Genomic DNA, 55,321 nt, shown 5'->3' on the forward strand with positions numbered 1-55,321 from the left:
CTCCAACGCCAGCTGCACCACCAACTGCCTGGCACCGGTGGCCAAGGTGCTGAACGACAAGTGGGGCATCAAGCGCGGCCTGATGACCACCGTGCACGCTGCCACCGCCACCCAGAAGACCGTTGACGGGCCGTCCAACAAGGACTGGCGCGGCGGCCGCGGCATCCTGGAAAACATCATCCCGTCGTCGACCGGCGCCGCCAAGGCCGTGGGCGTGGTGATTCCGCAGCTGAACAAGAAGCTGACCGGCATGTCGTTCCGCGTGCCGACCTCGGACGTGTCCGTGGTCGACCTGACCGTCGAGCTGGAAAAGCCGGCGACGTACGAAGAAATCTGCGCCGAGATGAAGGCCCAGAGCCAGGGTGCGCTCAAGGGCGTGCTGGGCTACACCGAAGACAAGGTCGTCGCCACCGACTTCCGCGGCGACGCCCGCACCTCGATCTTCGACGCCGAAGCCGGCATCGCGCTGGACGGCACCTTCATCAAGGTCGTGAGCTGGTACGACAACGAGTGGGGCTACTCGAACAAGGTGCTGGAAATGGTCCGCGTCGCGGCCAAGTAATCCGGCAGCTTCCGCGGTAATGAAAAACGCGCCTTCGGGCGCGTTTTTCATTTTCCGGCGCTGTGATATTCAGCCAGCCGGGCGGGGCGCCAGCGGGCGCGCGTCGATTGCGTCGCCGTCCACCAGGAAATGGCCGCCAGCCACGTGGTGGATGGTGCGCAGCGCATCATGGCCGTTGAAATGCCAGCGCCCGTTGCTGAACACGCGCGAGTCCGCCTGCGCGGCCACGACTTCGCCAAGGAACAGGTCGTAGGTCTGCTGCGTGGCCGGCTCCGGCAGCAGCCGGCATTCCAGCCAGGCCGCGCAGCCCTCCAGCAGCGGCGCGCCCACCGCCGTGCCGGCAAAGGTGCCGAGGCCGTAGGCGTCGAACTTGTCGGTGCCTTCCTGCTCCATCAGCGCCAGGCCCGAGCTCGAGCCCAGCGCCTCGGTCAGGTCGACCTGGCTGACGGTAGGGACCTGCAGCACGAACTCGTCGCTGTCTTCCAGCAGGCGCCGGGTCCAGGTGCTCTTGTCCAGCACCACTGCCACCTTGGGCGGAGCGAAGTCGAGCGGCATGGCCCAGGCGGCGGCCATGATATTGCGCTTGCCGCCCGCGGCGGCGCTGACCAGCACGGTGGGGCCGTGGTTCAGCAAGCGGTAGGCTTTCGGGAGTGGTACGGGCAGGCGGAAATGTTCAGGCATGATGGCCGGGATCGAGCCGTCAGAAAAGAATGATAAAAATGGGAACCGCGGACCCACTATACCCCGATGCACGAGTGCATGTTGCGGCGCGGGAAATGTTCACATATGCGGTCAATAGTGGAAAAAGAGCGCAATTTTTCAGAAATATGGCGTAGACGGCCATTTCAGAAATGCCGAATTTGCTTTCCGAGCTTGTTTTTTCCTCTTACACTATTAAGACGCCGTTGAAATCTGATGTGCAGCCAGTGCAAGTGGTGGGGCCATCTAGCTAAGAATAATCCGACCGAGGCCTGATCATGGTGAACGTAGACACGAAGCTTTTAGTGATCTTCACCGAACTACTGAGCAAGCGAAACGCCACTTATGTAGCGGAAAAGATGCATATGACCGCACCGGCCGTATCGCACTCGCTGGGCAGGCTGCGTGAAATCTTTGACGATCCGCTCTTCATCCGCGTCCCGCATGGCCTGACGCCAACGCCGCGTGCGCTGGAACTGGGGCCGAAGATCCGCGACATGCTGGACTTGTGGTCGTCGATCAACGAGGGCGATGCCGACAATTTTGATCCGGCCATTGCCACCGGCACGCTGAGCATCGGCTTTGCCGCCGAGCTGGGCGACACGGTATTCAACCGTTTTGTGCTGCGTATCAAGCAGCTGGCGCCGGACCTGCATATCAAGCTGGTCGAATCCCATTCATGGGAAACGGACGTCGCCTCGATGCGCGCCAACGAACTTGACCTGGCCTTTTCGCCGTTCCCGACCCGCCACCCGGAAATCGTCGAGGAAATGGTGACGTCTCTGAACCTGTGGGTTTGCGCGCGCAAGAGCCATCCGGTGCTCAAGAACCACTGCTCGCTGGAGCAATACCTGGATTGCGGCCATATTTTCATGGCGCATTCCGGCGGCTCCGGCCGCCCGGCGCCGTCGCTGATTCCGCTCGACTACGCGCTGCAGCAGCGCGGGCTCAAGCGCAATGCGACGCTGACGGTACATTCATGGCGTGCCCAGGCCGAACTGGCCTCGCAGACCGACATGATCTTCACCGTCAATGCGCTGACCAAGGACATGGCCTGCGAGACCTATGGCCTGAAGGCCTTCCCGCTGCCGTCGGAACTGAACACCACGCTCGGCCTGAACATGTTCTGGCACCGCAGCCGCAACACCCATCCGATGCTGGTGTGGGCGCGCAACCTGTTCCGCCAGGTAGTGGGCGAGTTTGTCGGACTGCCGCCGGCACGCCCGGCACGGGTGGTCACCGAACAGGACCTGCAAGACCTGCAGGCGCCCTGAGCAGCATCCTGCGGCGAGCAGTCCAAACAAAAAACCGGCGCCTGGCGCCGGTTTTTTGTTGCCCGTCTGCGCTCCGCGCTGGAGCGTGCAGGCTTATCGTTTGGGTCTGTGGGGACAGTCTGTTTTGGTGCAGTTGCCGTACAGCGACAGTGCATGTTCCTGCAGCGTAAAGCCGCGCTCGCGCGCAATGCTTTGCTGGCGGTGCTCGATTTCAGAGTCGAAGAACTCCTCGACGCGGCCGCAGTCGAGGCACACCAGGTGGTCATGGTGCTTGCCTTCGTTGAGTTCGAAAATCGCCTTGCCGGATTCAAAGTTGTTGCGCGAGAGCAGGCCTGCCTGCTCGAACTGGGTCAGCACGCGGTAGACGGTGGCCAGGCCGATATCCATATGCTCGTTCAGCAGGATACGGTAGACGTCTTCCGCGCTCAGGTGCCGCTGTTCACTGGTCTGAAAAATTTCAAGAATCTTCAGCCTGGGCACGGTCGCCTTCAGGCCGATGTTCTTGAGGTCCGCCGGACTCGGCATGTGGGTGACTCCCTAGAGTACAATGACTGGATAGTTGAATCATAAGGGTTTTGGCAGCAAAAGTCGCTCGCGGTAGTGATGTCCCAGGTCGACGTCACGCGCCCGGCACGGTTGCCGTCCCATGTGGTTGTCGCGGCAGGCGCAACAGGCGTGTGTGGTGCAATCGGCGCATATTGCGCCGTTTTTGTGCCCGCTTTGCAGTACCTTGCCGCGGTACTTTTCTTTCCCTCCCGGAAGCGAGATACATGCGTTCTATCCGTTCGTCCGCCATGCGCCCGACGCTGGTTGTCTCCCTGCTGGCCGCGGCCCTGCTGGCCGGCGCCTGCTCAGCCTACGATTCCACCTCGCGCAAGGTAGCCAACGCCATCACGCCGTACCGGATCAACATCGTGCAGGGCAATTTCGTCTCGCGCGAGGCCGTATCGCAACTGCGCGAAGGCATGACGCGCGACCAGGTCAAGTTCCTGCTCGGCACGCCGCTGCTGAATGACGTGTTCCACGCCGACCGCTGGGACTATGTGTTCTCGTTCCGCCGCGGCAACACCCCCGTGGTGCAGCAGCGCCGCTATACGGTGTTTTTCGAAGGCGACCGGCTGGTCAAGTTCGGCGGCGATGAACTGCCGTCCGAGTATGAGCTGATTGCCGAGATCGACGGCATGAAAAAGGCGCTGAAGGACCAGACGCCGGGCAAGATCTCCACCGGCGCGGCAGCCGCCGCGGCCGCCCCGGCCGAAGCGCAGACCACGGTAGAGAACTTTGTGCCGCGGCAGGCGCAGCAGCCGGAAGCGGCACCCGCCGCTGCGGCATCGCCGGCCGCTCCCGCCGAGGCAGCGGCGCCGGCCCAGGCCCCCGCGCCGGCCGAAGCCCCCAAACCGGCCGCCAACTGATCGGCCGCACGGCGCGCCGGCGGCGGCGCGCCACCAGTTTTCCGGGCCGGTCAGGCATGGCCGGCTCGATCACTTTCCGCGCATTGCGCATATTCCGCTGAGCCAGACACCATGAACATCGCCATTGCAGGCGCATCGGGCCGCATGGGCCGCATGCTGATCGAACAAGTGCTGAACACCGAGGGCGTGAGCCTGGCGGGCGCGCTCGACGTGCCGGGCTCGCCGGCGCTAGGACAGGATGCGGGCCTGCTGCTGGGCCGGCAGACCGGCGTGGCGATCAGTTCCGATGTGGAAGCGGTGCTGGCCGGCGCGGACTGCCTGATCGACTTCACCCGCCCCGAAGGCACGCTGGCCCACGTGGCCGCGGCGAAGAAGCTGGGCGTGAAAATGGTGATCGGCACCACCGGCTTCGACGAGGCCGGCAAGGCCGCGCTGGCCGAGGCCGCCAGGTCGATCGGCATCGTCTTCGCCGCCAACTTCAGCGTCGGCGTCAACGCCACCTTCAAGCTGCTGGAAGTGGCCGCCAGGCTGCTGTCGACCGGCTATGACATCGAAGTGATCGAGGCGCACCACCGCTTCAAGGTCGACGCCCCGTCGGGCACCGCGCTGAAGATGGGTGAAGTGATTGCCGATGCGCTTGGCCGCGACCTCAAGACCTGTGCCGTCTATGCCCGCGAAGGCCACACCGGCGAGCGCGATCCCAACTCGATCGGTTTTGCCACCGTGCGCGGCGGCGATATCGTCGGCGACCACACCGTGATGTTCGCCGGCATCGGCGAGCGCATCGAGATCAGCCACAAGTCGTCCAGCCGCCAGTCGTATGCCGACGGTGCCGTGCGCGCCGCCCGTTTCCTCGCCGACAAGCCCAACGGCCTGTTCGACATGCAGGACGTGCTGGGCCTGAAGTAAGGCGCCGCGGGGCGCGCAGGGCCGAAACTGGCCTGCCGCCACGGTTATAATCGTCTTCTTTCGCATTGCACGCCCGGCGGGCGCCGCGCAAGCGGCGCGCCCGCTGCTCTCATTCCAACGATTCCCCCGGATGCCGGCAGGCCAGTTGCCGCGCAAACGTTGTCCTGACTGCTGTCCCGACCATGCAAGACAAATACCTTCCTTCCGCCGTTGAACAAGCCGCCCAGCAGCACTGGCAAGCCATCGACGCCTATCGCGTGTCGGAGCATGCGGCCGGGGCCGACGGCAGGGAAAAGCCCAAGTTCTACGCCTGCTCGATGCTGCCGTATCCGTCGGGCAAGCTGCACATGGGCCACGTGCGCAACTACACCATCAACGACGTGATGGCGCGCTACCTGCGCATGAACGGCAACAACGTGCTGATGCCGATGGGCTGGGACGCCTTCGGCATGCCGGCCGAGAACGCCGCGCTGAACAACGGCGTGGCGCCGGCGGCCTGGACCTACGACAACATCGCTTACATGAAGAAGCAGATGCAGTCGATGGGCCTGGCGATCGACTGGTCGCGCGAAGTCGCCACCTGCAGCCCGGACTACTACCGCTGGAACCAGTGGCTGTTCCTGAAGATGCTGGAAAAGGGCATCGCCTACCGCAAGACCGGCACCGTCAACTGGGACCCGGTCGACCAGACCGTGCTGGCCAACGAGCAGGTCATCGACGGCCGCGGCTGGCGCTCCGGCGCGGTGGTGGAAAAGCGCGAGATCCCGATGTACTACCTGCGCATCACCGAGTATGCGGAAGAACTGCTGGGCGACCTGGACCAGCTGGGCTGGCCCGAGCGCGTCAAGGTGATGCAGCAGAACTGGATCGGCAAGAGCGTGGGCGTGCGCTTTGCGTTCCCGCACGACATCCCGGGCGAGGACGGCAAGCCGATCAATGACGGCAAGCTGTACGTGTTCACCACGCGCGCCGACACCATCATGGGCGTGACCTTCTGCGCGGTCGCCGCCGAGCACCCGCTGGCCACCCACGCCGCGCTGAACAACCCCGAACTGGCTGCCTTCATCGACGAATGCAAGCACGGCTCGGTCATGGAAGCCGACATGGCGACCATGGAGAAGAAGGGCATGCCGACCGGCCTGCAAGTGGTGCACCCGCTGACCGGCGAGAAGGTCGACGTGTGGGTCGGCAACTACGTGCTGATGAGCTACGGCGACGGCGCCGTGATGGGCGTGCCCGCGCACGACGAGCGCGACTTCGCCTTCGCGCTCAAGTACAAGCTGCCGATCAAGCAAGTCATCGACGTGAAGGGCCAGCCGTACTCGACCGAAGCCTGGCAGGAATGGTACGGCGACAAGGAAAACGGCACCTGCATCCACAGCGGCAAGTACGACGGCCTCGGCTACCCGGCCGCGGTCGAAGCCATTGCCGCCGACCTGGGCGCCAAGGGCCTGGGTGAGAAGAAGGTGACCTGGCGCCTGCGCGACTGGGGCATCTCGCGCCAGCGCTACTGGGGTACGCCGATCCCGCTGATCCACTGCGACAGCTGCGGCGTGGTGCCGGTCCCTGAGAAAGACCTGCCGGTGGTGCTGCCCGAAGACCTGGTTCCGGACGGCACCGGCAACCCGCTGGCCAAGGATGCGCGCTTCCTGCAGTGCACCTGCCCGTCGTGCGGCAAGCCGGCGCGCCGCGAGACCGACACGATGGATACCTTCATCGACTCGTGCTGGTACTACATGCGCTATACCTGCCCGGATGCGGCCACCATGGTCGATGCGCGCAACGATTACTGGATGCCGATGGACCAGTACATCGGCGGCATCGAGCACGCGATCCTGCACCTGCTGTACGCACGCTTCTGGACCAAGGTCATGCGCGACCTGGGCCTGGTCAAGTTCGACGAGCCCTTCACCAACCTGCTGACGCAGGGCATGGTGCTCAACGAGACCTACTACCGTGAAGACGCGTCGGGCAAGAAGCACTGGTACAACCCGGCCGAGGTCGACCTGCGCACCGACGAGCGCGGCCGCCCGGTGGGCGCCACGCTGATCGCCGACGGCCAGCCGGTGGTGATCGGCGGCGTCGAGAAGATGTCGAAGTCCAAGAACAACGGCATCGATCCGCAGGCGCTGATCGACCAGTACGGCGCCGACACCGCGCGCCTGTTCGTGATGTTCGCCGCGCCGCCGGAGCAGCAGCTGGAATGGAGCGGCTCGGGCGTCGAGGGCGCCTCGCGCTTCCTGCGCCGCGTGTGGAACTACGGCTATGCCAATGCCGCGGCCATCCGCGACGGCGCCGGCGGCAAGCCGACTGCCGATGACGCCGACCTGCGCCGCGAGATCCACGGCGTGCTCAAGCAGGCCAACTACGACTACCAGCGCATTCAGTACAACACCGTGGTGTCCGCCACGATGAAGATGCTGAACGCGCTGGACGACGCCAAGACCGCTTCGCCGGCCGCGCGCCGCGAGTGCTTCGGCATCCTGCTGCGCGTGCTGTACCCGGTGGTGCCGCACGTCACCCACGGCCTGTGGGACCAGCTGGGCTACGCCGCCGAAGCCGGCGACCTGCTCGACGCGCCGTGGCCGCAGGTCGATGAAGCCGCACTGGTGCGCAGCGAGATCGAACTGGTGCTGCAGATCAACGGCAAGGTGCGCGGCAGCATCACCGTGCCCGCCGAAGCCGACCGCGCCGCGATCGAGGCAACCGCCGCCGCAAGCGAGACCGTGGCCAAGTTTGCCGAGGGCAAGGCGCCGAAGAAGATCGTGGTGGTCCCCGGCCGCCTGGTCAACGTGGTGTTGTAAGCTGGCCCCGGAACCTGACAAGGAATCGCCAAGAATGAAGCGACTGAACATGGGGCGCCGCAAGGTGCTCGCGGCAATGCTGGCAGTGCCGGCAACGGGCCTGCTGGCCGGTTGCGGCTTCCACATGCGCGGCAACGCGGATTTCGCCTTCAAGCGGCTCTATATCGGGATTCCGGCCAATTCGCTGATGGGCGCGGACCTGCGCCGCGCCATCCGCGGCGGCTCCGACACCCAGGTCGTGGCCGACCAGAAAGAGGCCGACGCCCTGCTGGACGTGCTGCAGGACACCCGCACCAAGTCGATCCTGTCGATCACGACCGAGGGCGTGGTGCGTGAATACCGCCTGACGCAGCGCTTCACCTTCCGCCTGCGCGACCCCGCCGGCAAGGAACTGATCGCGCCGTCGCAGCTGGTGCTGACGCGCGACCTGACCTACAACGAAGCCAACACGCTGGCCAAGGACTACGAAGAGCAGCAGCTGTACCGCGACATGCAGCGCGATATCGTGCAGCAGCTGATGCGCCGGCTGGCCGCCGTCAAGGCCATCTGATCACGGCATGCAGCTCAAGCTCGACGGGCTCGACGCGCACCTGAGGCAGGCCAAGGCCAAGGGCCTGGCACCGCTGTACGTGGTGCATGGCGACGAACACCTGCTGGTGCTGGAAGCCGTCGACCGCCTGCGCGCCGCGGCGCGCGAAGCCGGCTTCTCCGAGCGCGACGTGCTGGTGGCCGAGCGCGGCTTCCACTGGGGCCAGCTGGTCGAGGCGCAGCAGTCGATGTCGCTCTTTGGCGACCGCAAGATCGTTGAACTCCGCATCCCGTCGGGCAAGCCCGGCAAGGACGGCGGCGAGGCGCTGCGCGCCGTGGCCGCCCAGCCGTCGCCCGACGTGGTGCTGCTGGTGACGCTGCCGCGGCTGGATTTTGCCGCGTCCAAGTCGGCCTGGTTCCAGGCGCTGGAAGGCGCCGGCGTGTCGATCAAGGTCGACACCGTGGACCGCACCCGGCTGCCGGCCTGGGTCGGCGAGCGGCTGTCGCTGCAGCAGCAGCGCGTCGAAGGCGGCGAGCCGGGCCGGCGTGCGCTGCAGTTCATCGCCGACAAGGTCGAGGGCAACCTGCTGGCGGCGCACCAGGAAATCCAGAAGCTGGGGCTGCTGTACCCGCCCGGCGAACTCACCTTCGACCAGGTGCACGATGCGGTGCTGAATGTGGCCCGCTATGACGTGTTCAAGCTGTCTGAATCGATGCTCTCTGGCGACGTGCCGCGGCTGGTGCGCATGCTCGAAGGGCTGCGCGGCGAGGGCGAGGCCACCGTGCTGGTGCTGTGGGCGCTGACCGAGGAAATTCGCGTATTATCCAAGGTCCGGCAAGGGCTGGCGGCCGGCAAGCCGGCGGGTGTGCTGATGCGCGAGCTGCGCGTCTGGGGCCCGCGCGAGCGGCTGGTGCCGCAGGCCGCGCAGCGCCTGGCGCAGCCAAGGCTGGAAGCGGCGCTGGCGCTGGCGGCGCGGCTGGACCGCCAGGTCAAGGGCCTGTCGGACCTGCCGCCACCGGGCGGCAGCCCGCTGCCGGCGGAACCATGGGACGGGCTGCAGCAGCTTGCCCTGATGATCGCGCGCTGAACGCGCAACTCCACAGGTTTGCTTCCCCCGCCGCGTGCGGCGGGGGGACGGAAAACACACTGACGGCCACCACCCCAGGGCCACTGACATGAACGAGCTCGACCTCAACCAATACATGGACCGCGTCGGCCGCCAGGCCCGCGCCGCGTCGCGCGCCATGGCGCGTGCCTCCACGGCCGACAAGAACCGTGCGCTGCTGACCATTGCCGCGGCCATCCGCCGCGATGCGGACAAGCTCAAGGCGGTCAACGCGCGTGACCTTGAACGCGCCCGCGCCAACGGCCAGGACGCCGCCTTCATCGACCGCCTGACGCTGTCGGACAAGGCCATCGCCACCATGGCCGCGGGCCTGGAGCAGATCGCCGCGCTGGCCGACCCGATCGGCGAGATCTCGAACATGAAGTTCCGCCCGACCGGCATCCAGGTCGGCCAGATGCGGGTGCCGCTGGGCGTGATCGGCATCATCTACGAGTCGCGCCCCAACGTGACCATCGACGCCGCGGCGCTGTGCCTGAAGTCGGGCAACGCCACCATCCTGCGCGGCGGTTCCGAGGCGATCGAATCGAACACTGCGCTGGCCGCGCTGGTGGCCGAAGGCCTGGCCGAAGCCGGCCTGCCGTCCGAGGCCGTGCAGGTGATCGAGACTACCGATCGCGCCGCCGTGGGCCGTCTCATCACCATGACCGAATACGTCGACGTGATCGTGCCGCGCGGCGGCAAGAGCCTGATCGCGCGGCTGATGGAAGAAGCGCGCGTGCCGATGATCAAGCACCTGGACGGCATCTGCCACGTCTATATCGACGCCGATGCCGACCTGGACAAGGCCGTGCGCGTCTGCGACAACGCCAAGACGCAGCGCTATGCGCCGTGCAACACCATGGAGACGCTGCTGGTGTCGCAGGACATCGCCGCCGCCGCGCTGCCGCCGCTGTGCCGCATCTACCAGGAGAAGGGCGTCGAGCTGCGCGTGTGCCCGGCCACCCGCGCCACGCTGGAAGCCGCCGGCTTCGCCGGCCTGGTCGATGCCGCCGAGGAGGACTGGCGCCTGGAATACCTGGCGCCGATCCTCGCCATCAAGACCGTGGCCGGACTCGACGAGGCCGTCGCCCATATCAACGAATACGGTTCGCACCATACCGATTCGATCATCACCGAGAACTACTCGGCGGGCATGCGCTTTATCCGCGAGGTCGATTCGGCCAGCGTGATGATCAATGCCTCGACCCGCTTTGCCGATGGCTTCGAGTATGGCCTGGGCGCGGAGATCGGCATCTCCAACGACAAACTGCATGCACGCGGCCCGGTCGGGCTGGAAGGGCTGACCTCGCTGAAGTACGTGGTCTTCGGGCACGGCGAGATCCGCACCTGACGCTCGCGCGCCAACAACAATAACAATCGTTCTCGAACGTCTCTCTGCCGATGCTCTGGGTCAAAGCGCTGCATATCGTCTTCGTGGTCTCGTGGTTCGCCGGCCTGTTCTACCTGCCGCGCATCTTCGTCAATCTGGCGCTGGAAACCGACGCCGCCAGCACGCAGCGCCTGTTGCTGATGGCGCGCAAGCTGTTCCGCTTCATGACCATGCTGGCGGTGCCGGCGGTGGTGTTCGGGCTGTGGCTGTACCTGGGCTACGGCATCGGCCGCGGCGCGGGGCAGGGCTGGATGCACGCCAAGCTGGCGCTGGTGCTGGTGCTGATCGGCTACCACCACGGCTGCGGCGTGCTGCTGCGCAAGTTCGAGGCGGGGCGCAATACGCGCTCGCACAAGTTTTATCGCTGGTTCAATGAGCTGCCGGTGCTGGTGCTGCTGGCGGTGGTGATCCTGGTGGTCGTCAAGCCGTTCTGAGCCTGGCGCCCGGTCTGTTGTTGCCAATCCTGTTGCGGAACCGAAATGAGCAAGCTGGTTGACTATTATCTGACGCCGCAGTCGCCGTACGTCTACCTGGGCCATGCGCGTTTTGCCGCCATCGCCGAGCGCCATGGCGCGCAGGTGAACCTGAAGCCGTGCGACCTGGGCAAGGTGTTTTCCGTCTCCGGCGGGCTGCCGCTGTCGCAGCGCCCGCCCCAGCGCCAGGCCTACCGCCTGGTGGAGCTGGCGCGCTGGAGCGAATTCCTGGGCCTGCCGCTGCATTCGCAGCCGACGTTCTTCCCGGTATCGGGCGACGCGGCCAGCAAGCTGATCATCGCGGCGCAGCTGGCGCACGGCACCGCCCGCGCGATGCAGCTGACCGGCGCCATCGGCGCGGCAGTGTGGGCGCAGCAGCGCAATATCGCCGATGCCGCCACGCTGGCGCAGATCGCCGACGAGGCCGGCCTGGACGGCGCCAGCCTGCTCAAGGCCAGCGAGGCGCAGTCGGTGCAGGCCGCCTATGCGCAGAACACCCAGGACGCGATTTCGGCCGGCGTGTTCGGCGCGCCGTGGTACGTCCATGACGGCCAGCCCTTCTGGGGCCAGGACCGGCTGGATTTCCTCGAGCGCGCCCTGGCGGCGGCTTGAGCTAAGCTTCGGATAGATCCCCGTCCGCTACGGCGGACGTTTTTGTTTGCAGGAAACCCAACACATGACCCAAGCCTTCTTTGCCCCTTGCCCGCGCGGCCTGGAGAGCGCGCTCGCCGAAGAACTGCGCGAGATCGCCGCGATGCCGGGCATGGCCGCGCTGGCGCCGTTCACGGTGCACCAGGAGGTGCCGGGCGGCGTCAATTTCTCGGGCGAGATGGCCGCCGCCTATGCGGTCAACCTGCATTCGCGCATTGCCAGCCGGGTGCTGATGCGCGTGGCCGCGCGCGGCTACCGGCATGAGGACGACATCTATACGCTGGCACGCGGCGTGCGCTGGGAGCAGTGGTTTTCGCCCGATGAATCGCTGCGCGTGGACATCACCTCGCACAAGTCGCCGCTGCGCAGCCTGAATTTCACCGCGCTGCGCGTCAAGGACGGGGTCTGCGATGCCCTGCGCGAGCGCGTGGGTGCGCGCCCGAGCGTCGATACCGCCAGCCCGGATGTGCGTATCTATGCCCACCTGACCGAGCGTGACTGCACGCTGTACCTCGACACCACCGGCGAGCCCCTGTTCAAGCGCGGCTGGCGCACCGAGAAGGGCGAGGCGCCGCTGAAGGAAAACCTGGCCGCCGGCATTCTGCGCCTGGCGGGCTGGGTGCCGGGCCAGACCTTCCGGCCCTTCTACGACCCGATGTGCGGCAGCGGCACCTTCCTGATCGAGGCCGCGCAGGTAGCGCTGGGCATCGCGCCGGGCGGCAGCCGCAGCTTTGCCTTCGAATGGCTCAAGGGCATGGACACCAAGGCCTGGCAGAAGCTGAAGTCGGACGCGCAGCGCGCCCGCATGCTGGCCTCGGCCGATGAGCTGCAGGTGGTGGGTTCGGACATCTCCACCGACATGCTGGCCATCACGCGCGCCAACTGGGAGCGTGCCGGCCTGCCGGGCGAGGCGCGCACCAAGCAGGTGGATGCGCGCTTCGTGCAGCCGCCTTTTGATGAGCCGGGTTTGCTGTTGATGAATCCCCCGTACGGCGAGCGCATCGCGGTGCGCGGCCAGCGCCGCCTGCCAGAGGAAGAGATGCCGCGCGACGAGGTGGAGGAGGCCGCCGCCAACCAGTTCGCCAGTGCCTTCGCCGCCACGCTCAAGCAGCATTTCGCGGGCTGGCAGGCGTGGGTGTTTACCGGCGACATGGGCTTCCCGCGCCGGCTGCGGCTCAAGGAGTCGCGCCGCACGCCGCTCTACAACGGCAATATCGAGTGCCGGCTGTTCCGCTTCGACATGGTGCGCGGCGCCAACCGGGCGCCGCAGGCTGACTGACGGCGCCGGGCCGCCGGGTCAGGGGCGCTTGCGCCCCGTCAGTGCGTCAGGATTGCGGCTGAAGTCCGCCAGGAAGCCCTGCAGGCTGACCACCGGCTCCTGCAGCAGGTGGCGCGGCAGGTCGAACAGCGCGTAGATGAATTCTTCATTGCCTTCGCAGCGCTCGGCCGGCAGGCAGTATTGTTCCCAATCCACGCACGCCGGCGTGTACATGCCGTTGCCGGGCCAGAAGAACGGCACCAGCCGGCCTTCGCGCAGGCCTTCGATCAGTGCCGCCGGGGCGTCGTAGGCCTCGGCCGATTCCACCTGGCTCATCAGCCCGGCGCGGGTCTCGATCACCATCAGCGTGGCGTGGCCCTGCGCGGTCAGCAGCAGGATGCCGGCCGGGTTGGGGTACAGGTAGTACTCGACAAAACCATAGCGCGCGATCAGCTGGCGCACGCGCTCGGTGATGGCCGGATCGGACAGGAACGAGAACGAATGCCGCGTCAGCAGCTCGCGCAGCGTGCGCGACAGCGTGGCGAAGTACGCCTGCTGCATGGCCTCGATTTCCTGGTCCAGCCGCTCGACCATATTGCTTTCATGCTTCTTCACGTAGCGGTCGATCAGCCCGTGGTTGAAGCCCTGCACGGCGATGCTCTCGTCGGCGGTGCCGGTCAGCAGGATGGTCTTGCAGGGCAGGTCCTGCAGCGCCTGGCAGAATTCCAGCCCGTCCATCTGCGGCATCGAATAGTCGACCACCACCACGCCCGGCTGCAGGAAGCGCTTGAAGTCGTGGATCTGGCGGTAGATGCGGTCGATGTCGAGCTGCACGGTGCGCCGCTCGGTCAGGAAGGTCAGGTCGTCGTGCGTCACGCGCACCGGCAGGAAGCCCGGGAAGCGGGTGGCATAGGCCTCGCGGATCCATTGCAGCGCTTCACGCGGGTCGGTGAAGGTGATCACCGCGCGCGAGGCATCCATCTGGAACGCCAGGCTGTCGATGAACGACTTGCTGTCATCGACCAGGACGGTCAGGACCGGGTGATGGAAGACCGACAGGTTCCTGTCGTGCGGGTTGAAAGTCATGGAGCGGCGGGCAGGGGTTCGGCGCAGTGGTTCGGCACGGGCGTGGCGCAAGCGGCAAGCCAGTGTGCGCATTCGCAGGCCAGTATAGCGCGCCACGGCTGCCTTGCAAGGCACGCCTTGCAGCCAGGGCCGGCGGCGGGAGGAGCCCGGCGGGCGCCGGGCTGGGGAAGCGCCCGCGGCAGGACCCGGGATGGCCCGGGCCTGCGCGCGGCGCGCTGACGGCCTTAGTCGACCGCCTTGAACATGTCCTCGACCACCTTCTTGGCGTCGCCGAACACCATCATGGTCTTGTCCATGTAGAACAGCTCGTTGTCCAGCCCGGCGTAGCCGGCCGCCATGGAGCGCTTGTTGACGATGATGGTCTTGGCCTTGTAAGCCTCCAGGATCGGCATGCCGGCAATCGGCGACTGGGGGTCGTTCTTGGCCGCCGGGTTGACCACGTCGTTGGCGCCCAGCACCAGCACCACGTCGGCCTGGCCGAACTCGCTGTTGATGTCTTCCATCTCGAAGACCTGGTCGTACGGCACTTCGGCCTCGGCCAGCAGCACGTTCATATGGCCCGGCATGCGGCCCGCCACCGGGTGGATCGCGTACTTCACGGTCACGCCCTTCTCGGCCAGCTTCTCGGTCAGTTCCTTGAGCGCGTGTTGGGCGCGCGCCACGGCCAGGCCATAGCCCGGCACGATGATCACGGTCTCGGCGTTGCCCATCAGGAACGCGGCATCGTCGGCGGAACCCGACTTGACCGGGCGCTGCTGCTGGTCGCCCGTTGCCGCCGCCGCGGTCGCGCCGCCGAAACCGCCCAGCAGCACGTTGAAGAACGACCGGTTCATCGCCTTGCACATGATGTACGACAGGATCGCACCGGAGGAGCCCACCAGCGAGCCCGCGATGATCAGCATCGGGTTGTTCAGCGAGAAGCCGATGCCCGCCGCTGCCCAGCCCGAGTACGAGTTCAGCATCGACACCACCACCGGCATGTCGGCGCCGCCGATCGGGATGATGATCAGCACGCCCAGCACGAAGGCGATCGCCAGCATGATCAGGAACGGCAGCCAGTCCTGCGACAGGAAGAAGATGACGCCGAAGCCCACCATTGCCACCGCCAGCAGCAGGTTCAGCCAGTGCTGGCCGGCAAACACCACCGGCGCGCCCTGGAACAGGCGGAACTTGTAGCGCCCGGCCAGCTTGCCGAAGGCGATCACCGAGCCCGAGAACGTAATCGCGCCGACGAAGCAGCCGATGAAGAGCTCGATGCGGTTGCCCAGCGGGATCAGGTGCGAGCCTGCCGGGCTGATGCCGAATGCCGCCGGCTCGGCCACCGCCGCCACCGCAATGAAGACCGCGGCCAGGCCGATCAGCGAGTGCATCGCCGCGACCAGCTCGGGCATCTTGGTCATCTGCACTTTCTTCGCCACGTAGGCGCCGATGCCGCCGCCGACCACGAGCGCGGCGAAGATCAGCGCCAGGCCCGTGCCCACCGACGACTGGGCCGTGCCCGCCGCGAGGAATTCATTCTTCAGCTTGATGATCAGGACCAGCGTGGTCACCACGGCAATGGCCATGCCGATCATGCCGAAGGCATTGCCCTTGCGCGCCGAGGCCGGGTGCGACAGGCCCTTGAGCGCCTGGATAAAGCAGACCGAGGCCACCAGGTAGAGCAGGGTGACGAGGTTCATGCTGACAAGACCAGTCATCACGCACCCTCCCTGGCCAGCGCCGGCTTGGCCTCAGACGCCTTGGCCTTCGGTTCCTTCTTCTTGAACATCTCCAGCATGCGCTGGGTGACCAGGAAGCCGCCGAACACATTGACCGCGGCCAACGCCACCGCCAGCGTGCCCATCACGCGCCCGACCCCGCCTTCGGTCAGGCCCGCGGCGAGCATGGCGCCGACGATGATGATCGCCGAGATCGCATTGGTCACCGCCATCAGGGGCGTATGCAGGGCTGGCGTTACCGTCCAGACCACGTGGTAACCCACGTAGATTGCCAGCACGAAGATGATCAGGTTGATCACCGTGTGGTTCACCATCTCCATCGACTTCTCCTCCGTTGCTTTGAATCCGGGATGCCGCTTGTCTTTTGCTGTATTGCGAACGACCGGGATGCTGCCGCGCAGGCAGGCCGACAGACCTCTGTGCGGGTCATGGCTCTAGGCGACCAGCTGCGCGACCCCTCTCCCGCCTGCGGCAGAGGGGTGGGGAGCAAACCCTCAGAACTTCTTGATTTCCTTGATGCCGTTCTTCTCGTTCACCAGGATGACCTTGGGCTTGTAGGCGGCGATTTCCTCGTCGCTCATCGGCGCGTAGGTGCAGATGATCAGCTGGTCGCCCAGGTGCGCGCGGCGGGCCGCGGCGCCGTTCAGCGAGATCTCGCCGCTGCCGCGCTCGCCCTTGATGATGTAGGTGGAGAAGCGCTCGCCGTTGTTCACGTTGTACAGCTCGATCTTCTCGAACTCCTTCATGTCGGCAGCGTCCAGCAGGTCCTGGTCGATGCCGCACGAACCCTCGTAGTTGAGGTCCGCCTGCGTCACGGTGACGCGGTGGAGCTTGGCGCGGAGCATGATGCGTTGCATGGGTGATACGTCCTTATATTTGATGCAAAAGCAGTGGGCGCAAGGCGCCCGTGGAAATTACGCCGCCTCTCGCACGACCTTGCCGTCCCTGCACATCAGGCAGGCCGCGACGATGTCGTCTTCAAGGTTCAGCGTGAACTGGCCGTCCTTGTCGACGACCAGCTTGAGGAAGTCCAGCACGTTGCGGGCATAGAGCGCCGAGGCGTCGGCCGCGACCATGCTGGCCAGGTTGGTGTGGCCGATGATGATGACGCCGTTGTGGTTGACCACTTCGTCAGCCACTGTCAGCGGGCAGTTGCCGCCCTGTGCCGCAGCCAGGTCCACCACCACCGAGCCGGGTTTCATCTGCGCCACGGTGGTTTCCTGCAGCAGCACCGGCGCCTTGCGGCCCGGGATCAGTGCGGTGGTGATGACGATGTCGGCCTGGACCGCGCGCTGGTGCACCAGCTCGGCCTGGCGCTTCATCCAGTCCGGCGGCATCGGGCGGGCATAGCCGCCCACGCCCTGGGCGATCTCGCGCTCTTCATCGGTGAGGAAGGGCACGTCGAGGAACTTGGCGCCGAGCGATTCGATCTGCTCCTTGACCGCGGGGCGCACATCGGAGGCCTCGATCACCGCGCCCAGCCGCTTGGCCGTGGCGATGGCCTGCAGGCCGGCGACGCCCGCGCCCAAAATCAGCACGCGCGCGGCCTTGACGGTGCCGGCGGCGGTCATCAGCATCGGCATGAAGCGCTGGTAGTGGTGCGCGGCCACCAGCACGGCCTTGTAGCCGGCGATGTTGGCCTGCGACGACAGCACGTCCATGCTCTGCGCGCGCGTGGTGCGCGGCGCGGCTTCCAGGGCAAAGGCGGTGATGTTCGCGGCGGACATGCGCGCGTTGTTCTCGGCGTCGAAGGGATTGAGCATGCCGATCAGCACGGCGCCCGGCTTCATCTGCGCCAGTTCGGCGGCGTCCGGTGCGCGCACCTTGAGCACCAGCTGGGCGCTCAGAGCTTCGGCGGCGGTGCCGATGGTGGCGCCGACCGCCTCATACGCGCCGTCGGGCTGGCTGGCGCTTACGCCGGCGCCGGCCTGCACGACCACCTTGTGGCCCTGGGCGACGTACTTCTTGACTGTCTCCGGGGTGGCGGCGACGCGAGTCTCGCCGGCCCGCGTCTCCTGCGGGATGCCGATGTACATCGTCAATTTCTCCTTTAGCTGGCGTCTTGTGTGGTTGGGCGGACCGACGTCTGGCCCGTGCGCGCCGCAGGCTTAAGCCGCAGCGCAACAATTTTTTCGCAGCTTACAGGAATCTGACGTTCAATGGTGACCGGCCGGTCGGCTTTTGCGGCGACCGCCAAAGAGGGCGTTGCAGCCGCCATTCCAGCACCAGCCGAGCTCACCGGCCGGGGGCCGTGGTGGGCCGGCAGCGCTGCACGATGGGCCCGCAACCGGTAGAATGCGGGATTGCCTAAAAATTGAGCATCATGTCAAGTGACTGGAATGCCAGCGTGACCGTTGCCGCCGTGATCGAGCGCGGCGGACGCTTCCTGCTGGTCGAAGAGGAAACCGCCGACGGGCTGCGCCTGAACCAGCCCGCCGGGCACCTGGACCCGGGCGAGAGCCTGATCCGCGCCGTGATCCGCGAAACCCTGGAAGAGACCGCGCACACCTTTGAGCCGCGCGCGCTGCTGGGTTGCTACATGGGCCGTTCGCTGTCGTCGCGCACCGGCACCGATGTGACCTATGTGCGCTTCGCTTTTACCGGCGACCTGGGCTCGCTCGATGCGGGCCGCCAGCTCGACACCGGCATCGTGCGCACGGTCTGGATGAGCGCGGAAGAACTGCGCGCCTGCACGGAGCGTCACCGTACGCCGCTGGTGATGGCCTGTGTCAACGACTACCTGGCCGGCAAGCGCTTTGCGCTGGACGCCTTGTACACGCACCCGTCGGCGCTGGCCGCGGCCGTCCCGCTGGGAGCGCAGCCGTGAGTGGTGCCGGAAAACGTGTCGTGGTGGGCATGTCGGGCGGGGTCGATTCGTCGGTCACCGCGTGGCTGCTCAAGCAGCAGGGCTACGAGGTCATCGGCCTGTTCATGAAGAACTGGGAGGACGATGACGACAGCGAGTACTGCTCAACGCGCCAGGACTGGCTGGACGTGGTCTCGGTGGCCGACCTGATCGGCGTCGACGTGGAGGCGGTCAACTTTGCCGCCGAGTACAAGGACCGGGTCTTTGCCGACTTCCTGCGCGAATACTCCGCCGGGCGCACGCCCAACCCCGACGTGTTGTGCAATGCCGAGATCAAGTTCAAGGCCTTCCTCGACCATGCCATGTCGCTGGGCGCGGAAACCATCGCCACCGGCCACTATGCGCGTGTGCGGCAGAACGCGGCCGGCCGGTTCGAGCTGCTCAAGGCGCTCGACCATACCAAGGACCAGAGCTACTTCCTGCACCGGCTGAACCAGGCGCAGCTGTCGCGCACGCTGTTCCCGCTGGGCGAGATCCCCAAGACGCGCGTGCGCGAGATCGCCGCCGAGATCGGTCTGCCGAACGCGAAGAAGAAGGACTCCACCGGCATCTGCTTTATCGGCGAGCGCCCGTTCCGTGATTTCCTGAACCGCTACCTGCCGACCAAGCCGGGCCCGATGAAGACGCCCGAGGGCAAGGTCGTGGGCGAGCATATCGGCCTGGCCTTCTACACGCTGGGCCAGCGCAAGGGCATCGGCCTGGGCGGCAGCCGCGACGGCAACGGCGACGCCTGGTACGTGGCGCGCAAGGATATGGCGAACAATACGCTTTACGTGGTGCAGGGCCACGACCACCCGTGGCTGCTGACGCCGGTGCTGACCGCGTCGGACCTGTCCTGGGTGGCCGGCGAGCCGCCCGCCGCGGGCGCGGCGATGGCGGCCAAGACGCGCTACCGCCAGAGCGATGCGGCCTGCACGGTGCAGGCGGTGGCCGGCGACGCGCTGACGCTCCGGTTTGCCGAGGCGCAATGGGCGGTCACGCCCGGCCAGTCGGCGGTGCTGTATGACGGCGACATCTGCCTGGGCGGCGGCATCATCCAGTAAGCGCTGCCGCAGTACGAAAAAACACCCGCTCGAGGCGGGTGTTTTCTTGTCGGCCGCCGTGGGTCAGCCGCGCGGCGGTTCCGTATCGATAAACGACTGGCGCTTGGACAGCTTTTCCTCCAGCGCCGCCAGGTTGGGATGGCGCTCGCGCCAGGCGATCTCGGGGAAGCGGAAGTCCAGGTAGGACAGCGCGCAGCCCACCGCCACGTCGGCCAGCGAGTAGTGCGTGCCGGTGCAGAAGGGGCGGTCGGCCAGGCCGTGCGCCATGGCCACCAGCGCCGCGTCGATCTTGCCGCGCTGGCGCTGCACCCAGCGCTCGCTGCGCTCATGCGGCTCGCGCTGGGTTGCCTCCAGGCGCACCAGCAGCGCTGCGTCGAGCAGGCCGTCGGCCAGCGCCTCCCAGCAACGGACTTCCAGGCGCTCGCGCCCGCCCTGCGGGATCAAACGGCTGACCGGCGTCAAGGTGTCGACATATTCGACGATCACGCGCGAATCGAAGATTGCGCCGCCGTCTTCCATGACCAGGCAAGGCACTTTGCCGAGCGGGTTGAACTGGCCGATCCTGGTCTCGGGCGACCAGACATCCTCTTCGATGAGCTGGCACTCGATCTTTTTCTCCGCCATCACCACACGCACCTTGCGCGCGTAGGGACTGGTCCGGGATGCATACAGCTTCATATTCTCCCCTTGAGCTTGTTATGAAGTGCATCGTCGCTCTGTGGCAGCGGCGGTGGGGCGCGCGGCTTGCCCGATGCACTTCATAACAGGCTACTGGAACGGCGTGCGCGAGTATACCCGTGGTGCATGGCGAATGCGGGCTTGCGCACTGATGCCCCGCGGCGGCGCTTTACCGCTGCCCGGAGCCGGGGCAGGGGTGGTAAAATCCCGCGTTGCGCAGCGCCGGCGGGCCTGCCGGCGCGGCGTTTTGGACGCATCCGGCCGCATAAGGTCGCTTTTCCGGTCCTCCCGCCGCCAACGCTGACAGCGCCAGCCCCCGCGGCGCTTCTTGTTCGTCGCCTTCTTCCATTGCCTCCCTTTTTCCCGGTTTCCAGCATGACCTCCTCTTCGCTTTCGCCGCTCACCGCCCTGTCCCCGATCGATGGCCGTTACGCCGCCAAGGCCGATGCGCTGCGCGAATGGCTGTCCGAGGCCGCGTTCATGCGCAACCGCGTCAAGGTCGAGGTGCACTGGCTGATCGCGCTGGCGCAGGCCGGCCTGCCCGACATGCCCAAGTTCTCGGCCGCCTCCGAGGCCGCGCTGCTGGGGCTGGTGGACAAGTTCAGCGAGGCCGACGCCGCCCGCATCAAGGAAATCGAAGCCGTCACCAACCATGACGTCAAGGCGGTCGAGTACTGGCTCAAGGAACAGGTCAAGGGCAACGCCGAGCTGGAAGCCGCCAGCGAGTTCATCCACTTCGCCTGCACCTCGGAAGACATCAATAACACCTCGCACGGCATGATGCTCAAGGGCGCCCGCGAAGGCGTGGTGGTGCCGGCGCTCAAGCGCGTGCACGCCCGCCTGGTCGAGCTGGCCAAGCTCAATGCCGCGCAGCCGATGCTGTCGCGCACCCACGGCCAGCCGGCCAGCCCGACCACGCTGGGCAAGGAAATGGCCAACGTGGCCGCGCGCCTGGCGCGCGCGATCCAGCGCATCGAGCAGGTCGAACTGCTGGGCAAGATGAACGGCGCGGTGGGCAACTACAACGCGCACCTGTCGGCCTACCCGAGCTTCGACTGGGAAGCCTTCTCGAAGCAGGTGATCGAGACCCGCCTGGGCCTGGTCTTCAACCCCTACACCATCCAGATCGAGCCGCACGACTACATGGCCGAGCTGTTCGACGCGATCGCCCGCGCCAACACCATCCTGCTCGACCTGAACCGCGACGTCTGGGGCTATATCTCGCTGGGCTATTTCAAGCAGAAGACCAAGGCCGGCGAAATCGGCTCGTCGACCATGCCGCACAAGGTCAACCCGATCGACTTCGAGAACTCCGAAGGCAACCTGGGCCTGGCCAACGCCGTGCTGCGCCACTTGTCCGAGAAGCTGCCGCTGTCGCGCTGGCAGCGCGACCTGACCGATTCGACCGTGCTGCGCAATATCGGCGTGGCCTTCGGCTACAGCCTGCTGGCCTATGAGGCCTGCCTGCGCGGCCTGGGCAAGCTGGAAACCAACCCCGAGCGCCTGGACGAAGACCTGGACAACTGCTGGGAGGTGCTGGCCGAGCCGGTGCAGACCGTGATGCGCCGCTTCGGCGTGCCCAACCCGTACGAGCAGCTCAAGGAGCTGACCCGCGGCAAGGGCATCTCGCGCGAGGCGCTGCAGACCTTCATCAACGGCCTGGCGATCCCCGACGACGCCAAGAAGCTGCTGCTGGACATGACGCCCGCCAGCTACATCGGCAAGGCCGTGGTGCTGGCCGAGCGCATCTGACGCCACATTTCGCCCCTGAACCGGGGCGACGTGCTGCAAAAGCCATCCGCGAGGATGGCTTTTTGCTTTTCTGGCGCAGCGCGGCGGGCAAGTCACTGCGGCTTTGTGCCGCTTGCGACAGAATGTCACTTCAAAGCATTTGAATAACTTAATGAAGGACTGTCCTTCACCGGCGCACAGCCCGCCGCAATAATGCGAGAATCGTAAGCGCACGGGCGGGCCAGCCCCCGCCGGTGCCTTCCCCAAAATTGTGAAACGCTCCTGCACGGGGCGAGAGGAATCCGATGCGTTCTACCGCCAACGCCCCCACCGGCTACGGTGCCACCGCGATCGCCTTGCACTGGGTCATTGCGCTGGCGATCTTCGCCGCGTTCGGGCTCGGCTTGTACATGACCGGCATTCCGGGGCTGACGCCGACCAAGCTCAAGCTCTACTCCTGGCACAAGTGGCTGGGCGTGACGATCTTCGCGGTTGCCGTGCTGCGCGTGCTGTGGCGTGCAACCCATGCGGCACCGCCGGTAGCGCCCGGCACCCCGGCCTGGCAGGCTAAGGCTGCGGCCGGCGCCCATCACCTGCTGTACCTGCTGATCGTGATCGTTCCTATCAGCGGCTACCTGTACAGCTCGGCCGCGGGCGTGCCGGTGGTCTACCTGGGCCTGTGGAAGATGCCGGCGCTGCTGGAGAAGAACGACGAACTGAAAGAAGTACTCAAGTTTGTCCATATCTGGCTGAACTACCTGATGGCGGCGGTGGTCGTTGTCCATGCGGCGGCGGCGGTCAAGCACCAGTTCGTCGACCGCGACGGCACGCTGGGCCGGATGCTGCCGTTCCTGCGCTGAGGCGCCGCCCCGGCCAACTTTTTCCGTACCGCGGCGCGTCGCGCCGACCCTGACAGGAGTTTTTTGAGATGAAACGCAATTCCCGCCGCGGCTCGCTCGTCATCGCCGCCGTCCTGGCCGCCTCCGGCATCGCCGCCAACCTGGCCTGGGCGCAGGTTGATGCCGCCAAGAGCTCGGTGACCGCGGTCGCGCGCCAGATCGGCGTGCCGATGGAGGGCAAGTTCAGGAAGTTCGATGCCGCGGTCAGCTTCGACCCGGCCAAGCTGGCGACCTCGTCGGCCAAGGTCGAGATCGATGTGTCCAGCTTCGAGATCGGCGACGCCGAGACCACCAAGGAAGTGAAGGGCAAGGACTGGTTCGACGCCGCCAAGTACCCCAAGGCCGTGTTCCAGTCCACCAGCATCAAGAACGGCACGCCGGGCAAGTACGACGTGGCCGGCAAGCTGACCATCAAGGGCAAGACCGTTGACGTGGTGGTGCCCGCCACCTACCGCCAGGAAGGCGCCGTGCAGGTGTTCGAGGGCGCGCTGCCGATCAAGCGCACGGTCTTCAATATCGGCGACGGCGAGTGGAAGGACACTTCCGTGGTGGCCGACGACGTGCAGATCAAATTCCGTATCGTGCTGGCCAAGAAGTAACAAGCAAGGCCGGCATTCCGCTGACGTACCCAATCGGCGTTCCTGAGAACGTTCCGCCCCAACCTGATTTGTCGGGAGATTCCATGAAACTGCGTTCCCTCGTTGCCGCTGTCGCGGCCATTTCCGCAACCGCCGCCTTCGGCGTGGCTTCGGCCAATACCGTGACGTACAACCTCGATCCGACCCACACCTACCCGAGCTTCGAGGCTGACCACCTGGGCGGCCTGTCGACCTGGCGCGGCAAGTTCGACAAGTCCAGCGGCGTGGTCACGCTGGACCGTGCCGCCAAGGCGGGCTCGGTCGAGGTCAAGATCGACCCGGCTTCGATCGATTTCGGCAATGCCAAGCTGAACCAGCACGCCAAGGGCCCGGACATGTTCGACGTGGAAGCCTTCCCCGAGGCCGTCTACAAGGGCAAGTTCTCCAAGTTCAAGGGCGACGTGCCGACCGAGGTTGACGGCGTGCTGACGCTGCGCGGCGTGTCCAAACCGGTCAAGCTGGAAATCCGCGACTTCAAGTGCATCCAGCACCCGATGCTCAAGCGCGAAGCCTGCGGCGCCGACGCCGTGGGCCATTTCAACCGTGCCGACTTCGGCCTGGACTACGGCGTGAAGATGGGCTTCAAGCCCGAGGTCAAGCTTGCCATCCAGGTGGAAGGCGTGCGCGCGGACTGAGCGTGCCAGCCCGCTGCGCCGGGCTTGCAGGCAGTCAGGGCCGGCAATGCCGGCCTTTTTTATTGTCCGGTATGATTCAGGCGCCTGCCAGGGCACTTGGTTGTACGACCCCCGACGGGCACAGTACAATGGCCCGCGGCAATCCCTCCTTGATCGTGGCATTGCTACTCCTGCCAAGGCGGGGGCAGCCATGCCCGCAACCGGCTAAAGCGCATCACTATGAGCATTCGCTGCATGTCCCGATACCGGTAGCCACCCCGCGACCTCCTCGCCCCTCATGCTGTACCCGGCCGTTCTGCCCTGGCTGTATGGCCCGCAGCGTTTCTCGGTTTTCCCTGGCGCAATACCGTGTATTCCAAAACGCAAATCGATCCGGTAGTTAGTTTCCGCAACTCGCAGGGCGAGCAGGTGCGGGGCACGATTGTCAATCTCCAGAGAAAGTCCCTGGTGATGGAGATCTACAACCCGTATTCGATCGTGCAGGTCAGCGAGGTGCTGAGCGAACTCAGCGTCCGCATGGGCTCGAAGAATGCCTACCTCGGCAAGGCCGTGGTCATGAGCCTGGTGAACACCGGCCTGACCGCGGTGGTGTCGCTGACGCTGATCGACGAGTGGCTGGAACTGAGCAACCTGGACAACGAGCCCAAATCGGTCGCGCGCGAGTCGCAGCGGTTCGTGCAGGACTGGAATGAGCGCTTCAATATCCGGCCCGACTACCAGATCGTGGTCAATGAAATGCGCGCGTTCCTGTCCGAGGTGTCGCGCTGGGTGGAGCAGGTCGACATGACCAGCACGCTGCCCAAGGAAGGCGATACGCTGCGCATGGACGTGTTCGAGGAGCTGGCCACCCCGATCGCACTGAAGATCCGCGAATATTCCGCGCGGCTCGACGGCGAAGCCGCGCACGTGCCGGAAGAAGACACCGTGATGCACCGCACCTTCACGCAGGCGGCGCTGCATCCCTTGCTGCTGCGCTCACCATTTGTGTTCCGGACCTATACCAAGCCGCTCGGCTATGCCGGCGACTACGAAATGGTCAACCAGATCCTGTCGGATCCGCGCCAGGGCCCCAGCACCTACTTCCAGATCGTCAACGCAACCTTCCTGCAGTCGTCCGTGGCCGCTGCCCACCGCAACCGCATCGACCTGCTGGTCGATTTCCTGGTGCGAATGGCCGAGCAGGCCCGTGCCGCGGGCAAGCCGTTCCGGCTGCTCAACGTGGGCTGCGGCCCGGCGGTCGAGATCAACCGCTTCATTACCGAATACCCCGAGCCGCACTGGCTGTCGTTCCAGCTGCTCGACTTCAGCCAGGAAACGCTGGACTACGCGCGCGAGCGCATCGAAGAGAGCTGCCGCAAGGCCAATGCGAAGGTCGAGGTGGAATATGTCCACCACTCGGTGCATGAACTGCTCAAGCGCCGGATCGACCACGATCCGTCGCTGCGCGAGTTCGACGGGGTCTACTGCGCCGGCCTGTTCGACTACCTGTCCGACCGCGTCTGCGCGCGCCTGCTGAGCTATTTCTCCACGCGCACCCATCCCGAGGGGCGCATCCTGGCCACCAACGTCCACGTCGACAACCCGGAACGGTACAGCATGGAACATATGCTGGAGTGGTACCTGATCTATCGCGATGAGGCCGGCATGCAGTCGTTGCTGCCGGCCAATACGCGCGACGGCCGCACCTACGTCGACCCGACCGGGGTCAACGTGTTTGTGGAAGCGATCGTGACTGATCCGGCCAAGGCCTGACCACCATGCTGAAACGGACTGCGAGCAGGTATTCCCCGTACGAGGCTGACCTGCGCGAGTTTCGCCTGGTCTCGAGCCGGGCCGGCGCGCTGACGGCCATCGTGCTGGTGATGGCCGGCGTCGGGCTCGACTACGGGATCTATCCCAGCCACCAGCTGCAGTTCTTTGTCGCCCGCCTGGTGGTCTCGGTCCTGATCGGGCTGATCTTCCTGCTGCTGGCCAACCAGGCCGGCCGGCGCTTCGTGCAGCCGCTCACGCTGGCCTGGCTGCTGCTGCCGCAGATGATGATCACATGGATGATCGCCACCACCGACGGCGCCTCGTCCATCTACTATGCCGGGCTGAACCTGGTCATCTTCGCGGTCGGCATCGCCATGCCCATGGGCCTGTGGCAGACCATCGGCTTTGGCGTGGTCACCTACCTGCTCTACCTCGGCGCCTGCCTGATCCACCCCGATGGCCTGGCGCAGCGCGCGCACTTCACCGTCAATTCGCTGTTCATCATGTTTTCGATCGTGGCCAGCGCGGTCTACACGTTCATGAACGAGCGCGGCCACTTCCACCTGATCCGGCTCAAGGAAGAGCTGGCGCACAAGAACGACGAGCTTGCCGACATCAACCGCCGGCTGGCCGACATCAAGGGCCAGATGCTGCAGCAGGAGAAGATGGCCGCCATCGGTACGCTGGCGGCCGGGCTGCTGCACGAGGTGAACAACCCGGTCAACTTCTGCCTGATGGCGATCGAAGTGGCGATGGAAGAGCCACAGGCCAAGGAGAACCCTTCGCTGGAAGAGTGCCTGGTCGACGCCAAGCAGGGGATGCAGCGCATCCAGCATATCGTCTCCGACCTCAAGACCTTTGCCTACCGCAAGCCGGGCGCCGAGGTGGAAGGCACGCCGTTCCTGTTCGAGAAGGCGCTCGATTCGTCGATCCGCCTGACCGCGCATGAGCTGCGCGGGGTCAGCCTCAGCCGCGAACTGCCTGCCGACACCCTGGTGCTGGGCGACGAGGCGGCCATCATCGGCGTGCTGATCAACCTGTTCTCGAATGCCGCGCTGGCCATGCGCAAGGCGGGCACGGCCGCGCCGGCGATCCATACCACGGCCCGCTGGGACAACCACCGCCTGCACGTCATGGTGCGCGACAACGGCCCTGGCATCCCCCAGGAAAACCTGGCGCGCGTGTTCGAGCCGTTCTTCACCACGCGCGAGGTGGGGCAGGGGCTTGGCCTGGGCCTGTCGATCAGCTACGCGGTGGTGGAACGCCACGGCGGGCAGCTGTATGCCGAGAGCGAACTGGGCCAGTGGACCGCGTTCAGCTTCGACCTGCCGCGTGCGGAGTAACCAGCCATGAGCGAAGCGAAGCAGGCACGGCTTGCCGTCCTCTATGTCGACGACGAGGAGATGGCGCGCAAGTATTTCGCCCGGGCCGCCGGCGGCGACTATGAGGTGCTGGTGGCAGACGGCGCCGACGAGGCCCTGGCGGTGCTGCGCGCGGACCCCGCCCGCGTGGCGGTGCTGGTGACTGACTTCCGCATGCCCGGGCGCGACGGTGGCCAGCTGCTGCGCCAGGTGGCGCAGGAATACCCGCAGATCGTGCGCATCCTGGTCACGGCCTATGCCGACAAGGATGTGCTGCTGGAAACGGTCAACAGCGGCGAAGTCTTCCGCATCCTGGAAAAGCCGCTGAGCGTGGCCGACCTGCGCGAGGTGCTGGCACGCGCCGCCGAGCGCCACCGCGAGCGCACCCTGCGCCAGCACCGGCTGATGGCGATCGACGAGACCCTGGCCTTCCTGGCGCACGAGCTGAACACCCCGCTGGCGGCCATCGCCAACTTTGCCCACGGCATCCGCGGGCGTGTCGCCGGCGAATACAGTGCGCAGCGCCAGGCCGAGATCGGCCAGGCGGCCAGCGCCATGTACGACAACGCCCAGTATTGCCTGGCGGTGCTGTCGTCGTTCCTGCAGTCGGTGCGCAACAGTGCCGGCAGCACGCCGGCGAGGCCCGATGCCGGCACCGAGGTCAGCGCCGGCACGCTGGTCACTTCGCTGCTGGACAGCTACCCGTTCGCAGGCGACCAGCGCAACTGGGTGCAGGTGGAGATGCACGGCGATTTCCCGGTGCAGACGCTGCCCAACTGCGTGGCGCTGGTGCTTTCCTCGGTGATGAGCAACGCGCTGCGGGCGCTGGGCAGCGTCGGCACGCCGGCCTTGCGCTTTGTGGTGGTGGCGCAGCCGCGCCCGGAAATCCGCATCTGCGACAACGGGCCGGGGATTCCGCCGGAAGTGATGGAGCGGTTGCTGGTCGACCCTGTCACCACCCACGCCAGTGCCGGCGGCAGCGGCCTGGGCATGATTTTCTGCAACCGCGTCATGCAGTCGTTTGGCGGCGGCATCCGGATCGAATCCGCATCCGGTGCCGGCACGACGGTGACGCTGGACTTTCCAAGTTTCAAGAGTCGAAAGCATAGGAGTGACCGATGACCGAACCGAATGCCACGCAGGCACCACCCCCGGCGATTCTGTTCGTCGATGACGAAGCGACTGCAGTCAAGTATTTCCAGCGTGCCATCGGGGCGCTGGCGCCGGTGGCCACCGGCGGCTCCGTTGAAGAGGGCAAGGCCTTGCTCGACGCCCACGCGGACAGCCTGGCGGTGCTGGTGTCGGACCAGCGCATGCCGGGCGAATATGGCAACGAACTACTGCGCTACGCGCGCGAGCGCTACCCGCATATCGTGCGCATCCTGACCACCGCGTATTCGGAGCTCGACCAGACCGTCGAGGCGGTCAACCAGGGGCAGATCCACCGCTACATCAAGAAGCCGTGGGACATCACCGCGCTGCGCATGGAGCTGAAGCAGGCGCTGGAACTGGCCGGCCTGCGCAAGGAACGCGACCAGCTGCTGCGCGAAAAGCTGTCCGTGCTGCAGACCCAGACTGTGGCCTCGCGCATCGGCATGGTGCATGCGCTGTGTGCCAGCCTGATCGGGCCGGGCCGTTTCCAGCCGGTGGAGACCTACCTCGCCGCGGTCGACCTGGCCGGCGCGGGCAGCGTCGAGCCGGACTGGCAGCGCATGGACTACGCCGACCTGGTGCGCGCAGAGGCCGAGCGCAGCGGCAGCTTCGGCCATGCCGTCGGCACGCGCCTGGCGCAGCTGCGCGGCACCCATGCCGGCAAGGGCGCTGCCGATGCCGCGGCGGTGATCGCCGACACGCTCGGCAGCGAAGTGGTGCGCCGCGACGGCGATACCCTGGTGTGGACCGCGCCGGCGACGCTGGCCGAGTTCCTGGCACAGCCGGTGGGTTCGCCCGTGTCGGCGTCGCACGCCGCCTGGCTGGCGAGCCTGCTGTGGCTGGAAGAGGCCGGCGGCGCAATGAAGTTTGCGCGCGACGGCGAGGCAGTGGTGTGCCGCGTGGGCCCGCGCAGCGAGAGCTTCGCGGCCGACCGGCTGGCGGCGTGGATCGAGCGCTTCTCGATGCCGGCCTGAATTTCCCAGGTCTTGCTGCCATGAAAAACGGCGCCCCGCGGGGCGCCGTTCTGTTTTGCCGGCAGGGCAGGGTCAGGCCTGCGCGCCGTAGTTGGGGTCGTTGCGGTCGGTCGAGTCGGACTTCTTCTCGCCCTTGACCAGGTCCTCGCGCTTGACGCCCAGCCACATCGCCAGCGCCGCGGCCACGAACACCGACGAGTAGATGCCGAACAAGATGCCGACCGTCAGTGCCAGGGCAAAGTAGTGCAGCGTGGGGCCGCCGAAGAAGAACATCGACAGCACCATCATCTGGGTCGAGCCGTGGGTGATGATGGTGCGCGAGATGGTGCTGGTGATCGCGTTGTCGATGATCTCGTGCGTGGTCATCTTGCGGAACTTGCGGAAGTTCTCGCGGATCCGGTCGAAGATCACCACCGATTCGTTGACCGAATAGCCCAGCACCGCCAGGATCGCCGCCAGCACCGACAGCGAGAATTCCCACTGGAAGTAGGCGAAGAAGCCCAGGATGATGACCACGTCGTGCAGGTTGGCGATGATGCCCGCCACCGCGAACTTCCATTCGAAGCGGAACGACAGGTAGATCACGATGCCGGCCACCACGCACAGCAGCGCCAGCAGGCCGTCGGTGGCCAGTTCCTTGCCCACCTGCGGGCCGACGAACTCCACCCGTTGCAGCTTCACGTCAGGCGAGGCCGCCTGCAGCGAGGCCATCACCTGCTCGCTCTGCTGGGCCGAGGTGACGGGCTTGCCGTCCGCGCCCTTCTGCAGCGGCAGGCGGATCATCACGTCGCGCGAGGTGCCGAAGTTCTGCACCTGCACGTCGGTATAGCCCAGCTTGCCCACCTGGCCGCGGATCTTTTCCAGGTCAGCGGCCTGCTGGTAGCTGACTTCCATCACCGTGCCGCCGGTGAATTCGATCGACAGGTGCAGGCCCTTGTGCCAGAGGAAGAACACGGCTGCGGCAAACGTCAGGAAGGAAATCACGTTGAAGACCAACGCGTGCTTCATGAACGGAATGTCGCGCCGGATGCGGAAGAATTCCATGTTGAATCCTGTTCTGTACTGCTAGTTGTTGCTGCTCGCCTTACTTGGCGACCGGCGTGTCGGTGGTGTTGCCCGGCTTCCAGATCTGGCCGATGGCCACGCTCTGCAGCTTCTTCTTGCGGCCGTACCAGAGGTTGACCAGGCCGCGGTTGAAGAACACCGCCGAGAACATCGAGGTCAGGATGCCCAGGCAGTGCACCACGGCAAAGCCGCGCACCGGGCCCGAACCAAAGGCCAGCAGTGCCAGGCCGGCGATCAGCGTGGTCACGTTGGAGTCCAGGATGGTGGCCCAGGCGCGGTCGAAGCCGACCGCGATCGCCATCTGCGGCGACGCGCCCGCGCGCAGTTCCTCGCGGATGCGCTCGTTGATCAGCACGTTGGCGTCGATGGCCATGCCCAGCACCAGCGCGATGGCGGCAATGCCCGGCAGCGTCAGCGTGGCCTGCAGCATCGACAGCACCGCCACCAGCAGCAGCAGGTTCACGCCCAGCGCCACCACCGAGAACACGCCGAACAGCATGTAGTACAGGATCATGAACACGCCGATGGCGGCAAAGCCGTAAGCGACCGAGTCAAAACCCTTCTGGATGTTGTCCGCGCCCAGCGACGGGCCGATGGTGCGCTCTTCGATGATTTCCATCGGCGCGGCCAGCGAGCCGGCGCGCAGCAGCAGCGCCAGGTCGTTGGCGGCTTCGGTGGAGTAGGAGCCAGTGATCTGGAAGCTGGAGCCCAGTTCGGACTGGATCGTCGCCACCGTCAGCACTTCGCCCTTGCCCTTTTCGAACAGCACGATCGCCATCGGCTTCTTCAGGTTCTCGCGCGAGACGTCGCGCAGCACGCGGCCGCCCTGGGCGTCGAGCTTGATGTTGACCGAAGGCTGCTGGTTCTGGTCGAAGCCGGCCGAGGCGCTTTCAATGCGGTCGCCGGTGAAGATGACCTGCTTCTTCAGCACCACCGGGGCGCCGTTGCCTTGCGTGAAGAGCTCGCTGCCGAACGGGATCGGGTCGCCCGGGCGCGGGCTGCGCGGCGCGTCGTTGTCGACCAGGCGGGCTTCCAGCGTGGCGGTGCGGCCGATGATGTCCTTGGCCTTGGCGGTGTCCTGCACGCCGGGCAGCTGCACCACGATGCGGTCGGCGCCTTGCTGCTGGATCACCGGCTCGGCCACGCCAAGCTCGTTGACGCGGTTGTGCAGCGTGGTGATGTTCTGCTTGACCGCGGCATCCTGCACGGCCTTGCGGGCGGCTTCGGTGAAGGTGCCGACGATATTGTTGCCGTCCATGGCGAAGGCGACTTCGCGCAGGTTGTCGGCCAGCAGCGGACGCGCGCGGTTGGCGTCGTCGGCGTTGTTGAAGCGCACCGTCAGGCGCTCGCCGTCGCGGTCGATGCCGCCGTGGCGGATGCTCTTGTCGCGCAGCAGGGTGCGCGCGTCGCCGCCAAGGCTGTCGAGCTTCTTGTCGACCGCGCCCTTCATGTCGACCTGCAGCAGGAAGTGCACGCCGCCGCGCAGGTCCAGGCCCAGGTACATCGGCAGCGCGTGCATGGCGGTCAGCCAGCGCGGCGAGCCCGACAGCAGGTTCAGCGCGACCACATAGGTGGGGTCGGCCGCGTCGGGGTTGAGCGTGCGCGACAGGATGTCCTTGGCCTTGAGCTGCTCGTCGGTGGTGCGGAAGCGCGCCTTGACCGAGCCAGACTGGCCGGAAATATCAAAGAAGACGCCGTCGGGCTGCAGCTGGTTCTGTGCCAGGATCTCTTCGACCTGCTTCTGCATCGACAGGTCGACCTTGACCGTGGCCTTGCCCGAGGACACCTGCACCGCAGGCGCCTCGCCGAAGAAATTCGGCAAGGTATAGATGATGCCGATGGCCAGGGCCACCAGGATCACGAGGTATTTCCAAAGCGGATAACGATTCATCTCTGGCCAGTCATTCAGCGGTTGGCGGGGCCGGCGCTGGCGTGGCGCACCACGTCGGCGGGGCCGAACCGGTTTGGCAAACAGCCGCCTGGCAACCACGGATCGAAGCCACCGGGGCTTCGTCGGGCTGGATCAGGCGGCTGCCGGGGCATGCGCGAACGGGCATGCCGGAAAAGACAAAGGCGGGAGTCGCGCGCGCGATCGGTGGATCAGAGCGCCTTCAGCGAGCCCTTCGGCAGCACCGTCGTCACGGCGTTCTTCTGCACGGTGATTTCCGTGCCTTCGGCGATTTCCAGGCTGACGTACTGGTCGGTGACCTTGGTCACCTTGCCCAGGATGCCGCCGGCGGTCACGACTTCGTCGTTCTTGGCCAGCGCTTCGAGCATTGCCTTGGCTTCCTTCTGACGCTTCATCTGCGGGCGGATCATGATGAACCACAGCACGCCAAACATCAGGATGATGGGCAGGAAGCTCATCAGGCCGCCAGCCGCGCCGCCGGTACCGGTGGTCTGGGCAAATGCGTTAGAAATCAGCACGTTGATTCTCCGTCACAAAATTAGTCAAATAATCGATCATTCTACCATTCGCATTCCGCCCACCCTTGGCATTCTAGGGCGGAATACGGGTTTGTTCGGGTGCGCCCGGGACAACTTGCGGCAGGGGTCGGCAAGGCCGGGCGCTCCGGATCGCGGCTCGCCCCCGGATGACCCGGCTATTCGACCGCCGGCAGCGCAAAAGTTCGCGCCAGCCGGCGTTGTCACTGCGTGCCGCGGGCGCGGTCGGCGGCGAACTGGCGGCGGAAGTCGGCAAAGCGGTGATGCTCGATGGCTTCGCGCATCTCGCGCATCAGCTGCAGGTAGTAGTGCAGGTTGTGGATGGTATTGAGGCGCGCGCCCAGGATCTCGCCTACGCGGTGCAGGTGGTGCAGGTAGGCGCGCGAGAAGTTGCGGCAGGTGTAGCAGGCGCAGCTTTCATCGAGCGGACGCGGATCGTTGCGGTGCGCCGCGTTCTTGATCTTGACGTCGCCGAAGCGGGTGAAGAGCCAGCCGTTGCGCGCGTTGCGGGTGGGCATCACGCAGTCGAACATGTCCACCCCGGCGGCGACGCCGGCGACCAGGTCCTCGGGCGTGCCCACGCCCATCAGGTAGTGCGGCTTGTCGGCCGGCAGGCGCGGCGCGACGTGCTCGAGCACGCGCATCATGTCTTCCTTGGGCTCGCCCACCGACAGCCCGCCGATGGCAAAGCCGTGGAAGTCCAGCTCGGACAGGCCCGCCAGCGATTCGTCGCGCAGGTCTTCGTACATGCCGCCCTGGACGATGCCGAACAGCGCGTTGGGGTTGGCCAGGCGCTCGAACTCGTCGCGCGAGCGCTTGGCCCAGCGCAGGCTCATGCGCATCGACTTGGCCGCTTCCTCGTGCGTGGCGGCGCGGCCGTCGATCTCGTACGGCGTGCACTCATCGAACTGCATCACGATGTCGGAGTTCAGCGTGCGCTGGATCTGCATCGAGATCTCGGGCGACAGGAAAAGCTTGTCGCCATTGACCGGAGATGCAAACGTGACGCCATCTTCGGTGATCTTGCGCAGATCGCCGAGCGAAAACACCTGGAAGCCACCGGAATCGGTCAGGATCGGCTTGTCCCAGCCGATAAACTTGTGCAGGCCCTCGTGGGCGTTGACCACGTCCAGCCCGGGGCGCAGCCACAGGTGGAAGGTATTGCCCAGGATGATGTGCGCGCCAATCTCGTTCAGTTCCAGCGGCGACATCGCCTTGACCGAGCCGTAGGTGCCGACCGGCATGAAGATCGGCGTCTCGACCACACCGTGGTTCAGCGTGACGCGGCCGCGGCGGGCGTTGCCGTCGGTGGTGATGAGTTCGAAGTTGAGCATGGCTTGTGATTCTGGATTCAGGCGCCGGGCTGGCGGGTCAGCAGCATGGCGTCGCCGTAGCTGAAGAAACGGTAGCGCTGCTCGACCGCATGGCGGTAGGCGGCGCGGATGGCTTCCACGCCGGCCAGTGCCGACACCAGCATCAGCAGCGTCGACTTGGGCAGGTGGAAGTTGGTGATCAGGGCATCGACCAGCCGGAAATGGTAGCCGGGCGTGATGAAGATATCGGTGTCGCCACTGCCGGCGGCGAGCGTGCCGTCGGCCTGCGCGGCCGATTCCAGCGCGCGCAGCGAGGTGGTGCCGACCGCGATCACGCGGCCGCCGCGCGCGCGGGTGTCGCGCACGGCCTGGGCCAGGTCTGCGGAGACGGCGTACCACTCCGAGTGCATCTTGTGCTCGGCCAGGTTCTCGGTGCGCACCGGCTGGAAGGTGCCGGCGCCCACGTGCAGCGTCAGGAAGGCGCGCCGCACGCCGGCGGCATCGAGCCGCGCGAACAGCGCATCGTCGAAATGCAGGCCCGCGGTGGGCGCGGCCACCGCGCCGGGACTGCGCGCGTAGACGGTCTGGTAGCGGGTCTCGTCGTAGGCGTCCGGGTCGTGCGTGATATACGGCGGCAGCGGCAGGCGGCCGTAGCGCTCGATCAGGTCCAGCGCCGGCTCGGGGAAGCGCAGCGTGAAGAACTGGTCCACGCGCGGGCCAACGGTGACGGCGAAGGCATCGTCGGCCAGGTGCAGCGTGCTGCCCTCGGCCGGGGTCTTGGAGGCGCGCACCTGGGCCAGCACGGTGTGGCTGTCGACCACGCGCTCGACCAGCACCTCGATCTTGCCGCCGCTGGGCTTGTCGCCGAAGAAGCGCGCCTTGATCACGCGGGTGTCGTTGAAGACCAGCAGGTCGTCGGGACGCAGGTAGTCGATGATCTCGCTGAAGGCGCGGTCGACCATGCGCACCGCGTCGGCGGTGTCGGCCGGGGCCAGCCGTTCGACCACCAGCAGCCGGCTCGCGCTGCGGTCGGGCAGCGCGCTCTGGGCAATCAGTTCTGGCGGCAGCGGGAAATCGAAATCGGAAAGCGTCAACATCGTGGGAGCGGCGGGCTGCGCGATCCCATGCAGGCCGGAGCGGGGCACAAAACGGCACTCCGCTGCCCGTGGTGGCAGCCGGCATGGGTACAATCGGCGAATCCGATATTGTAAGGCCACGGGCGCGCTTGCCGCCGGGCCGGGCGTGATACCGGCTATTCGCCGGCGCCGCGCCAGCCAACCCCGCAGCACGAGAGCGACCGCTGCCAACTTTTTCGCCGATGCCCGGAACCGCCGCTGAACCGATCCACGACCCCGCCGACGCCGCCAAGGAAACGGCGGCGCCCGCGCGCGGCAAGGCCGGCGAAGCCAGGGGCAAGGCCGCCGCCTCCGGCACGTCCTCCGCGGCCGCGCGCCTGGCCAAGCTCGGCCTGCGCCGTCCCGTCGACCTGGTGCTGCACCTGCCGATGCGCTATGAGGACGAGACCACGCTGGCGCCGATCGCCGAGGCCATCCACCGCGCCGGGCTCGGGCTGCCGGCGCAGGTGGAGGGCGAGGTCATCTCCAACGAAGTCACGTTCCGGCCGCGCCGCCAGCTGGTGGTCAAGATCGCCGACGACAGCGGCGAGCTGACGCTGCGCTTCCTGAACTTCTACGGCAGCCAGACCAAGCAGATGGCCGAAGGCGTGCGCCTGCGCGTGCGCGGCGAGGTGCGCGGCGGCTTCTTCGGCGCCGAGATGGTCCACCCCACGGTGCGTCCGGTGGTGCCCGGCGAAGCGCTGCCTGACCGCCTGACGCCGGTGTATCCGTCCACCGCCGGCATCCCGCAGGCCTATCTGCGCAAGGCCATCGGCGGCACGCTGTCGCGCACGCCCATGCCCGAGACGCTGCCGCGGGCTGTGCTGGAGGGGCCGCTGGCACGCCTGCACCTGCGCCCGCTGGCTGACTGCCTGCGGTTGCTGCACGCGCCGCCGCCGCAGGAGAGCGAGGCCGCGCTGGCCGACCGCTCGCATCCGGCCTGGCAGCGCATCAAGTTCGATGAGCTGCTGGCGCAGCAGATCTCGCTGCGGCGCGCGCACGCGGCGCGCCGCGAAAAGACCGCGCCGACCATGCCGCGCCGCGAGGGCGGCCTGCTGACGCGCTTCCTGGCCGCGTTGCCGTTCCGGCTGACCGGGGCGCAGCAGCGCGTGGTCGAAGAAATCGCCGCCGACATGACGCGCCCGCACCCGATGCACCGGCTGCTGCAGGGCGACGTGGGCAGCGGCAAGACCATCGTCGCCGCGCTGGCAGCCTGCCAGGCGATCGATGCCGGCTACCAGGCCGCGCTGATGGCGCCCACCGAAATCCTGGCCGAGCAGCACTACCGCAAGCTGTCCGCATGGCTGGAGCCGCTGGGCGTGCCGGTGGCGTGGCTGGCCGGCAGCCAGAAGGCGCGCGACAAGCGCGAGGCCGTGGCGCGCGTGGAATCGGGCGAGGCGCAGCTGGTGATCGGCACCCACGCGCTGATCCAGGACACCGTGCGCTTTGCCAGGCTGGGGCTGTCGGTGGTCGACGAGCAGCACCGCTTCGGCGTGGCGCAGCGGCTGGCGCTGCGCGGCAAGGCCGGTGCCGCCGACGCCCCCGATTCACCGGCAACCGCGGCCGAGACCGTGCCGCACCAACTGATGATGTCGGCCACGCCGATCCCGCGCACGCTGGCCATGACGTATTACGCCGACCTCGATGTCTCGGTGATCGATGAGCTGCCGCCCGGGCGCACCCCCATCGTCACGCGCCTGGTCAACGATGCGCGCCGCGACGAGGTGATCGCGCGCGTGCACCATGCCGCCGCCGAGGGGCGCCAGGTCTACTGGGTCTGTCCGCTGATCGAGGAAAGCGAGGCGCTGCAGCTGCAGACCGCGGTCGAGACCTATGAAACGCTGGTGGCCGCGCTGCCCGACCTGCGTGTGGGCCTGGTGCACGGGCGCCTGCCGCCGGCCGAGAAGGCCGCGGTGATGGACGACTTCAGCGCCAACCGCATGCAGGTGCTGGTGGCCACCACCGTGATCGAGGTGGGCGTGGACGTGCCCAATGCCTCGCTGATGGTGATCGAGCATGCCGAGCGCTTCGGCCTGGCGCAGCTGCACCAGCTGCGCGGGCGGGTGGGGCGGGGCAGCGCCGAATCGGTCTGCCTGCTGATGTACCAGGCGCCGCTGTCGCCGACCGCGCGCGAGCGCCTGGCGACCATGCGCGAGACCACCGACGGCTTCGAGATCGCCCGGCGCGACCTGGAAATCCGCGGCCCGGGCGAGTTCCTGGGCGCGCGCCAGTCCGGCGAAGCGATGTTGCGCTTTGCCGACCTGCAGACCGACGCGTGGCTGGTGGAATACGCGCAGGAGGCGGCCGAACTGATGCTGGCGCGCTACCCGGAAGCGGTGGAAGCGCACCTTTCGCGCTGGCTGGGCGGGCGCGAGCACTACCTCAAGGCTTGAGTGCGGGCTGGTTTTTCGACGGATGTGCGCCATCCAGCGCACCTGCCGGTTCGCTGCGGACAATTCGGGCTGGCGCTCTGACAGAAGCGGCAATCGAAGGTAAAATCTATCGCCTACCGGAAACTGATAAGTCATGACGCTCACCGAACTCAAGTACATCGTCGCCGTGGCGCGCGAGCGCCATTTCGGCCGGGCCGCCGAAGCCTGCTTTGTGTCGCAGCCGACGCTGTCGGTCGCGATCAAGAAGCTGGAAGACGAACTCAACGTGCAGATTTTCGAGCGCGGCACCTCCGAGGTGTCGGTGACGTCGGTCGGCGAGCAGATCGTGGCGCAGGCCCAGCGCGTGCTCGAACAGACCATGGCCATCCGCGAGATCGCCAAGCAGGGCAAGGACCCGCTTGCGGGTCCGTTGCGGGTGGGCGTGATCTACACCATCGGTCCGTACCTGCTGCCGTCGCTGGTCAAGCAGATGATCGAGACCGTGCCGCAGATGCCGCTGATGCTGCAGGAGAACTACACCCACAAGCTGATCGAGCTGCTCAAGCAGGGTGAGATCGACTGCGCGGTGATGGCCGAGCCGTTCGCGGATTCGGGCCTGACGGTGCGCCCGCTCTATGACGAGCCCTTTGTCGTCGCCGTGCCGCGCGGCCATCAGCTGGCGCAAGCGCGCTCCATCGACCCCGATGAACTGAAGCAGCAGACCATGCTGCTGCTGGGCAGCGGCCACTGCTTCCGCGACCATGTGCTGGGCGTGTGCCCGGAACTGTCGCGCTTCTCGCAGGCGGCCGACGGCATCCAGAAGACCTTCGAGGGCTCATCGCTGGAAACCATCCGCCATATGGTGGCCAGCGGGGTCGGCATCACCGTGCTGCCGCGCACCTCGGTGCCCGACCTGAAGGCCAAGGGCGACATGCTGTCCTATGTGCCGTTTGCCGATCCGGTGCCCGACCGGCGCGTGGTGCTGGCCTGGCGCAAGAGCTTCACCCGGCTGCCGGCGATGGAAGCGCTGGCCAACGCCGTGGCCGCGTGCGAGCTGGCCGGCGTGCGCAAGCTGGACGCCAAGGAGCTGGCCGAAGCGGCCTGATCTTCCTGCCCCCGCAGTACAGGCATTTCCCTCGGCCGCACCGGAGATTCCGCTGCGGCCGTTGTCATTTCCGGCCCCGCAACGGGGTATTTCACGGACCTGTCTTCGGGCGGTCACCTTCCGCTGCGATAAGTTGCAGGAATCCCAGATAGATTTGACCTAATACATAGGTATAAATAATTGAATTCTCAATTCGATAGATCGTTGGTAGGCTGACTCCTGTCGATGCAGATGGCATCGACCTGAGACAGGAACCAATGATGAGCACCAGCGCCCAGTTCTCTCCAGCAACAATCAACGGGCGCCCGTTTCCCCTCCGCATGGGGCGCTGCCTGCTCGATTGCCTTGCCTGCTATGCCGCCGCGCTCTGATGCGGCGTTCCCTTTCAGCCCACCCACAAAGAGGAAAAGATGAGCAAGAAGGACACCCTTACCACTGCCGCCGGCGCACCCGTCGTCGATAACCAGAACTCGCAGACGGCAGGCCCGCGCGGCCCGATGCTGCTGCAGGATGTCTGGTTCCTCGAAAAGCTGGCCCACTTCGACCGCGAGGTCATCCCCGAGCGGCGCGTGCATGCCAAGGGTTCGGGCGCCTATGGCACGCTCAAGATCACCCACGACATCACCAGGTACACCAAGGCTTCGGTCTTTGCCCAGGTCGGCAAGGAAACGCCGCTGTTCATCCGCTTCTCGACCGTGGCCGGCGAACGCGGCGCGGCCGATGCCGAGCGCGACGTGCGCGGCTTCTCGATCAAGTTCTACACCGATGAAGGCAACTGGGACGTGGTCGGCAACAACACCCCGGTGTTCTTCGTGCGCGACCCGCTCAAGTTCCCGGACTTTATCCACACGCAGAAACGCAATCCGCGCACCAACCTGCGCGACCCGATCGCGGTGTGGGACTTCTGGTCGCGCCATCCGGAATCGCTGCACCAGGTCACCATCCTGATGAGCGACCGCGGCCTGCCGCAGAACTACCGCCAGATCCACGGCTTCGGCTCGCACACGTACTCGTTCATCAACGCGAACAACGAGCGCTTCTGGGTCAAGTTCCACTTCAAGTCGCAGCAGGGCATCGCCAACTGGACCAATGAAGAAGCGGCCAAGGTCGTGGCAACGGACCGCGAAAGCGCGCAGCGCGACCTGTTCGAGAACATCGAGCAAGGCAATTTCCCGCGCTGGAACCTGCGCGTGCAGGTCATGCCGGAGGCCGATGCGGCCAGGTACCACATCAATCCGTTCGACCTGACCAAGGTCTGGCCGCACAAGGACTACCCGCTGATCGACGTGGGCGTGCTCGAGCTCAACCGCAACCCGGACAACTACTTTGCCGAGGTCGAGCAGGTGGCGATGAATCCGGCCAATATCGTGCCGGGCATCGGCTTCTCGCCCGACAAGATGCTGCAGGGGCGGCTGTTCTCGTACGGGGACACGCAGCGCTACCGCCTGGGGATCAACCACAACCAGATCCCGGTGAATGCGCCGAGATGCCCGTTCCACAACAGCTTCCACCGTGACGGCGCGATGCGCGTGGACGGCAACCAGGGCGGCAAGCTCAACTACGAGCCCAACCGCGAAGGCGCCTACGCCGCCAGCGAGCGCGCGATCGAGCCGCCGCTGGCACTGGATGGCGCCGCCGACCACTGGGACCACCGCGTCGACCCGGACTACTACAGCCAGCCCGGCGCGCTGTTCCGCCTGTTCGACGAAGGCCAGCGCCAGCGCCTGTTCGCCAATATCGCGGCAGCGATGCAGGGCGTGCCTGAGGCGATCGTGCGCGTGCAGCTGGAGCACTTCGCCAAGGCCGACCCGGCCTACGGCGAGGGCGTGAAGCGCGCGCTCAACCTGAAGTAAGCGGCAGCCTGGCGCGGCGCCCGTGGCGGGATGCCGCGCCGCGGAGAACGATGATGGCGATGATCCGGTTGTTTATCGAAGAGTGGCGACAGCTGTGGCATGACGGGCACGACCAGCCCGGGCGCGCCGATGCCGCGCGGCTGCGCCACAAGCTGTGGCGCAAGGAAATCGGCGCCGCCGTGATCGTGCTCGGCGCAGCCGTGATGTTCAGCGAGGTGGCCCGGGGTTTGGCCGGGATTGCCGGCTAGTGCAATAATGCGGGTACTGCGCCGCCCGGCCCCAAAACATGGCAAGCCCGGCGGCGCCCCTCGTGGCTTTACCAGAACGGAGCGTATTTACCATGGCAAAGAAGAATGAGATGAGCGTGAATATCGGTATTTCCGACAAGGACCGCAAGAAGATCGCGGAAGGCCTGTCCAAGCTGCTGGCGGACACCTACACCCTCTACCTCAAGACCCATAATTTCCACTGGAACGTGACGGGTCCCATGTTCAATACGCTGCATCTGATGTTCGAGACCCAGTACACCGAACTGGCGCTCGCCGTGGACTCGATCGCCGAGCGTATCCGCGCACTGGGCTACCCGGCACCGGGCACCTACAAGGAGTACGCCCGCCTGTCGTCGATCGCGGAGGAAGAGGGCGTGCCCGAGGCCACCGAAATGATCCGCAAGCTGGTCGAAGGCCAGGAAGCCGTGGTGCGCACCGCGCGCTCGCTGTTCCCGGTGATCGACGCCGCCGGCGACGAACCGTCGGCCGACCTGCTGACCCAGCGCATGCAGACGCATGAAAAGACCGCGTGGATGCTGCGCGCGATGCTGGCCTGAGGCCAGCTGGCCACCTCCGGCTGCCCTTCAGTGGCGGCCGGCACTGCGCGTCGCAACCGTCCGGGCTGCGGCGCGTTTTCATTGAATCCTCCTTCCCGGATCCGCGCAGTGCAGACCCTCTCGCCGTTGCCCCCCACGCCCATGCTTGAACGCCTTTCCCTCTACGCGCGCCTGGTGCGCATCGACAAGCCGATCGGCACGCTGCTGCTGCTGTGGCCGACGCTGTGGGCCATGTGGATGGCCGCGGGCGGGCCGCCGGCGTGGGGGCTGTTCTGGATCTTCGTGGCGGGCACCTTCCTGATGCGCTCGGCTGGCTGCGCCATCAACGACTGGGCCGACCGCGACTTCGACAAGCACGTCAAGCGCACCAGGGAGCGGCCGCTGACCGCGGGCAAGATCGCCGCGTGGGAAGCGCTGGCCGTCGCCGCCGTGCTGGCGCTGGTGGCTTTTGCGCTGGTGTTGCCGCTCAATGCGCTGACCAAATGGCTGGCAGTGGTGGCGGCGGTGGTGGCGGGCACTTACCCGTTCTTCAAGCGCTTCTTTGCGATTCCGCAGGCTTATCTCGGCATTGCGTTTGGCTTTGGTATCCCGATGGCGTTTGCCGCGATCCAGGACCAGGTGCCGCCGGTGGCGTGGCTGATGCTGCTGGCCAATGTGTTCTGGGCGGTGGCGTATGACACGGCTTATGCGATGGTCGATCGTGACGACGACCTCCTGATCGGCATGAAGACTTCGGCCATTACCTTTGGCCGCTTCGACGTGGCGGCGATCATGCTCTGCTATGCCGCGTTCCTGGCGCTGATGGCGTGGGCGGGGGTGCTGCTGGGGCTGGGGTGGCCTTACTGGGTGGGGCTGGCGGCGGCTGCCGGTTGCGCCGGGTATCACTACACGCTGATTCGCGATCGGGACCGGATGCGGTGTTTCGCGGCGTTCCGGCATAACAACTGGCTGGGGGCCTGTGTGTTTGCGGGGACGGCGGTGGCTTATGCGATTCGCTGATTTACGCGATTGCTAACGGTCCGCTGCCGGTTTGCCCCCCTCTCCCGCTTGCGGGAGGGGAGCGTTCACAAAGGGCGGCGGCCAGGTCAGAGCGCCTGTGGTCTGCCCGCCCCTCAATCCTTCCCGAACTCCGCCCCCATCTCCTTGCCCCGCGCCGCGGCAGCATGCATCGCGCGCACGAAGGCATCACCAATGCCCGAAGCTTCCATCGCCGTCAGCGCCGCGTAGGTCGTGCCGCCCTTGGACGTCACGCGCTCACGCAGCGTCGACACCGGCTCGGAAGACTGCCCGGCCAGGGTAGCAGCGCCACGGAAGGTCTCGACCGCCAGTTCGCGGCCTTGCTCCGCCGTCAGGCCCAGCTCGGTGGCGGCGCGTTCCATCGCCTCGATAAAGTAGAAGACATAGGCCGGTCCACTGCCGGAAATGGCGGTGACCGCATCGATCTGGTCATCCCCATCCACCCACACGCACTTGCCGACGGCCTCAGCCACCGCGCTGGCGATCGCGCGGTCTTCGGCCGACAGCCCGGCCGGCGCGGCCAGCCCGGTCATGCCCATGCCCGCCAGCGCCGGCGTATTCGGCATCGCCCGCACCAGCCGTGTGCGCCCGTCCAGCCAGCGCTCCATGTCCTGCAGCCGGATGCCGGCGGCCACGCTGATCACCAGGTTGCCCTTGCCGCTGGCCGGCAGGATTGGGAGCAGCTGCGCCGCGGCGTCGCGGAACTGCTGCGGCTTGACCGCCAGCACCAGCACGTCGCTGGCGCCGAAGGCGGCGTCCGGCGCGCCGGCGGCGTGCACGCCGAGGTCGCGCGCCAGGCGTTGCTGGGCCTCGGGGAAGGGGTCGACCACGCGGATCGAGCCGGCCGGCACGCCGCGGGCGATCAGGCCGCCGATCAGTGCGGTGGCCATGTTGCCGCCGCCGAGAAAGCCAAAGGTAAGGGTATCGAGCATGGGGATCCGTTGGGGGCTTGGAGGGAATGGACTGGGCGCGCCGGGCTACGGGTACTGGCGCGCTCCGAAAATGGCGGTGCCGATCCGCACCAGCGTGGCGCCCTCGGCGATGGCGGCTTCCATGTCGCCCGACATGCCCATCGACAGCGTGTCGAGGTCCAGGCCGTCGGCGCGCAGCGCCTGCAGCATGGCGCGCATGGCCGCGAATGGGCGGCGCTGCGCGGCGGGTTCGTCCTCGGGCTCCGGGATGGCCATCAGCCCGCGCAGGCGCAGGCCGGGCAGCGCGGCGACGGCATGTGCCAGTGCGGGTACCTCTGCCGGGGCGACGCCGCTCTTGCTGGCTTCGCCGCTGATATTGACCTGGATGCAGACCTGCAGCGCCGCCATGCCGGCCGGGCGCTGGGCCGACAGCCGCTCGGCGATCCTGAGCCGGTCGACGGCGTGCACCCAGTCGAAATGCTCCGCCACCAGGCGGGTCTTGTTGCTCTGCAGCGGGCCGATGAAATGCCATTGCAGGCGGTGGCGCAGGTCGGCCAGCGCGGCGATCTTGTCGACGCCTTCCTGGACGTAGTTTTCGCCGAAAGCGACCTGTCCGGCGGCGTATGCGGCCCTTATGCGGTCGGGGGGAACGGTCTTGGAAACCGCCAGCAGGGCGATGTCCGCGGGCTGTCTGCCGGCTTGTTGTGCGGCCGCCGCGATGCGCTGGTGAACGGCTTGCAGGTTGGCGGCAATTACAGACATAATCCGGCGAACATACAAAAGAAAGTACGCAAAGTACTGATAACTAGGGTGGGGTCATTATAGATGGACATCGCGCAGCTATTGGCTTTCGCTGTCAAGAACAAGGCGTCTGATCTTCATCTCTCCGCGGACATGCCGCCGATGGTGCGGATCCACGGCGACATGCGCCGGATCAACATCGCCTCGATGACGCACAAGGATGTCCACGCCATGGTGTACGACATCATGAGCGATACCCAGCGCAAGGCCTACGAAGAACGCCTCGAAATCGATTTCTCGTTCGAGATCGCCGGCCTGTCCCGCTTCCGGGTCAATGCCTATAACACCCAGCGCGGCGCCGCCGCGGTGTTCCGTACCATTCCCTCCAAGGTGCTCACGCTCGAAGAGCTGCGCGCGCCCGCGGTGTTTGCCGACCTGTGCATGAAGCCGCGCGGGCTGGTGCTGGTGACGGGCCCGACCGGCTCGGGCAAGTCCACCACGCTGGCGGCGATGGTCGACCATCGCAACGAAAGCGACATGGGCCACATCCTCACGGTGGAGGACCCGATCGAATTCGTGCACAGCTCCAAGAAGAGCCTGATCAACCAGCGCGAGCTGGGGCCGCACACGCATTCGTTTGCCAACGCGTTGCGCTCGGCACTGCGTGAAGACCCGGACGTGATCCTGGTGGGTGAGCTGCGCGACCTGGAAACCATCCGCCTGGCGCTGACCGCGGCCGAGACCGGCCACCTGGTCTTCGGCACGCTGCACACCAGCTCAGCAGCCAAGACCATCGACCGCGTGGTCGATGTGTTCCCGCCCGAAGAGAAGGACATGGTGCGCACCATGCTGTCGGAATCGCTGGAGGCGGTGATCTCGCAGACGCTGCTGAAGACGCGCGACGGCAATGGCCGCACCGCCGCGCACGAGATCATGATCGCCACGCCCGCGATCCGCCACCTGATCCGCGAGAACAAGATCGCGCAGATGTACTCGATGATGCAGACCAGCAGCGGGCTGGGCATGCAGACGCTGGACCAGTGCCTGTCTGACCTGATCAAGCGCAGCGTCATCAGCTACAACGACGCGCGCGCCATCGCCAAGAACCCCGACGCGTTCATGGGCTGAGGCCCGCTCCCCAGCAGGACACCGCCATGCTCGATCGCGAATCCGCCGCCAAGTACATCAACGACCTGCTGGAGCTGATGGTCAGCAACCGCGGCTCGGACCTGTTCATCACCTCTGACTTCCCGCCGGCGATCAAGGTCGACGGCAAGATCAAGCCGGTGTCGCAGCAGCCGCTGAACCCGACCCAGGCGCTGGGCCTGGTGCGCTCGGTGATGAACGAGCGCCAGGTGCAGGACTTCGACACCAGCCGCGAATGCAATTTCGCGATCACCGCGCCCAAGGCCGGGCGCTTCCGCGTGTCGGCCTTTATCCAGCAGGGCAAGGCCGGCATGGTGGTGCGCACCATCAATACGCGCATTCCCTCGGTGGCCGACCTGGACCTGCCGGCGACGCTGCATGAGGTGGTGATGGCCAAGCGCGGGCTGGTGATCGTGACCGGCGCCACCGGCTCGGGCAAGTCGACCACGCTGGCGGCAATGCTGGATCACCGCAACGCGCATTCGTACGGCCATATCATCACCATCGAGGATCCGATCGAGTACGTGCATGCGCACCAGAACTGCATCGTCACGCAGCGCGAGGTCGGCATCGATACCGAGTCCTGGCACGTGGCGCTGAAAAACACGCTGCGCCAGGCGCCCGACGTGATCCTGATCGGCGAAATCCGCGACCGCGAGACCATGGAGTACGCGATGCAGTACGCCGAGACCGGCCACCTGTGCCTGGCCACGCTGCACGCCAACAATGCCAACCAGGCGATCGACCGCGTGGTCAACTTCTTCCCCGAGGAAAAACGCCAGCAGCTGCTGATCGACCTGTCGCTGAACCTGAAGGCGATGATCTCGCAGCGCCTGCTGCCGCGCGCCGGCAAAAAGGGGCGGGTGCCGGCGGTGGAGATCATGATCGGCACGCCGCTGGTGGCCGACCTGATCTTCAAGGGCGAGATCCACGAGCTCAAGGAAGTCATCAAGAAGTCGCGTGAGCAGGGCATGGTCTCGTTCGACCAGGCGCTGTTCGACCTGTACGAGGAAGGCAAGATCACCTACGAGGACGCGCTGCGCAACGCCGACTCGCTTAACGACCTGCGCCTGATGATCAAGCTGCACAGCGCGAGCGCCAAGGACACCGACCTGGGTGCCGGCACCGAGCATCTCAATGTCATCTGATTCGTGCACGGCGATGCGCATGGCGTTATGCTTGGGCCACGCAAGGGCCAGTTCCGGCCCCAGGAGTCTGCCATGAGCAATGTCTACCAGTTCGAAGCCAACTCGCTGGCCGGCCAGCCGGTACCGCTGTCGCAGTTCCAGGGCAAGGTGATGCTGGTCGTCAACACCGCCAGCGAATGCGGGTTCACGCCGCAGTACGAGGGCCTGCAGAAGCTCTACGACGAATACCACGAGCGCGGCCTGGAGGTGCTGGGCTTCCCGTGCAACCAGTTCGGCAAGCAGGAGCCGGGCGATGCGCAGCAGATCGGCCAGTTCTGCGAAACGCGCTTTGCGGTGCGCTTCCCGATGTTCGCCAAGATCGACGTGAACGGTGCCGACGCCCATCCGCTGTACCAGTGGCTGACCACGGAAAAGCGTGGCGTGCTCGGTACCCAGGGCATCAAATGGAATTTCACCAAGTTCCTGCTGCGCCGCGACGGCACGGTGTTCAAGCGCTATGCGCCGACCACCAAGCCCGACGAGCTGCGCGCCGATATCGAGATGCTGCTGTCCGACCCGGCCGCCTGAACAGTACTAGGTGCCGCTGGCGCGCACCGCGCGCAGGAAACCGTTGAGCGAGCGGTCGGGCGTTTCGTGGAAATGGTCGTCCAGCATGCGGATGGCGCGGCAGCGGTCCAGCCGGAAGCTGCGATAGTCCGAGCGCGTGGTGCACCACGTCGCCAGCAACCAGGCATTGCCCCAGAAGAACAGGCCCAGCGGCATCACCACGCGTTCGGTGATGCGCTGCTGCACGTCGCAATAGTCGAGCAGCAGCAATTTCTGTTCGCCCAGCGCGCCGTGCACCACGTCGAAGGCCTCGCGCACATGCGCCTGGTTGACGTATTCCGGCGCGAACACGCGGCTTTGCTGCGCCGCCAGCCGGCGCGGCGGCGGCAGCGCGGCCATCAGTTTTTCCAGCGCGGGATCGGCCGCGGCGGCCAGCGCGCCGCCGCCCCAGGCTTTCAGGAGGCGCAGGCCGGCGACCAGCGCTTCGACTTCCATGGCGGTGAACATCAGCGGCGGGACATCGAAGTCGGCGCGCAGCCGGTAGCCGATGCCGGCCTCGCCCTCGACCGGCACGCCTGACAGCGACAGCGCCTGGATATCACGGTAGACGGTGCGTTCCGACACCCCGAGCCGCTGCGCCAGCAGCGCCGCCGTGGTCAGGCGGCGGCCGCGCAGCACCTGCACGATCTGGAACAGGCGGTCGGCGCGGCGGCTCATCGGGGGCGGCTTGCCATCGGGGTCAACCGGCCACGGGCTCGTGCAGCCCGATGCGGTTGCCTTCGCTGTCGGTGATATGGGCGATGCGGCCGATCTCGCCCGGCAGGCGCAGCGGCCCGAACACGGTCTTGCCGCCGGCGCGCGCGGCGCGCTCCAGCAGCACATCCAGTTCCGGCGCATGCAGGTACGGCACCGCGCCGTAGTAGTTGCTGGGGCGATAGCCCTCGCCGGCGACCAGCGCGCCGCCCGGGTCGGGGTGGGGGAACACCGCCATGTCGACCTGGCTCATGGTCTCGCGGCGCAACTGGATATTGAACACCTGCTCGTAGAAGCCGACCGCGCGGCTCATGTCGACGACGGGGATTTCCAGCCAGTTGATCAGACGGTTGCTCATGACAGACTCCTTGGTTCCAGGTGAAGGGGAGTGGGGAGTTCGCATCATGCGCGGGGGCTGCTGACAGCGTGCTGTCAGGAGCGTGTCAGTGTGGCATCCACGCCGCCATCACCGGCACCATGATCGCCGTCAGCACGCCGTTCAGGCCCATGCCCAGCGCGGCAAAGGCGCCGGCTTCCTGGTTGACCTGGAAGGCGCGCGCGGTGCCGATGCCGTGGGCCGCCACGCCGGTGGCGAAGCCGCGCACGCTGTAGTCGCGGATGCGCAGCAGGTTCAGCACGCTGGTGGCGCTGACCGCGCCGATGATGCCGGTTGCCATCACCAGCACCGCCGTCAGCGAGGGCAGCCCGCCGATCTTCTCGGCCACGCCCATGGCGATCGGGATCGTCACCGACTTGGGCGCGAGCGAGCGCACGGTCTCGGGCGATGCGCCCAGCAGCCAGGCAATTCCCACCGCCGACACCACCGCCACCACCGAGCCCGCCACCAGTCCTGCCAGCAGCGGGAACACATGGGTGCGCAGCTTGGGCAGTTGCAGGTACAGCGGCACCGCCAGTGCCACCGTGGCCGGCCCCAGCAGGAAGTGCACGAACTGCGCGCCGTCGAAGTAGGTCTTGTAGGGCGTGCCGGTGACGGTCAGCACCGTGACCAGCAGCGCCACCGCGATCATCACCGGGTTGGCCAGCGGCGAGAAGCGCGAACGCTCATAGATGCGGAAGGCAAAGACGTAGGCCAGCAGCGTGGCGGTCAGCCCGACCAGCGGGCTCGCGGCCAGGTAGACCCAGATCTCGTTGAGGCGGGGCGTGATCATGCCTGCTCTCCTTTCGCATCGGCGGGAGGCGTGTCCGGCGTATCGGAGCGCTTGCGCATCAGCATGCGCGTGACCACGGCGGTGGTGGCGATGGCCAGCCAGGTGGACACCACCAGCGCCACCAGGATCGGCATCCATTCGCCCTCGATGCGGTTGGCATGGACCATGATGCCTACGCCGGCCGGCACGAACAGCAGCGACAGGTGCTTGAGCAGCTCAGTGGTGGTGCCCTGGATGATGGGCAGCAGGCGGTCGTCGAAGACGAGCCAGCCGAACAGCAGGATCATGCCCAGCACGGGGCCGGGCACCGGCAGGGTCAGCGCGTAGCTGATCACCTCACCGATGGACTGGAAAACCAACAGGATTGCAAAGGTCTGGAGCATGGGGGCGTGGCGTTTGGTCGCAGGTGCGCGGCGCGCGTCCGGAAGGGATGCGTGCTGCCGCCCATGCTGCCCGCCCGCGCTAGCCGAGCATCTTGTCGACCAGTTCGATCCAGTGCATCACCGGGGTGCCGGTGCCGCCCTGCAGGTGCGAGATGCAGCCGATATTGGCCGAGACGATGGCTTCGGGCTGCGTGGCCTGCAGTTTGGCGAGCTTGTCGTCTCGCAGGCGGTAGGCCAGTTCCGGCTGCAACACCGAATAAGTGCCCGCCGAGCCGCAGCACAGGTGGCTGTCAGCGCAGAGTTTGACTTCGACGCCGAGGCCGGTCAAGAGCGCTTCGACTTTGCCGCGGATCTGCTGGCCGTGCTGCAGCGTGCAGGGCGGGTGGTAAGCCACGCGCCGGTTGTCGCGCGGGACCGCGCCGGCCAGGGTGTGCAGCTCGTCGGCAAAGTCCGGCAAGACTTCGGACAGGTCGCGCGTCAGTGCCGAGACGCGGCGGGCGCGCTCGGCGTACTTCGGATCGTTGCGCAGCAGGTGGCCGTAGTCCTTGACCATCGCGCCGCAGCCCGAGGCGGTCATCACGATGGCCTCGGCGCCGTCCTCGATATGCGGCCACCAGGCATCGATATTGCGGCGCATATTGTCGAGGCCGCCGTCGTGGTCGCCGGTGTGGAAGCGGATCGCGCCGCAGCAGCCGGCTTCGCGCGCCACCAGCAGTTGTACGCCGACACGGTCGAACACACGCGCAGTTGCGGCATTGATGTTGGGCGACATTGCCGGCTGCACGCAGCCGTCGAGCAACAACATCTTGCGTGCATGCGCATTGCGCGGCCACGTGCCGGGCGCGGTGGTGCTGGACAGCGCCGGCACCTTGTTGCGCAGCGTGCCCGGCAGCAGCGGGCGCACCATCTGGCCCAGGCGCAGCGCCGTGCCGAACAGCGCCGGGCGCGTCAGCCCCTCGCGCAGCACCCAGCGCGCGATGCGCTCGCGGGCGGGGCGCTGCACGCCTTCGGCCTCGAGCTTGTCGTCGACCAGCTTGCGGCCGATATCGACCAGGCGGCCGTAGCGCACGCCCGACGGGCAGGTCGATTCGCAGTTGCGGCAGGTCAGGCAGCGGTCCAGGTGCAGGCGCGTGCTTTCGGTGATGGCATGGCCTTCCAGCACCTGCTTCATCAGGTAGATGCGCCCGCGCGGGCCGTCCAGCTCATCGCCGAGCAACTGGTAGGTGGGGCAGGTGGCGGTGCAGAAGCCGCAATGCACGCAGTTGCCGACGATGGATTTGGCTTCCTCGCCTTCGGGCGTGTTGCGAAGAAAATCGGCCAGGTTCGTTTGCATGGTGTGGGGAGGTTGTGCCGGGGGATGCCTGGACGTGCCGGATCAGAGCCCGGGGTACATGCGCTGCGGGTTGAAGATGCCGGCCGGGTCGAAAGTCTCTTTCAGGCGGCGGTGGATCGCGGCCAGCGGCGAGGCCAGCGGCGTGAACACGCCCACTGACTTGTCGCCGTTGCGGAACAGCGTGGCATGGCCGCCGGCGGCCTGCGCCACGGCGCGCACGCTTTCGGCATCGGTCTTGTCAGTGCCGTCCTCGGGCAGCCACCAGCGCTGGCCGCCGCCCCATTCGATCAGCTGTGGGCCGGGCAGCTCCAGCGGCGCGGCGATGGTGGGCACCGCCAGGCGCCACAGCGCGCGGCCCGCCTGGGCGGGGGCGAAGAACGGGTGGGTCTGCTCGCGCAGCGATTGCCACAGCGCCGCGGCTTCCGCAGCGTCCACGCGCTCGCCGCCCAGCCTGGCGCAGGCGGCGCGCACGGCGGCGGTGGCGCCGGCCAGGCGCACGTGCAGCACGCCCGCGTGCCAGGCCGAAGACGCCAGCGGCAGCGGCTGGCCGCCCCAACGGTTCAGGTGCTCGATGGCATCGGCCTGCGCCAGCTCGAAGCGCAGGGTGGCCTCGTCGAACGGTGCCGGCAGCACCTTGACCGACACTTGCAGGATCAGCCCGAGCGTGCCGAGCGAGCCCGCCAGCAGCCGCGACACGTCATAGCCCGCCACGTTCTTCATCACCTGGCCGCCGAAGTCCATCACCTCGCCGCGGCCGTCCATCAGCTGCGCGCCCAGCATGAAGTCGCGCAGCGCGCCCGCCGTTTGCCGGCGCGGGCCCGACAATCCCGCGGCCACGGCGCCGCCCAGCGTCGCGGTGCTGGGCTGGCCCGGCAGTGCGAAATGGGGCGGCTCGAAGGCCAGCATCTGGCGCTTCTCGGCCAGCGCCGCCTCGATCTCGGCCAGCGGCGTGCCGCAGCGCGCGGTGATCACCAGTTCGGCCGGGTCGTAGTCGACGATGCCGGCATAGGCGCGCGTGTCCAGCAGCTGGCCCGCGGCGGGCTGGCCGTAGAAGTCCTTGCTGCCGCCGCCGCGCAGCCGCAGCGCGGTGCGGGTCTCGGTGGCTTGCCTGACGGCGTCGCGGATGGCGTCGAGGGTGGCTTGCATATGCGTCGTGGGGTAGGGAAGGCCGGCTCAGGAGCCGGCAGGCCCGCCGGGCACTTCCGGCCGGTCGTTCTGGTATTCGGGCAGCTGGCTGCCGCAATGCTTGCAGTAGCCGGCGTCGGGTTCGTGGCCCTCGGTCAGGCAATGGGTGCAGGTGCGCGTGGTGAGCGGCCGCTTCAGGATGCTGGCGGCCAGCTCGGCGCCGACGATGCCGGTGGGGAAGGCGATGATGCCGTAGCCCAGCAGGATGGTCAGCGAGGTGATGAACTGCCCCAGCGGGGTCTTGGGCACCATGTCGCCGAAGCCCGTGGTGGTCAGCGTCACCACCGCCCAGTACATGCTGACCGGGATGCTGGTGAAGCCGTGCTGCGGGCCTTCCACCACGTACATCACCGTGCCCAGGATCACCGTGATGATGAACACCGTGCCCAGGAACACGAAGATCTTGCGGCGGCTGTTGACCAGCGCGCGGTACAGGATCTCGGCTTCCTCGAAGTACACGGTCAGCTTCAGGATCCGGAACACGCGCAGCAGCCGCAGCAGGCGCACGTCGATCAGGAAATGCAGCTCGGGCAGGAAGAAGGCCAGCCAGGTCGGCATGATCGAGACGAAGTCGATGATGCCGTAGAAGCTGAACACATAGCGCCACGGCCGGCGCACCACCAGGATGCGCATCACGTACTCAGCCGTGAAGAACAGCGTGAACATCCATTCCAGCACGGTGAACGCCAGCCCCAGGCGGTTGTTCACCGCGGGCAGGCTGTCGAGCATCACCACCATCACGCTGGCGACGATGGCCAGCAGCAGCGCGACATCGAAGAGCCGGCCCTCGCGGGTATCGGCCTCGAAGATGATGGTGTACCAGCGCTGGCGCCAGCCGGTCTCGGGCTGGCCCAGGCGCTCGCGGACGAACGCTTCCTGCTGCTGGCGTCGGCGTGGATTGGACATGGCGTGGCTCAGAAGCGCGGCAGTTCCGGGTGCGGCAGCAGGCCCCGCTTCACATGCATCTTGCCGTACTCCGCGCAGCGCGCCAGCGTGGGGATGGCCTTGTCCGGGTTGAGCAGCCGCGCCGGGTCGAAGGCGGCCTTGACGCCGAAGAAGGCGTCGCGCTCGGCGGGCGAGAACTGCACGCACATCGAGTTGAGCTTCTCCACGCCCACGCCGTGCTCGCCGGTGACGGTGCCGCCCAGTTCCACGCAGGTTTCCAGGATGTCGGCGCCGAACAGCTCGGCGCGGTGCCATTGGTCCTGGTCCGCGCCATCGAACAGCACCAGCGGGTGCATGTTGCCGTCGCCGGCATGGAACACGTTGATGCAGCGCAGGCCGTACTTTTGCTCCATGGCTTCGATGCGCCTGAGCAGCGTGCCGATGTGCTTGCGCGGGATGGTGCCGTCCATGCAGTAGTAGTCCGGCGAGATCCGGCCGGCGGCGGGGAAGGCGTTCTTGCGGCCGCTCCAGAAGCGCAGGCGCTCGGCTTCGTTCTGCGAGACCACGATGCGGGTGCAGCCCGATGCCGTCAGCACCGCGCTCATGCGTTCGATTTCCTCGGCCACTTCTTCCGGGGTGCCGTCGGATTCGCACAGCAGGATGGCGGCGGCATCCAGGTCATAGCCCGCATGCACGAACTGCTCGACCGCGGCGGTGGCGGGCTTGTCCATCATTTCCAGTCCGGCCGGGATGATGCCGGCGGCGATCACGTCCGCCACCGCATTGCCGCCTTTCTCGACATCGTCGAAGCAGGCCATGATCACCTGCGCCAGCTGCGGCTTGGGGATCAGGCGCACCGTGACCTCGGTGACCACGGCCAGCATGCCTTCGGAGCCGATCAGCACGGCCAGCAGGTCCAGGCCCGGCGAGTCGGGGGCCTCGGAGCCGAACACCACCACCTCGCCCTCCATCGTCACCGCGCGCACGCGCAGCACGTTGTGCACGGTGAGGCCGTACTTCAGGCAGTGCACGCCGCCGGAGTTCTCGCTGACGTTGCCGCCGATGGTGCAGGCGATCTGCGAGGACGGGTCCGGCGCGTAGTACAGGTTGTGGGGTGCGGCGGCGTCGGAGATTGCCAGGTTGCGCACGCCCGGCTGGACCACCGCGGTGCGCGAGTACGGATCGACCGACAGGATGCGCTTGAACTTGGCCAGCGACAGCACCGGGCCCTCGGCGATCGGCATGGCGCCGCCCGACAGGCTGGTGCCGGCGCCGCGCGGCACCACCGGCACGCCCAGCTTGTGGCACAGGCGCAGGATCGCGCAGACCTGTTCCTCGGTGTCGGGCAGGGCCACGGCCATCGGCACCTGGCGGTACGCGGCCAGGCCGTCGCATTCATAGGGGACGGTGTCTTCCGGCTTCCACAGCAGCGCGGCATCCGGCAGGATCTGCGCCAGGCCGGCCAGCAGCGCGCTGCGGCGGCCTTCGGCCGTGGCATGGGCGCCGTCGGGGGCGATGGTTTGGGCTTCGTGCGGGGCATTCATGAACGACTCCTGTGGGGCCTTCTGGATGGCGGCCGGTGCGCGGCCTGCCGGTCGCGGCAATGCAGGACCTGCCGCGGGGGACGGGTGACTATAGCGCAGGGCACCTGGCACGGGCACCACGGGACACGTGAATTCCGCATGGCAGGCCGATCAAAAATGCTCATCATGGCTGCGCGGGAAATCACTCCTGGCAGGCGGCGCAAGTCCAGCGTACACCGCAGCGCGGGTGCAGGGAAGGCGGTCCGGCCGGACTCAGCGTGCCGGCGGCTGCGGCAGGAAGCAGACCATGTCGAGCTTGTCGTGGAAGTGCGGCGCGACGTACAGCGCATCCGGCTCCAGCCCCGTGCGCACGAAGCCGAGCGACTCATACAGCCGCACCGCGCCCGCGCTGCCGGCATTGACGCACAGTGTCACCTGGCGCACGCCCGGCATGGCGGCGGCCTGTTCCATGGCCCGCTCCATCAACGCGCGGCCGAGCTTGCGGTCGCGCCAGCCCGGGGCCACGTACATGCCCCAGATAAAGGCCTTGTGCCGGTGCTTGGCGTTTTCCTCGCGCATCACCCCGACCACGCCGGCCAGCGCGCTGCCATCGCTGCCGTCGACAAAGGCGCCGAATACGGCCTTGCCCTCGGTCGCGGCCAGGCGCCCGGCGACGACTTCCAGCGGCCGGTCCTGTTCCTCTTCCAGGCTGGAAGCGAAGGCTTCCGGCGCTTCGGCCAGGCCGCGCAGCCGCAGCGCCTGGAAGGCGGCGGCATCGGCGGGGGTCAGCAAGCGGATTTCCATGAGGTCGGTCTCCTACCAGTCCAGGCTCAGCAGCCAGTCGACGAAATAGCGCGCCTCGGGCTTGAGCGGGGCCTGTTCGCGCTC

Annotated in this window: 55 protein-coding genes (2 of these 55 cut by a window edge); 30 read left to right on the forward strand and 25 right to left on the reverse strand. The window is 66.7% G+C overall.

Features of this window, described 5'->3' with window-relative positions:
- Positions 1-562 carry the 3' portion of a type I glyceraldehyde-3-phosphate dehydrogenase gene (gene gap, locus AC3WLE_RS04065; protein WP_492320283.1) on the forward strand. The gene continues 437 nt to the left of window position 1, outside the view, so only the last 562 of its 999 coding nucleotides appear in the window; its start codon lies off the left edge, out of view; it ends in the stop codon at positions 560-562.
- Between the two features lie 69 nt (positions 563-631).
- Here the strand turns inward: gap and AC3WLE_RS04070 are convergent, their stop codons facing one another.
- A complete protein-coding gene (locus AC3WLE_RS04070; RefSeq protein WP_492356083.1) occupies positions 632-1,243 on the reverse strand; it encodes a flavin reductase family protein in 612 nt (203 codons plus the stop codon).
- Between the two features lie 296 nt (positions 1,244-1,539).
- On the opposite strand from AC3WLE_RS04070, the gene AC3WLE_RS04075 reads away from it, so the two are divergent.
- Complete coding sequence (locus tag AC3WLE_RS04075; RefSeq protein ID WP_037023510.1) at positions 1,540-2,535, forward strand: LysR family transcriptional regulator; 996 nt, start codon at positions 1,540-1,542, stop codon at positions 2,533-2,535.
- A gap of 93 nt (positions 2,536-2,628) precedes the next feature.
- On the opposite strand, the gene fur is transcribed toward AC3WLE_RS04075, so the two are convergent.
- A complete protein-coding gene (gene fur, locus AC3WLE_RS04080) occupies positions 2,629-3,060 on the reverse strand; it encodes a ferric iron uptake transcriptional regulator (protein ID WP_010813212.1) in 432 nt (143 codons plus the stop codon).
- A 245-nt stretch (positions 3,061-3,305) separates the two neighbouring features.
- Between fur and AC3WLE_RS04085 the strand changes: the two genes are divergently transcribed.
- From AC3WLE_RS04085 to AC3WLE_RS04125, 9 genes are all read left to right on the forward strand, one after another.
- The gene (locus tag AC3WLE_RS04085; protein WP_492320280.1) at positions 3,306-3,947 is read left to right on the forward strand and encodes an outer membrane protein assembly factor BamE; all 642 of its coding nucleotides are present in this window, start codon (positions 3,306-3,308) and stop codon (positions 3,945-3,947) included.
- A gap of 111 nt (positions 3,948-4,058) precedes the next feature.
- Positions 4,059-4,856: a 4-hydroxy-tetrahydrodipicolinate reductase gene (gene dapB, locus AC3WLE_RS04090; protein ID WP_010813214.1), complete on the forward strand. Its 798-nt coding sequence runs from the start codon at positions 4,059-4,061 to the stop codon at positions 4,854-4,856.
- A 182-nt stretch (positions 4,857-5,038) separates the two neighbouring features.
- A complete protein-coding gene (gene leuS, locus AC3WLE_RS04095) occupies positions 5,039-7,660 on the forward strand; it encodes a leucine--tRNA ligase (RefSeq protein WP_492356082.1) in 2,622 nt (873 codons plus the stop codon).
- 34 nt (positions 7,661-7,694) lie between these two features.
- The gene (locus tag AC3WLE_RS04100) at positions 7,695-8,210 is read left to right on the forward strand and encodes an LPS-assembly lipoprotein LptE (RefSeq protein ID WP_340522111.1); all 516 of its coding nucleotides are present in this window, start codon (positions 7,695-7,697) and stop codon (positions 8,208-8,210) included.
- 7 nt (positions 8,211-8,217) lie between these two features.
- Positions 8,218-9,276, forward strand: coding sequence for a DNA polymerase III subunit delta (holA, locus tag AC3WLE_RS04105; protein WP_010813217.1), 1,059 nt, complete (start codon positions 8,218-8,220; stop codon positions 9,274-9,276).
- An 88-nt stretch (positions 9,277-9,364) separates the two neighbouring features.
- Positions 9,365-10,645: a glutamate-5-semialdehyde dehydrogenase gene (locus tag AC3WLE_RS04110; RefSeq protein ID WP_492356081.1), complete on the forward strand. Its 1,281-nt coding sequence runs from the start codon at positions 9,365-9,367 to the stop codon at positions 10,643-10,645.
- Between the two features lie 50 nt (positions 10,646-10,695).
- On the forward strand, positions 10,696-11,118 hold the full coding sequence (locus tag AC3WLE_RS04115) for a CopD family protein (RefSeq protein WP_010813219.1): 423 nt from the start codon (positions 10,696-10,698) through the stop codon (positions 11,116-11,118).
- A gap of 45 nt (positions 11,119-11,163) precedes the next feature.
- Positions 11,164-11,769, forward strand: a complete 606-nt coding sequence (locus tag AC3WLE_RS04120) for a 2-hydroxychromene-2-carboxylate isomerase (protein WP_492356080.1) — start codon at positions 11,164-11,166, stop codon at positions 11,767-11,769.
- A 64-nt stretch (positions 11,770-11,833) separates the two neighbouring features.
- Entirely contained in the window at positions 11,834-13,087 is a 1,254-nt protein-coding gene (locus AC3WLE_RS04125; RefSeq protein WP_492320275.1) for a THUMP domain-containing class I SAM-dependent RNA methyltransferase, read from the forward strand.
- A gap of 18 nt (positions 13,088-13,105) precedes the next feature.
- On the opposite strand, the gene AC3WLE_RS04130 is transcribed toward AC3WLE_RS04125, so the two are convergent.
- From AC3WLE_RS04130 to AC3WLE_RS04150, 5 genes are all read right to left on the reverse strand, one after another.
- Positions 13,106-14,152 (reverse strand): response regulator, encoded by a 1,047-nt coding sequence (locus AC3WLE_RS04130; protein ID WP_010813222.1) that lies wholly within the window; start codon positions 14,150-14,152, stop codon positions 13,106-13,108.
- A gap of 224 nt (positions 14,153-14,376) precedes the next feature.
- Positions 14,377-15,849: an NAD(P)(+) transhydrogenase (Re/Si-specific) subunit beta gene (locus AC3WLE_RS04135; RefSeq protein ID WP_010813223.1), complete on the reverse strand. Its 1,473-nt coding sequence runs from the start codon at positions 15,847-15,849 to the stop codon at positions 14,377-14,379.
- Complete coding sequence (locus AC3WLE_RS04140; protein ID WP_492320274.1) at positions 15,849-16,190, reverse strand: NAD(P) transhydrogenase subunit alpha part 2; 342 nt, start codon at positions 16,188-16,190, stop codon at positions 15,849-15,851. The genes AC3WLE_RS04135 and AC3WLE_RS04140 overlap by 1 nt, the downstream gene beginning before the upstream one ends.
- 174 nt (positions 16,191-16,364) lie before the next feature.
- A complete protein-coding gene (gene panD / locus AC3WLE_RS04145; protein WP_010815077.1) occupies positions 16,365-16,727 on the reverse strand; it encodes an aspartate 1-decarboxylase in 363 nt (120 codons plus the stop codon).
- Positions 16,728-16,784: 57 nt separating this feature from the next.
- Complete coding sequence (locus AC3WLE_RS04150; RefSeq protein WP_492356079.1) at positions 16,785-17,906, reverse strand: Re/Si-specific NAD(P)(+) transhydrogenase subunit alpha; 1,122 nt, start codon at positions 17,904-17,906, stop codon at positions 16,785-16,787.
- 287 nt (positions 17,907-18,193) lie between these two features.
- Between AC3WLE_RS04150 and AC3WLE_RS04155 the strand changes: the two genes are divergently transcribed.
- The gene (locus AC3WLE_RS04155; protein WP_037023515.1) at positions 18,194-18,697 is read left to right on the forward strand and encodes an NUDIX hydrolase; all 504 of its coding nucleotides are present in this window, start codon (positions 18,194-18,196) and stop codon (positions 18,695-18,697) included.
- Positions 18,694-19,779: a tRNA 2-thiouridine(34) synthase MnmA gene (mnmA, locus tag AC3WLE_RS04160; RefSeq protein WP_492351205.1), complete on the forward strand. Its 1,086-nt coding sequence runs from the start codon at positions 18,694-18,696 to the stop codon at positions 19,777-19,779. Before AC3WLE_RS04155 ends, mnmA begins: the two co-directional genes overlap by 4 nt.
- A gap of 63 nt (positions 19,780-19,842) precedes the next feature.
- Here mnmA and AC3WLE_RS04165 read toward each other — a convergent pair whose 3' ends face one another.
- Entirely contained in the window at positions 19,843-20,457 is a 615-nt protein-coding gene (locus AC3WLE_RS04165; RefSeq protein ID WP_010815073.1) for a glutathione S-transferase C-terminal domain-containing protein, read from the reverse strand.
- 375 nt (positions 20,458-20,832) lie between these two features.
- Here AC3WLE_RS04165 and purB point away from each other — a divergent pair, with 375 nt between their 5' ends.
- From purB to AC3WLE_RS04205, 8 genes are all read left to right on the forward strand, one after another.
- Complete coding sequence (gene purB / locus AC3WLE_RS04170; RefSeq protein ID WP_492320271.1) at positions 20,833-22,209, forward strand: adenylosuccinate lyase; 1,377 nt, start codon at positions 20,833-20,835, stop codon at positions 22,207-22,209.
- 284 nt (positions 22,210-22,493) lie between these two features.
- Positions 22,494-23,048: a cytochrome b gene (locus AC3WLE_RS04175; protein ID WP_035817219.1), complete on the forward strand. Its 555-nt coding sequence runs from the start codon at positions 22,494-22,496 to the stop codon at positions 23,046-23,048.
- Between the two features lie 68 nt (positions 23,049-23,116).
- On the forward strand, positions 23,117-23,686 hold the full coding sequence (locus AC3WLE_RS04180; RefSeq protein ID WP_010815070.1) for a YceI family protein: 570 nt from the start codon (positions 23,117-23,119) through the stop codon (positions 23,684-23,686).
- 83 nt (positions 23,687-23,769) lie between these two features.
- Positions 23,770-24,360 carry a YceI family protein gene (locus AC3WLE_RS04185; RefSeq protein ID WP_492320270.1) on the forward strand — a complete coding sequence of 197 codons (591 nt, stop codon included), beginning with the start codon at positions 23,770-23,772 and terminating at the stop codon, positions 24,358-24,360.
- 348 nt (positions 24,361-24,708) lie between these two features.
- On the forward strand, positions 24,709-26,112 hold the full coding sequence (locus AC3WLE_RS04190; RefSeq protein ID WP_492320269.1) for a class I SAM-dependent methyltransferase: 1,404 nt from the start codon (positions 24,709-24,711) through the stop codon (positions 26,110-26,112).
- A gap of 5 nt (positions 26,113-26,117) precedes the next feature.
- The gene (locus AC3WLE_RS04195; protein WP_035817222.1) at positions 26,118-27,455 is read left to right on the forward strand and encodes a sensor histidine kinase; all 1,338 of its coding nucleotides are present in this window, start codon (positions 26,118-26,120) and stop codon (positions 27,453-27,455) included.
- 6 nt (positions 27,456-27,461) lie between these two features.
- Positions 27,462-28,595: an ATP-binding protein gene (locus tag AC3WLE_RS04200; RefSeq protein WP_492320268.1), complete on the forward strand. Its 1,134-nt coding sequence runs from the start codon at positions 27,462-27,464 to the stop codon at positions 28,593-28,595.
- The gene (locus AC3WLE_RS04205; RefSeq protein ID WP_492320267.1) at positions 28,592-29,599 is read left to right on the forward strand and encodes a response regulator; all 1,008 of its coding nucleotides are present in this window, start codon (positions 28,592-28,594) and stop codon (positions 29,597-29,599) included. Before AC3WLE_RS04200 ends, AC3WLE_RS04205 begins: the two co-directional genes overlap by 4 nt.
- Before the next feature lie 72 nt (positions 29,600-29,671).
- On the opposite strand, the gene secF is transcribed toward AC3WLE_RS04205, so the two are convergent.
- The 5 genes from secF to queA all read right to left on the reverse strand — a co-directional run bounded on the left by secF (position 29,672) and on the right by queA (position 35,519).
- Complete coding sequence (gene secF, locus AC3WLE_RS04210; protein WP_492319614.1) at positions 29,672-30,643, reverse strand: protein translocase subunit SecF; 972 nt, start codon at positions 30,641-30,643, stop codon at positions 29,672-29,674.
- A 40-nt stretch (positions 30,644-30,683) separates the two neighbouring features.
- Complete coding sequence (gene secD / locus AC3WLE_RS04215) at positions 30,684-32,555, reverse strand: protein translocase subunit SecD (RefSeq protein WP_492319615.1); 1,872 nt, start codon at positions 32,553-32,555, stop codon at positions 30,684-30,686.
- Between the two features lie 209 nt (positions 32,556-32,764).
- Positions 32,765-33,091 (reverse strand): preprotein translocase subunit YajC, encoded by a 327-nt coding sequence (gene yajC / locus AC3WLE_RS04220; RefSeq protein WP_010815061.1) that lies wholly within the window; start codon positions 33,089-33,091, stop codon positions 32,765-32,767.
- Positions 33,092-33,312: 221 nt separating this feature from the next.
- Positions 33,313-34,443, reverse strand: a complete 1,131-nt coding sequence (gene tgt, locus AC3WLE_RS04225; protein WP_492319616.1) for a tRNA guanosine(34) transglycosylase Tgt — start codon at positions 34,441-34,443, stop codon at positions 33,313-33,315.
- Positions 34,444-34,460: 17 nt separating this feature from the next.
- The gene (gene queA / locus AC3WLE_RS04230; protein WP_492356078.1) at positions 34,461-35,519 is read right to left on the reverse strand and encodes a tRNA preQ1(34) S-adenosylmethionine ribosyltransferase-isomerase QueA; all 1,059 of its coding nucleotides are present in this window, start codon (positions 35,517-35,519) and stop codon (positions 34,461-34,463) included.
- 221 nt (positions 35,520-35,740) lie between these two features.
- Between queA and recG the strand changes: the two genes are divergently transcribed.
- The 6 genes from recG (at position 35,741) to ubiA (ending at position 42,692) form a co-directional block, all read left to right on the forward strand.
- The gene (gene recG, locus AC3WLE_RS04235) at positions 35,741-37,930 is read left to right on the forward strand and encodes an ATP-dependent DNA helicase RecG (RefSeq protein ID WP_492358125.1); all 2,190 of its coding nucleotides are present in this window, start codon (positions 35,741-35,743) and stop codon (positions 37,928-37,930) included.
- A 133-nt stretch (positions 37,931-38,063) separates the two neighbouring features.
- Positions 38,064-39,014, forward strand: coding sequence for a LysR substrate-binding domain-containing protein (locus AC3WLE_RS04240; RefSeq protein WP_010815057.1), 951 nt, complete (start codon positions 38,064-38,066; stop codon positions 39,012-39,014).
- Between the two features lie 410 nt (positions 39,015-39,424).
- Positions 39,425-40,867: a catalase gene (locus AC3WLE_RS04245; RefSeq protein ID WP_492353463.1), complete on the forward strand. Its 1,443-nt coding sequence runs from the start codon at positions 39,425-39,427 to the stop codon at positions 40,865-40,867.
- Between the two features lie 50 nt (positions 40,868-40,917).
- The gene (locus tag AC3WLE_RS04250; RefSeq protein WP_492319620.1) at positions 40,918-41,115 is read left to right on the forward strand and encodes a hypothetical protein; all 198 of its coding nucleotides are present in this window, start codon (positions 40,918-40,920) and stop codon (positions 41,113-41,115) included.
- Positions 41,116-41,207: 92 nt separating this feature from the next.
- Positions 41,208-41,693: a Dps family protein gene (locus AC3WLE_RS04255; RefSeq protein ID WP_010815054.1), complete on the forward strand. Its 486-nt coding sequence runs from the start codon at positions 41,208-41,210 to the stop codon at positions 41,691-41,693.
- A 141-nt stretch (positions 41,694-41,834) separates the two neighbouring features.
- Positions 41,835-42,692 carry a 4-hydroxybenzoate octaprenyltransferase gene (gene ubiA / locus AC3WLE_RS04260; RefSeq protein WP_010815053.1) on the forward strand — a complete coding sequence of 286 codons (858 nt, stop codon included), beginning with the start codon at positions 41,835-41,837 and terminating at the stop codon, positions 42,690-42,692.
- A 113-nt stretch (positions 42,693-42,805) separates the two neighbouring features.
- On the opposite strand, the gene proC is transcribed toward ubiA, so the two are convergent.
- Complete coding sequence (gene proC, locus AC3WLE_RS04265; RefSeq protein WP_492319621.1) at positions 42,806-43,642, reverse strand: pyrroline-5-carboxylate reductase; 837 nt, start codon at positions 43,640-43,642, stop codon at positions 42,806-42,808.
- A 45-nt stretch (positions 43,643-43,687) separates the two neighbouring features.
- Positions 43,688-44,383 carry a YggS family pyridoxal phosphate-dependent enzyme gene (locus AC3WLE_RS04270; RefSeq protein ID WP_492353248.1) on the reverse strand — a complete coding sequence of 232 codons (696 nt, stop codon included), beginning with the start codon at positions 44,381-44,383 and terminating at the stop codon, positions 43,688-43,690.
- 63 nt (positions 44,384-44,446) lie between these two features.
- Here AC3WLE_RS04270 and AC3WLE_RS04275 point away from each other — a divergent pair, with 63 nt between their 5' ends.
- From AC3WLE_RS04275 to AC3WLE_RS04285, 3 genes are all read left to right on the forward strand, one after another.
- Complete coding sequence (locus tag AC3WLE_RS04275; protein WP_010815050.1) at positions 44,447-45,490, forward strand: type IV pilus twitching motility protein PilT; 1,044 nt, start codon at positions 44,447-44,449, stop codon at positions 45,488-45,490.
- 26 nt (positions 45,491-45,516) lie between these two features.
- Complete coding sequence (locus AC3WLE_RS04280) at positions 45,517-46,656, forward strand: PilT/PilU family type 4a pilus ATPase (protein ID WP_010815049.1); 1,140 nt, start codon at positions 45,517-45,519, stop codon at positions 46,654-46,656.
- 72 nt (positions 46,657-46,728) lie between these two features.
- The gene (locus AC3WLE_RS04285; protein ID WP_010815048.1) at positions 46,729-47,223 is read left to right on the forward strand and encodes a glutathione peroxidase; all 495 of its coding nucleotides are present in this window, start codon (positions 46,729-46,731) and stop codon (positions 47,221-47,223) included.
- A 6-nt stretch (positions 47,224-47,229) separates the two neighbouring features.
- Here the strand turns inward: AC3WLE_RS04285 and AC3WLE_RS04290 are convergent, their stop codons facing one another.
- The 10 genes from AC3WLE_RS04290 to AC3WLE_RS04335 all read right to left on the reverse strand — a co-directional run.
- Positions 47,230-47,919, reverse strand: a complete 690-nt coding sequence (locus AC3WLE_RS04290; RefSeq protein WP_010815047.1) for a helix-turn-helix transcriptional regulator — start codon at positions 47,917-47,919, stop codon at positions 47,230-47,232.
- 22 nt (positions 47,920-47,941) lie between these two features.
- Positions 47,942-48,313: a VOC family protein gene (locus AC3WLE_RS04295; RefSeq protein ID WP_492319623.1), complete on the reverse strand. Its 372-nt coding sequence runs from the start codon at positions 48,311-48,313 to the stop codon at positions 47,942-47,944.
- Between the two features lie 85 nt (positions 48,314-48,398).
- On the reverse strand, positions 48,399-49,124 hold the full coding sequence (locus AC3WLE_RS04300; RefSeq protein ID WP_492319624.1) for an LrgB family protein: 726 nt from the start codon (positions 49,122-49,124) through the stop codon (positions 48,399-48,401).
- Positions 49,121-49,507, reverse strand: a complete 387-nt coding sequence (locus AC3WLE_RS04305) for a CidA/LrgA family protein (protein WP_492319625.1) — start codon at positions 49,505-49,507, stop codon at positions 49,121-49,123. Before AC3WLE_RS04305 ends, AC3WLE_RS04300 begins: the two co-directional genes overlap by 4 nt.
- A gap of 79 nt (positions 49,508-49,586) precedes the next feature.
- A complete protein-coding gene (gene glcF / locus AC3WLE_RS04310; RefSeq protein ID WP_492319626.1) occupies positions 49,587-50,840 on the reverse strand; it encodes a glycolate oxidase subunit GlcF in 1,254 nt (417 codons plus the stop codon).
- 42 nt (positions 50,841-50,882) lie between these two features.
- On the reverse strand, positions 50,883-51,986 hold the full coding sequence (gene glcE, locus AC3WLE_RS04315) for a glycolate oxidase subunit GlcE (RefSeq protein ID WP_492357523.1): 1,104 nt from the start codon (positions 51,984-51,986) through the stop codon (positions 50,883-50,885).
- 27 nt (positions 51,987-52,013) lie between these two features.
- Positions 52,014-52,931 carry an ion transporter gene (locus AC3WLE_RS04320; RefSeq protein WP_492353250.1) on the reverse strand — a complete coding sequence of 306 codons (918 nt, stop codon included), beginning with the start codon at positions 52,929-52,931 and terminating at the stop codon, positions 52,014-52,016.
- 8 nt (positions 52,932-52,939) lie between these two features.
- The gene (locus AC3WLE_RS04325; protein ID WP_492357524.1) at positions 52,940-54,454 is read right to left on the reverse strand and encodes an FAD-linked oxidase C-terminal domain-containing protein; all 1,515 of its coding nucleotides are present in this window, start codon (positions 54,452-54,454) and stop codon (positions 52,940-52,942) included.
- Between the two features lie 252 nt (positions 54,455-54,706).
- Positions 54,707-55,237 (reverse strand): GNAT family N-acetyltransferase, encoded by a 531-nt coding sequence (locus tag AC3WLE_RS04330; protein WP_492319629.1) that lies wholly within the window; start codon positions 55,235-55,237, stop codon positions 54,707-54,709.
- 12 nt (positions 55,238-55,249) lie between these two features.
- A protein-coding gene (locus tag AC3WLE_RS04335) for a LysR substrate-binding domain-containing protein (protein WP_114133744.1) crosses the window boundary here: on the reverse strand, positions 55,250-55,321 show its final stretch. The gene runs 819 nt beyond the window's last position; the window shows 72 of its 891 coding nt (coding positions 820-891); its start codon lies off the right edge, out of view; the stop codon is at positions 55,250-55,252.

The sequence above is a fragment of the Cupriavidus sp. FW306-1B-F12B genome, assembly GCF_058781795.1.

What these genes read in the sequence shown, in the direction of transcription:
- AC3WLE_RS04070 (WP_492356083.1), bottom strand. Translation starts at nt 1,243, where the DNA reads ATGCCTGAACATTTCCGCCTGCCCGTACCACTCCCGAAAGCCTACCGC.
- AC3WLE_RS04075 (WP_037023510.1), top strand. Translation starts at nt 1,540, where the DNA reads ATGGTGAACGTAGACACGAAGCTTTTAGTGATCTTCACCGAACTACTG.
- fur (WP_010813212.1), bottom strand. Translation starts at nt 3,060, where the DNA reads ATGCCGAGTCCGGCGGACCTCAAGAACATCGGCCTGAAGGCGACCGTG.
- AC3WLE_RS04085 (WP_492320280.1), top strand. Translation starts at nt 3,306, where the DNA reads ATGCGTTCTATCCGTTCGTCCGCCATGCGCCCGACGCTGGTTGTCTCC.
- dapB (WP_010813214.1), top strand. Translation starts at nt 4,059, where the DNA reads ATGAACATCGCCATTGCAGGCGCATCGGGCCGCATGGGCCGCATGCTG.
- leuS (WP_492356082.1), top strand. Translation starts at nt 5,039, where the DNA reads ATGCAAGACAAATACCTTCCTTCCGCCGTTGAACAAGCCGCCCAGCAG.
- AC3WLE_RS04100 (WP_340522111.1), top strand. Translation starts at nt 7,695, where the DNA reads ATGAAGCGACTGAACATGGGGCGCCGCAAGGTGCTCGCGGCAATGCTG.
- holA (WP_010813217.1), top strand. Translation starts at nt 8,218, where the DNA reads ATGCAGCTCAAGCTCGACGGGCTCGACGCGCACCTGAGGCAGGCCAAG.
- AC3WLE_RS04110 (WP_492356081.1), top strand. Translation starts at nt 9,365, where the DNA reads ATGAACGAGCTCGACCTCAACCAATACATGGACCGCGTCGGCCGCCAG.
- AC3WLE_RS04115 (WP_010813219.1), top strand. Translation starts at nt 10,696, where the DNA reads ATGCTCTGGGTCAAAGCGCTGCATATCGTCTTCGTGGTCTCGTGGTTC.
- AC3WLE_RS04120 (WP_492356080.1), top strand. Translation starts at nt 11,164, where the DNA reads ATGAGCAAGCTGGTTGACTATTATCTGACGCCGCAGTCGCCGTACGTC.
- AC3WLE_RS04125 (WP_492320275.1), top strand. Translation starts at nt 11,834, where the DNA reads ATGACCCAAGCCTTCTTTGCCCCTTGCCCGCGCGGCCTGGAGAGCGCG.
- AC3WLE_RS04130 (WP_010813222.1), bottom strand. Translation starts at nt 14,152, where the DNA reads ATGACTTTCAACCCGCACGACAGGAACCTGTCGGTCTTCCATCACCCG.
- AC3WLE_RS04135 (WP_010813223.1), bottom strand. Translation starts at nt 15,849, where the DNA reads ATGACTGGTCTTGTCAGCATGAACCTCGTCACCCTGCTCTACCTGGTG.
- AC3WLE_RS04140 (WP_492320274.1), bottom strand. Translation starts at nt 16,190, where the DNA reads ATGGAGATGGTGAACCACACGGTGATCAACCTGATCATCTTCGTGCTG.
- panD (WP_010815077.1), bottom strand. Translation starts at nt 16,727, where the DNA reads ATGCAACGCATCATGCTCCGCGCCAAGCTCCACCGCGTCACCGTGACG.
- AC3WLE_RS04150 (WP_492356079.1), bottom strand. Translation starts at nt 17,906, where the DNA reads ATGTACATCGGCATCCCGCAGGAGACGCGGGCCGGCGAGACTCGCGTC.
- AC3WLE_RS04155 (WP_037023515.1), top strand. Translation starts at nt 18,194, where the DNA reads ATGTCAAGTGACTGGAATGCCAGCGTGACCGTTGCCGCCGTGATCGAG.
- AC3WLE_RS04165 (WP_010815073.1), bottom strand. Translation starts at nt 20,457, where the DNA reads ATGAAGCTGTATGCATCCCGGACCAGTCCCTACGCGCGCAAGGTGCGT.
- purB (WP_492320271.1), top strand. Translation starts at nt 20,833, where the DNA reads ATGACCTCCTCTTCGCTTTCGCCGCTCACCGCCCTGTCCCCGATCGAT.
- AC3WLE_RS04175 (WP_035817219.1), top strand. Translation starts at nt 22,494, where the DNA reads ATGCGTTCTACCGCCAACGCCCCCACCGGCTACGGTGCCACCGCGATC.
- AC3WLE_RS04180 (WP_010815070.1), top strand. Translation starts at nt 23,117, where the DNA reads ATGAAACGCAATTCCCGCCGCGGCTCGCTCGTCATCGCCGCCGTCCTG.
- AC3WLE_RS04185 (WP_492320270.1), top strand. Translation starts at nt 23,770, where the DNA reads ATGAAACTGCGTTCCCTCGTTGCCGCTGTCGCGGCCATTTCCGCAACC.
- AC3WLE_RS04195 (WP_035817222.1), top strand. Translation starts at nt 26,118, where the DNA reads ATGCTGAAACGGACTGCGAGCAGGTATTCCCCGTACGAGGCTGACCTG.
- AC3WLE_RS04200 (WP_492320268.1), top strand. Translation starts at nt 27,462, where the DNA reads ATGAGCGAAGCGAAGCAGGCACGGCTTGCCGTCCTCTATGTCGACGAC.
- AC3WLE_RS04205 (WP_492320267.1), top strand. Translation starts at nt 28,592, where the DNA reads ATGACCGAACCGAATGCCACGCAGGCACCACCCCCGGCGATTCTGTTC.
- secF (WP_492319614.1), bottom strand. Translation starts at nt 30,643, where the DNA reads ATGGAATTCTTCCGCATCCGGCGCGACATTCCGTTCATGAAGCACGCG.
- secD (WP_492319615.1), bottom strand. Translation starts at nt 32,555, where the DNA reads ATGAATCGTTATCCGCTTTGGAAATACCTCGTGATCCTGGTGGCCCTG.
- tgt (WP_492319616.1), bottom strand. Translation starts at nt 34,443, where the DNA reads ATGCTCAACTTCGAACTCATCACCACCGACGGCAACGCCCGCCGCGGC.
- queA (WP_492356078.1), bottom strand. Translation starts at nt 35,519, where the DNA reads ATGTTGACGCTTTCCGATTTCGATTTCCCGCTGCCGCCAGAACTGATT.
- recG (WP_492358125.1), top strand. Translation starts at nt 35,741, where the DNA reads ATGCCCGGAACCGCCGCTGAACCGATCCACGACCCCGCCGACGCCGCC.
- AC3WLE_RS04240 (WP_010815057.1), top strand. Translation starts at nt 38,064, where the DNA reads ATGACGCTCACCGAACTCAAGTACATCGTCGCCGTGGCGCGCGAGCGC.
- AC3WLE_RS04245 (WP_492353463.1), top strand. Translation starts at nt 39,425, where the DNA reads ATGAGCAAGAAGGACACCCTTACCACTGCCGCCGGCGCACCCGTCGTC.
- AC3WLE_RS04250 (WP_492319620.1), top strand. Translation starts at nt 40,918, where the DNA reads ATGATGGCGATGATCCGGTTGTTTATCGAAGAGTGGCGACAGCTGTGG.
- AC3WLE_RS04255 (WP_010815054.1), top strand. Translation starts at nt 41,208, where the DNA reads ATGGCAAAGAAGAATGAGATGAGCGTGAATATCGGTATTTCCGACAAG.
- ubiA (WP_010815053.1), top strand. Translation starts at nt 41,835, where the DNA reads ATGCTTGAACGCCTTTCCCTCTACGCGCGCCTGGTGCGCATCGACAAG.
- proC (WP_492319621.1), bottom strand. Translation starts at nt 43,642, where the DNA reads ATGCTCGATACCCTTACCTTTGGCTTTCTCGGCGGCGGCAACATGGCC.
- AC3WLE_RS04270 (WP_492353248.1), bottom strand. Translation starts at nt 44,383, where the DNA reads ATGTCTGTAATTGCCGCCAACCTGCAAGCCGTTCACCAGCGCATCGCG.
- AC3WLE_RS04275 (WP_010815050.1), top strand. Translation starts at nt 44,447, where the DNA reads ATGGACATCGCGCAGCTATTGGCTTTCGCTGTCAAGAACAAGGCGTCT.
- AC3WLE_RS04280 (WP_010815049.1), top strand. Translation starts at nt 45,517, where the DNA reads ATGCTCGATCGCGAATCCGCCGCCAAGTACATCAACGACCTGCTGGAG.
- AC3WLE_RS04285 (WP_010815048.1), top strand. Translation starts at nt 46,729, where the DNA reads ATGAGCAATGTCTACCAGTTCGAAGCCAACTCGCTGGCCGGCCAGCCG.
- AC3WLE_RS04290 (WP_010815047.1), bottom strand. Translation starts at nt 47,919, where the DNA reads ATGAGCCGCCGCGCCGACCGCCTGTTCCAGATCGTGCAGGTGCTGCGC.
- AC3WLE_RS04295 (WP_492319623.1), bottom strand. Translation starts at nt 48,313, where the DNA reads ATGAGCAACCGTCTGATCAACTGGCTGGAAATCCCCGTCGTCGACATG.
- AC3WLE_RS04300 (WP_492319624.1), bottom strand. Translation starts at nt 49,124, where the DNA reads ATGATCACGCCCCGCCTCAACGAGATCTGGGTCTACCTGGCCGCGAGC.
- AC3WLE_RS04305 (WP_492319625.1), bottom strand. Translation starts at nt 49,507, where the DNA reads ATGCTCCAGACCTTTGCAATCCTGTTGGTTTTCCAGTCCATCGGTGAG.
- glcF (WP_492319626.1), bottom strand. Translation starts at nt 50,840, where the DNA reads ATGCAAACGAACCTGGCCGATTTTCTTCGCAACACGCCCGAAGGCGAG.
- glcE (WP_492357523.1), bottom strand. Translation starts at nt 51,986, where the DNA reads ATGCAAGCCACCCTCGACGCCATCCGCGACGCCGTCAGGCAAGCCACC.
- AC3WLE_RS04320 (WP_492353250.1), bottom strand. Translation starts at nt 52,931, where the DNA reads ATGTCCAATCCACGCCGACGCCAGCAGCAGGAAGCGTTCGTCCGCGAG.
- AC3WLE_RS04325 (WP_492357524.1), bottom strand. Translation starts at nt 54,454, where the DNA reads ATGAATGCCCCGCACGAAGCCCAAACCATCGCCCCCGACGGCGCCCAT.
- AC3WLE_RS04330 (WP_492319629.1), bottom strand. Translation starts at nt 55,237, where the DNA reads ATGGAAATCCGCTTGCTGACCCCCGCCGATGCCGCCGCCTTCCAGGCG.